Source organism: Eubacterium sp. An11, from assembly GCF_002161065.1.
Taxonomy (GTDB): domain Bacteria; phylum Bacillota; class Clostridia; order Lachnospirales; family Lachnospiraceae; genus Anaerobutyricum; species Anaerobutyricum faecale.
Genome location: NZ_NFLV01000004.1, coordinates 172,846 through 224,639 on the forward strand (window position 1 = coordinate 172,846; position 51,794 = coordinate 224,639).

At 49.2% G+C, this 51,794-nt stretch carries 49 protein-coding genes (1 of these 49 running past the window's edge); 10 read left to right on the forward strand and 39 right to left on the reverse strand.

The annotated features are described in order from the left end of the window. A protein-coding gene (locus tag B5E53_RS05255; protein ID WP_087312990.1) for a 2-hydroxyacyl-CoA dehydratase crosses the window boundary here: on the forward strand, positions 1–2,493 show its 3' portion. 1,770 nt of this gene lie to the left of the window's left edge; only the last 2,493 of its 4,263 coding nucleotides appear in the window; the start codon falls outside the window, past its left edge; it ends in the stop codon at positions 2,491–2,493. 71 nt (positions 2,494–2,564) lie between these two features. Here B5E53_RS05255 and B5E53_RS05260 read toward each other — a convergent pair whose 3' ends face one another. After that, positions 2,565–4,229 (reverse strand): ribulokinase, encoded by a 1,665-nt coding sequence (locus B5E53_RS05260; RefSeq protein ID WP_087312991.1) that lies wholly within the window; start codon positions 4,227–4,229, stop codon positions 2,565–2,567. Positions 4,230–4,302: 73 nt separating this feature from the next. Then, entirely contained in the window at positions 4,303–5,655 is a 1,353-nt protein-coding gene (locus B5E53_RS05265) for a sn-glycerol-1-phosphate dehydrogenase (RefSeq protein WP_242963521.1), read from the reverse strand. A gap of 376 nt (positions 5,656–6,031) precedes the next feature. Between B5E53_RS05265 and B5E53_RS05270 the strand changes: the two genes are divergently transcribed. Then, positions 6,032–7,228: a LacI family DNA-binding transcriptional regulator gene (locus tag B5E53_RS05270; RefSeq protein WP_087312993.1), complete on the forward strand. Its 1,197-nt coding sequence runs from the start codon at positions 6,032–6,034 to the stop codon at positions 7,226–7,228. Here B5E53_RS05270 and hisF read toward each other — a convergent pair. Both hisF and hisH read right to left on the reverse strand, forming a co-directional pair. Further along, a complete protein-coding gene (gene hisF / locus B5E53_RS05275; RefSeq protein WP_087312994.1) occupies positions 7,199–7,960 on the reverse strand; it encodes an imidazole glycerol phosphate synthase subunit HisF in 762 nt (253 codons plus the stop codon). The genes B5E53_RS05270 and hisF overlap by 30 nt on opposite strands. A gap of 9 nt (positions 7,961–7,969) precedes the next feature. Further along, positions 7,970–8,584: an imidazole glycerol phosphate synthase subunit HisH gene (gene hisH / locus B5E53_RS05280; RefSeq protein WP_087312995.1), complete on the reverse strand. Its 615-nt coding sequence runs from the start codon at positions 8,582–8,584 to the stop codon at positions 7,970–7,972. Positions 8,585–8,855: 271 nt separating this feature from the next. Between hisH and B5E53_RS05285 the strand changes: the two genes are divergently transcribed. Then, entirely contained in the window at positions 8,856–9,068 is a 213-nt protein-coding gene (locus B5E53_RS05285; protein ID WP_087312996.1) for a DUF6465 family protein, read from the forward strand. Positions 9,069–9,133: 65 nt separating this feature from the next. Here B5E53_RS05285 and B5E53_RS05290 read toward each other — a convergent pair whose 3' ends face one another. The 15 genes from B5E53_RS05290 to B5E53_RS05360 all read right to left on the reverse strand — a co-directional run bounded on the left by B5E53_RS05290 (position 9,134) and on the right by B5E53_RS05360 (position 24,721). Beyond that, positions 9,134–10,696 carry a HAMP domain-containing sensor histidine kinase gene (locus B5E53_RS05290; protein ID WP_087312997.1) on the reverse strand — a complete coding sequence of 521 codons (1,563 nt, stop codon included), beginning with the start codon at positions 10,694–10,696 and terminating at the stop codon, positions 9,134–9,136. A 9-nt stretch (positions 10,697–10,705) separates the two neighbouring features. After that, on the reverse strand, positions 10,706–11,383 hold the full coding sequence (locus B5E53_RS05295; RefSeq protein ID WP_087312998.1) for a response regulator transcription factor: 678 nt from the start codon (positions 11,381–11,383) through the stop codon (positions 10,706–10,708). A 159-nt stretch (positions 11,384–11,542) separates the two neighbouring features. Then, positions 11,543–11,944, reverse strand: a complete 402-nt coding sequence (locus tag B5E53_RS05300) for a hypothetical protein (protein ID WP_087312999.1) — start codon at positions 11,942–11,944, stop codon at positions 11,543–11,545. A 281-nt stretch (positions 11,945–12,225) separates the two neighbouring features. After that, positions 12,226–13,263: a glucosaminidase domain-containing protein gene (locus B5E53_RS19675; RefSeq protein WP_242963523.1), complete on the reverse strand. Its 1,038-nt coding sequence runs from the start codon at positions 13,261–13,263 to the stop codon at positions 12,226–12,228. A 155-nt stretch (positions 13,264–13,418) separates the two neighbouring features. Further along, positions 13,419–14,702: an O-acetylhomoserine aminocarboxypropyltransferase/cysteine synthase family protein gene (locus B5E53_RS05310; RefSeq protein ID WP_087313000.1), complete on the reverse strand. Its 1,284-nt coding sequence runs from the start codon at positions 14,700–14,702 to the stop codon at positions 13,419–13,421. A 66-nt stretch (positions 14,703–14,768) separates the two neighbouring features. After that, positions 14,769–15,473 (reverse strand): hypothetical protein, encoded by a 705-nt coding sequence (locus B5E53_RS05315; RefSeq protein WP_087313001.1) that lies wholly within the window; start codon positions 15,471–15,473, stop codon positions 14,769–14,771. Between the two features lie 96 nt (positions 15,474–15,569). Next, a complete protein-coding gene (locus B5E53_RS05320) occupies positions 15,570–16,433 on the reverse strand; it encodes a chorismate mutase (protein ID WP_087313002.1) in 864 nt (287 codons plus the stop codon). Positions 16,434–16,590: 157 nt separating this feature from the next. Further along, positions 16,591–17,388 (reverse strand): adaptor protein MecA, encoded by a 798-nt coding sequence (locus B5E53_RS05325; protein WP_162611797.1) that lies wholly within the window; start codon positions 17,386–17,388, stop codon positions 16,591–16,593. 299 nt (positions 17,389–17,687) lie between these two features. Beyond that, positions 17,688–18,359, reverse strand: a complete 672-nt coding sequence (locus B5E53_RS05330; RefSeq protein ID WP_087313004.1) for an L-fuculose-phosphate aldolase — start codon at positions 18,357–18,359, stop codon at positions 17,688–17,690. A 47-nt stretch (positions 18,360–18,406) separates the two neighbouring features. Next, a complete protein-coding gene (locus tag B5E53_RS05335) occupies positions 18,407–19,444 on the reverse strand; it encodes a 2-hydroxyacid dehydrogenase (RefSeq protein WP_087313005.1) in 1,038 nt (345 codons plus the stop codon). A gap of 18 nt (positions 19,445–19,462) precedes the next feature. Further along, on the reverse strand, positions 19,463–20,992 hold the full coding sequence (locus tag B5E53_RS05340; protein WP_087313006.1) for an FGGY-family carbohydrate kinase: 1,530 nt from the start codon (positions 20,990–20,992) through the stop codon (positions 19,463–19,465). A gap of 51 nt (positions 20,993–21,043) precedes the next feature. Then, on the reverse strand, positions 21,044–21,991 hold the full coding sequence (locus tag B5E53_RS05345; RefSeq protein ID WP_087313007.1) for a sugar-binding transcriptional regulator: 948 nt from the start codon (positions 21,989–21,991) through the stop codon (positions 21,044–21,046). 301 nt (positions 21,992–22,292) lie between these two features. Continuing rightward, positions 22,293–22,667, reverse strand: coding sequence for a desulfoferrodoxin family protein (locus tag B5E53_RS05350; protein WP_087313008.1), 375 nt, complete (start codon positions 22,665–22,667; stop codon positions 22,293–22,295). A 181-nt stretch (positions 22,668–22,848) separates the two neighbouring features. After that, entirely contained in the window at positions 22,849–23,781 is a 933-nt protein-coding gene (locus tag B5E53_RS05355; protein WP_087313009.1) for a calcium/sodium antiporter, read from the reverse strand. A 166-nt stretch (positions 23,782–23,947) separates the two neighbouring features. Beyond that, positions 23,948–24,721 carry a GTP pyrophosphokinase family protein gene (locus tag B5E53_RS05360; RefSeq protein WP_087313010.1) on the reverse strand — a complete coding sequence of 258 codons (774 nt, stop codon included), beginning with the start codon at positions 24,719–24,721 and terminating at the stop codon, positions 23,948–23,950. A 302-nt stretch (positions 24,722–25,023) separates the two neighbouring features. Between B5E53_RS05360 and B5E53_RS05365 the strand changes: the two genes are divergently transcribed. From B5E53_RS05365 to B5E53_RS05380, 4 genes are all read left to right on the forward strand, one after another. After that, positions 25,024–26,286: a C39 family peptidase gene (locus B5E53_RS05365; RefSeq protein ID WP_087313011.1), complete on the forward strand. Its 1,263-nt coding sequence runs from the start codon at positions 25,024–25,026 to the stop codon at positions 26,284–26,286. Between the two features lie 157 nt (positions 26,287–26,443). Beyond that, complete coding sequence (locus B5E53_RS05370) at positions 26,444–27,334, forward strand: hypothetical protein (RefSeq protein WP_087313012.1); 891 nt, start codon at positions 26,444–26,446, stop codon at positions 27,332–27,334. A 229-nt stretch (positions 27,335–27,563) separates the two neighbouring features. Next, the gene (locus tag B5E53_RS05375) at positions 27,564–28,592 is read left to right on the forward strand and encodes an SPFH domain-containing protein (protein ID WP_087313013.1); all 1,029 of its coding nucleotides are present in this window, start codon (positions 27,564–27,566) and stop codon (positions 28,590–28,592) included. A gap of 22 nt (positions 28,593–28,614) precedes the next feature. Next, a complete protein-coding gene (locus B5E53_RS05380) occupies positions 28,615–28,818 on the forward strand; it encodes a PTS ascorbate transporter subunit IIC (protein ID WP_087313014.1) in 204 nt (67 codons plus the stop codon). A 141-nt stretch (positions 28,819–28,959) separates the two neighbouring features. On the opposite strand, the gene B5E53_RS05385 is transcribed toward B5E53_RS05380, so the two are convergent. The 8 genes from B5E53_RS05385 to B5E53_RS05420 all read right to left on the reverse strand — a co-directional run bounded on the left by B5E53_RS05385 (position 28,960) and on the right by B5E53_RS05420 (position 36,023). After that, positions 28,960–29,565, reverse strand: coding sequence for a manganese catalase family protein (locus B5E53_RS05385; protein WP_087313015.1), 606 nt, complete (start codon positions 29,563–29,565; stop codon positions 28,960–28,962). Continuing rightward, positions 29,552–29,989, reverse strand: coding sequence for a spore coat protein CotJB (locus B5E53_RS05390; RefSeq protein WP_242963525.1), 438 nt, complete (start codon positions 29,987–29,989; stop codon positions 29,552–29,554). The genes B5E53_RS05385 and B5E53_RS05390 overlap by 14 nt, the downstream gene beginning before the upstream one ends. 126 nt (positions 29,990–30,115) lie before the next feature. Next, positions 30,116–31,417, reverse strand: coding sequence for a putative ABC transporter permease (locus B5E53_RS05395; protein ID WP_087313017.1), 1,302 nt, complete (start codon positions 31,415–31,417; stop codon positions 30,116–30,118). Positions 31,418–31,567: 150 nt separating this feature from the next. Then, positions 31,568–32,824, reverse strand: a complete 1,257-nt coding sequence (locus B5E53_RS05400; protein WP_087313048.1) for a glutamate-5-semialdehyde dehydrogenase — start codon at positions 32,822–32,824, stop codon at positions 31,568–31,570. A 106-nt stretch (positions 32,825–32,930) separates the two neighbouring features. Further along, a complete protein-coding gene (proB, locus tag B5E53_RS05405; protein ID WP_087313018.1) occupies positions 32,931–33,698 on the reverse strand; it encodes a glutamate 5-kinase in 768 nt (255 codons plus the stop codon). A 100-nt stretch (positions 33,699–33,798) separates the two neighbouring features. Next, the gene (locus B5E53_RS05410) at positions 33,799–34,542 is read right to left on the reverse strand and encodes an amino acid ABC transporter ATP-binding protein (protein WP_087313019.1); all 744 of its coding nucleotides are present in this window, start codon (positions 34,540–34,542) and stop codon (positions 33,799–33,801) included. After that, complete coding sequence (locus tag B5E53_RS05415; RefSeq protein ID WP_087313020.1) at positions 34,542–35,210, reverse strand: amino acid ABC transporter permease; 669 nt, start codon at positions 35,208–35,210, stop codon at positions 34,542–34,544. The genes B5E53_RS05410 and B5E53_RS05415 overlap by 1 nt, the downstream gene beginning before the upstream one ends. 18 nt (positions 35,211–35,228) lie before the next feature. Continuing rightward, positions 35,229–36,023 carry a transporter substrate-binding domain-containing protein gene (locus tag B5E53_RS05420; RefSeq protein ID WP_087313021.1) on the reverse strand — a complete coding sequence of 265 codons (795 nt, stop codon included), beginning with the start codon at positions 36,021–36,023 and terminating at the stop codon, positions 35,229–35,231. Between the two features lie 404 nt (positions 36,024–36,427). Here B5E53_RS05420 and B5E53_RS05425 point away from each other — a divergent pair, with 404 nt between their 5' ends. From B5E53_RS05425 to B5E53_RS05435, 3 genes are all read left to right on the forward strand, one after another. Beyond that, positions 36,428–36,664, forward strand: coding sequence for an HPr family phosphocarrier protein (locus B5E53_RS05425; RefSeq protein ID WP_087313022.1), 237 nt, complete (start codon positions 36,428–36,430; stop codon positions 36,662–36,664). 185 nt (positions 36,665–36,849) lie between these two features. After that, positions 36,850–38,148 carry an alpha-amylase family glycosyl hydrolase gene (locus B5E53_RS05430; protein WP_087313023.1) on the forward strand — a complete coding sequence of 433 codons (1,299 nt, stop codon included), beginning with the start codon at positions 36,850–36,852 and terminating at the stop codon, positions 38,146–38,148. Positions 38,149–38,275: 127 nt separating this feature from the next. Next, positions 38,276–38,743, forward strand: a complete 468-nt coding sequence (locus tag B5E53_RS05435; RefSeq protein ID WP_242963527.1) for an HD family phosphohydrolase — start codon at positions 38,276–38,278, stop codon at positions 38,741–38,743. A gap of 142 nt (positions 38,744–38,885) precedes the next feature. Here the strand turns inward: B5E53_RS05435 and B5E53_RS05440 are convergent, their stop codons facing one another. The 12 genes from B5E53_RS05440 to B5E53_RS05495 all read right to left on the reverse strand — a co-directional run bounded on the left by B5E53_RS05440 (position 38,886) and on the right by B5E53_RS05495 (position 51,576). Next, positions 38,886–39,659, reverse strand: coding sequence for an HAD-IIA family hydrolase (locus B5E53_RS05440; RefSeq protein WP_191532472.1), 774 nt, complete (start codon positions 39,657–39,659; stop codon positions 38,886–38,888). Between the two features lie 242 nt (positions 39,660–39,901). Further along, positions 39,902–40,675 (reverse strand): AIM24 family protein, encoded by a 774-nt coding sequence (locus B5E53_RS05445; protein ID WP_087313025.1) that lies wholly within the window; start codon positions 40,673–40,675, stop codon positions 39,902–39,904. A gap of 158 nt (positions 40,676–40,833) precedes the next feature. After that, positions 40,834–41,169, reverse strand: a complete 336-nt coding sequence (locus B5E53_RS05450) for a YolD-like family protein (protein WP_140401439.1) — start codon at positions 41,167–41,169, stop codon at positions 40,834–40,836. Further along, on the reverse strand, positions 41,162–42,451 hold the full coding sequence (locus tag B5E53_RS05455) for a Y-family DNA polymerase (RefSeq protein WP_204245491.1): 1,290 nt from the start codon (positions 42,449–42,451) through the stop codon (positions 41,162–41,164). Before B5E53_RS05455 ends, B5E53_RS05450 begins: the two co-directional genes overlap by 8 nt. A gap of 766 nt (positions 42,452–43,217) precedes the next feature. Then, positions 43,218–45,230 (reverse strand): ABC-F family ATP-binding cassette domain-containing protein, encoded by a 2,013-nt coding sequence (locus B5E53_RS05460; RefSeq protein WP_087313027.1) that lies wholly within the window; start codon positions 45,228–45,230, stop codon positions 43,218–43,220. A 69-nt stretch (positions 45,231–45,299) separates the two neighbouring features. Beyond that, a complete protein-coding gene (locus tag B5E53_RS05465) occupies positions 45,300–46,235 on the reverse strand; it encodes an MOSC domain-containing protein (protein ID WP_087313028.1) in 936 nt (311 codons plus the stop codon). 13 nt (positions 46,236–46,248) lie between these two features. Further along, positions 46,249–47,271 (reverse strand): GTP 3',8-cyclase MoaA, encoded by a 1,023-nt coding sequence (gene moaA, locus B5E53_RS05470; RefSeq protein WP_343215599.1) that lies wholly within the window; start codon positions 47,269–47,271, stop codon positions 46,249–46,251. A 45-nt stretch (positions 47,272–47,316) separates the two neighbouring features. Further along, entirely contained in the window at positions 47,317–47,787 is a 471-nt protein-coding gene (gene moaC, locus B5E53_RS05475) for a cyclic pyranopterin monophosphate synthase MoaC (protein ID WP_087313052.1), read from the reverse strand. Positions 47,788–47,891: 104 nt separating this feature from the next. Continuing rightward, entirely contained in the window at positions 47,892–48,911 is a 1,020-nt protein-coding gene (locus tag B5E53_RS05480; protein WP_087313029.1) for a molybdopterin-binding protein, read from the reverse strand. After that, a complete protein-coding gene (locus B5E53_RS05485; protein ID WP_140401440.1) occupies positions 48,908–49,975 on the reverse strand; it encodes an XdhC/CoxI family protein in 1,068 nt (355 codons plus the stop codon). Before B5E53_RS05485 ends, B5E53_RS05480 begins: the two co-directional genes overlap by 4 nt. Before the next feature lie 220 nt (positions 49,976–50,195). Continuing rightward, positions 50,196–50,984: a hypothetical protein gene (locus B5E53_RS05490; RefSeq protein WP_087313031.1), complete on the reverse strand. Its 789-nt coding sequence runs from the start codon at positions 50,982–50,984 to the stop codon at positions 50,196–50,198. Continuing rightward, positions 50,971–51,576 carry an RNA polymerase sigma factor gene (locus B5E53_RS05495; protein ID WP_087313032.1) on the reverse strand — a complete coding sequence of 202 codons (606 nt, stop codon included), beginning with the start codon at positions 51,574–51,576 and terminating at the stop codon, positions 50,971–50,973. The genes B5E53_RS05490 and B5E53_RS05495 overlap by 14 nt, the downstream gene beginning before the upstream one ends. Positions 51,577–51,794 lie beyond the last annotated feature (218 nt).

Below are 51,794 nucleotides of genomic sequence, written 5' to 3' on the forward strand. Positions count from 1 at the left end.
ATTCTGAAGCTCAATTACGATACGACCATGAGCCGCTGTCCGCACTGTAACAACCATTGTCTTCTGACCATCAATGAGTTTGGCAACGGCCGCAAATTCATCTCCGGAAACCGCTGCGAGCGCGGTCTGGGACTGGAACGCAATCACGAGCATGTGCCGAACCTTTACGATTATAAATACAAACGGATTTTCGGATATAAATCCTTAAAAGAAGAAGAAGCGCCGCGGGGCGTTATCGGTATTCCGCGGGTACTGAACATTTACGAGAACTACCCGTTCTGGCATACCTTCTTCACCCACCTGGGATTCCGGGTGATTCTCTCACCGAAGTCTTCCCGGAAGATTTACGAGCTGGGCATCGAATCCATCCCAAGCGAATCCGAATGTTACCCGGCGAAGATTTCCCACGGCCATGTGATGTGGCTTCTGCAGAAAGGGATCAAGACCATCTGGTATCCCTGCATCCCTTATGAGGAGAACCAGACGCCGGACGCCAATAACCATTATAACTGCCCGATCGTCACTTCCTACGCGGAAAACATCAAAAACAACATGGAAGAACTTCGGGACCCGGATGTCCTCTTCCTGAATCCTTTCCTGGCCCTGGATAACGCGGACGCCCTGAAGGTTCGTCTCATGGAAGAGCTGAGCCAGCATTACGATGTGACCAAAGAAGAGATCTCTGACGCGGTGGACGCCGCATACAAAGAATCCGCACAGGTCCGCCAGGACATCCAGACGAAAGGAGAGGAGACCCTCGCCTATCTGGCTGAAACCGGAAAGATGGGTATCGTCCTCTGCGGACGTCCGTATCACATTGATCCGGAGATCAACCACGGCATTCCGGAACTCATCAATTCTTACGGCATCGCCGTATTAAGCGAGGATTCCATCTGCCATCTGGGTCATGTGGAACGGCCGCTCATCGTATCGGACCAGTGGATGTACCACTCCCGTCTGTACGAGGCCGCCAACTACGCCAAGAAAAACAAACAGCTGGAAGTCATTCAGCTGAACTCCTTCGGCTGCGGTCTGGACGCCGTCACCACCGATGCGGTCAACGACATTCTCTCCAACTCCGGAAGAATCTACACCGTATTGAAGATTGACGAGGTCAACAATCTGGGCGCCGCCCGGATCCGTATCCGTTCCCTGATCGCCGCTGTGCGGATCCGGAACAAACGGCACATCGAGCCGAAGATCGTGCCGGCAAACATTGAAAAAGTAGAATTTACCAAGGAGATGCGCAAGGATTACACCATTCTCGTACCGCAGATGTCGCCGATCCACTTTAACCTGCTGGCGCCGGTCTTCCGGACCTGCGGATACAATGTGGATGTGCTGCCGCAGATGGGCAAAAAAGCTGTGGACGCCGGTCTTAAGTACGTAAATAACGACGCCTGCTACCCTTCTCTGATCGTCGTGGGACAGATCATGACGGCGCTGACTTCCGGCAAATACGACCTGAACAAGACCGCCGTGATCATCTCCCAGACAGGAGGCGGCTGCCGTGCCACCAACTACATCGGATTTATCCGGAGAGCGCTGGCTAAAAACGGTTACGGTCACATCCCGGTCATCAGTATCAGCGTGCAGGGCATTGAGAAGAATGAAGGTTTCAAGATCACACCTCCTCTCCTGATCCGCATGCTTCAGGCGGTTATCTACGGCGACCTGTTCATGCGCGTGCTGTACCGGGTACGTCCGTATGAAAAGGTGAAAGGTTCCGCCAACCATCTCCATGAGGTATGGGAGAAACGTTGTATCAAATCTCTGGAGAAAGCCCATTATGGCGAATTCAAGAGAAATGTAAGACAGATCATCCGCGATTTCGACACCCTGCCGATCACCGATGAACGGAAACCGAGAGTCGGCATCGTGGGCGAGATCCTGGTGAAGTTCCTTCCGGATGCCAACAACCATCTGGTGGATCTGCTGGAATCCGAGGGTGCTGAAGCTGTCATGCCGGACCTGCTGGATTTCATGTTCTACAGTTTATATAACGCGAACTTTAAATCCGAGTATCTGGGTAAATCTTCCTGGACAGCGAAACTGTGCAACATCGGTATCCAGGCCATCGAACTGTACCGGGGATTCCTGCGGAAAGAGCTTGAAAAGAGCAGCCGTTTTGATCCGCCGCCGCACATCAAAGACCTGGCAAGATACGCTTCCCCGATCGTATCTCTGGGTAATCAGACCGGCGAAGGCTGGTTCCTCACCGGCGAGATGATCGAGCTGATCGAGGGCGGCGCGCCGAATATCGTCTGCACCCAGCCGTTTGCCTGCCTGCCAAACCACGTGGTCGGCAAGGGCGTTATCAAAGAACTCCGGAGAAAGTATCCGCAGTCCAACATCGTCGCCATCGACTATGACCCGGGTGCCAGCGAGGTCAATCAGGTAAACCGTATCAAGCTGATGCTTGCCACCGCCCAGAAGAATCTGGAGAAAGAACTGGAAAAAGAAAACGCAGCTAAAAAACAGGCCGCCAATTAACCGGCTGCCTGTCCTAAGCAAAAGAAGGCCGCTGCCAAAGATACGTTTTGGCAGCGGCCTTCTTATTATCCCTATTTTCTTTCTTCGCGGATCTTATTGAGACGTTTCATCACATCATTCTCTCCGGTTCCGAAATATTTATGCAGAGTCTTATACTCCTCATACAGTTTATCATAAACTTCTGTATTATCCGGATTCGGCGTGTAAACTTTTTCTTCCACCTGACCGATCTTCTGCGCGATCTCGCTGGCGTTTCTGTAACCGGTCACCTGCTCGGAAGCAGCCGCCGCTCCCAGGATCGCCGCGCCAAGGGCACTGGCCTGGGTGGTGGCGGAAATCCGGATATTCTTCCTGCAGATATCCGCATACACCTGCACCAGCATATGATTCTTCACCGGAATACCGCCGCTCAACACGATGGAATTGACCGGAACGCCGGCGTCCTCAAAAGATTCAATGATCATACGGGTTCCGTAAGCGGTGGCCTCGATCAATGCCAGGTAGATTTCCTCCGGTTTGGTCAGAAGATTCATGCCCATGATCAGTCCGTTTAAGTTAAAGTCCATGAGCGGGGAACGAACGCCGTTGAACCAGTCCAGAGCCAGCAGACCACTCTGCCCCGCTTTATAATCTTTGAGCTTATCGGTCAGAAGCTGATGTACGGAGATGCCCCTCTCCCTGGCCTCCTGCGCATAACTTTCCGGCACGCAGTTATCCACAAACCATGCAAAGTGGTCTCCCACACAGCACTGTCCGGCTTCATATCCGAAGTAGCCCGGCATGATGCCGTCTTTCACCAGACCGCCAACACCGGCGATACCTGCTTCCGTCTCGGAGAGCATCATATGACAGGAAGAAGTTCCCACAATGATCATCATCTCTCCCGGCTGTCCGATCCCGCAGCCCGGCAGGGAAGAATGGGCGTCAATGATTCCGGTTCCCACCGGCGTACCCGCCAACAGACCCAGCTGTTTTGCCATGGAATCACAGAGGTATCCCGCTGTCTCTCCGATGGATTTGATCGGCGCATCCATCTTCTCCTCGATGAAATGTTCCATTCTTGGATCCAGCGCTTTAAAAAAGTCATTGGACGGATATCCCGTGTCGTGACGGTAAAACGCCTTGTATCCTGCGCCGCAGGCACTTCTTGTCTCCTCGTCGGTCATCTCCCAGATGATCCAGTCCAGGGCCTCCATCATCCGGTCCGCCTCCTCATACACCTTCGGCGCATGACGGAGGGTCTCCAGTACCTTCGGGATCATCCACTCGCTGGATACTTTTCCGCCGTAGAGAGGAAGCCATTTCTCTCCTCTTTCTTTTGCGATCCGGTCAATGATCTGCGCCTCTTCTTCCGCGCCGTGGTGTTTCCAGAGCTTCACGTAAGCATGGGGTTCATCCTTAAACTCCTCCAGATGACATAACGGTGTCTTGTCCGCCTTCACCGGCAGAACCGTTGAGGAAGTAAAATCCACGCCGATACCGATCACCTCTTCCGGAAAGGCCTTTTTCTGAGCCATGACATTTCTTATAGTGATGATCAGACCTTCCAGATAATCCTGCGGGTCCTGGAGCGCCCAGCCCGGTGCCAGCTTTTTCCCTGAAGGAATATGTTCCTCCATCACTCCGTGGGGATATTCATAGATGCTGGTCGCCACCTCTTCTCCTGTGTGAATGTCCACCATCAGCGCCCGCACAGACAGGGTTCCATAATCCACTCCAATCGCATATTTACTCATTTTCCTTCTCCTTTCGTTACACTTCGTTTTATTTTACCATTTCAGACTTCATGCCGTCCATGTTTTCTTTTGTCTACTTCTCAGCAAAATATTCCGTTACCTTCTGCGCATATTCTTCCAGCAGCCCCAGATCCCAGAGCACTTGCAAAATCGTAAACCGGTTGCGCACTTCTTTGGCCAGGATCACCGCATCCCGCACCAGTTCCGGAGAGATACCGATCTGCGCCGGGTTCACCGGTTCGCCGAGGGAAGCCATCATCTCCTTCATCTTGCTGCCGGACGGAATCTCTTTCTCTATGAGCTTCTGAATCTCCGGCCATTTCTCCTCCATGACGGCCAGACGTCTGTTCCGGTTTTCGACGCTGTTTTTGTGGCACTCCTCCTCCAGCTCCAGGATGCCGGGAGCCGCGTCCTTATAACAGTCGCAGACCTTCTTCTTCCATGCCGCATAATCCGGCTGCCGCTTTGCTGCCGCGGCAAAATCCGGCTGTTCTTCTTTTAACATCTCGTACATTTTTATGACGGCCAGCATACCGACACCTACTTTGATGCCGTGAAGCACCGGCTTCTTATCTTCCATCTGAAACTGCATTTCCCAGTAGTGCGACAGATGGTGCTCGCTGCCGGAAGCCGGACGGGAATTACCGGTAAAGCTCATGGCTACGCCGGATAACACCAGGGCTTCCATCAAATGTTTCACTGCTTCTTTGTCTCTTCTGCGGATGCCGTCGCTTTCTTCCACCACGATTCCTATGGATTCTTTGACCATATTGTCAATGGTCTCACAGTAATATTCGCCCTCGATGAGATGAGCCATCTTCCAGTCCACCAGACAGGTATATTTTCCTAAAATATCACCCAGCCCCGCAACGATCATCTCCATGGGCGCCGCCGCCAGAATCTCCGGATCTCCCATGACAGCCTCCGGCACATGGGCCTGATAGGTGGTCTTCACATGATTATGTATCAGAGCCGCTCCCACAGACACAAACCCATCCATGGACGGCGCGGTGGCCAGAATCATATACGGAAGCCCCAGCTGAGAGCTTACAAACTTACACAAGTCATTGAGGGTGCCGGAACCCACCGCCAGAAGCAGGTCCGTTCCTTTCTCATACGCCTCCATCATCTTGCCCACCGCCTGCTCATCAGGTACCAGCTCTTTCTCCGGAAAGACCAGAACATAATGAGAGATACCGGCGTCCGTAAGCTCCTGCTCTGCCGCCCTGCCGGCAGCTTCCCAGGTATTGACATCACAGACTACAAAAACGTTCTGATAGCCAAGCTCCTCAATGGTCTGCGGAAGACGCTGTAACGCTCCCGCCTCAATGTCTATTTTTTTCAGATCCGTGCTGTGCGTACGTCCACAGGCACAGTGCATTTCCTGCCCAAGATATTGTGAAAGATTACTGCTCGCTGTCATCATGACTCCTCCTTTTTGCTTCTGCAATTTCCAGTTCTTTCTTTTTTCACTATTGTACCCGAAAAAATCCGCCCGTCAATATGCCCTGAAGGGCTTGATTATTAATCAAATCTGTAATAAAATTAATCAAAAATCTGATTAATTTTTCCCGAAAAAAAAGACGGCCTTTTTGCCGTCTTTTGATTACTAATCAAAGGAAACCGATGCATTTTTGTTCCTCTGATTAATTTTTCAGATTTGATTACCAGATCCCTCCAAATAACCTTTTGCACCCGGAAACCTTTTCCCCGCTGTATCCATAAAAGTGGCGGTTCCCGCCGTCATCTGCTATACTATTCATAATCAGTCGAAAAATATCAGTAAAGGAGAACTTTTACTCATGTCAGATAAAAAGAAACCGACCACCAGAGACATTGCCAAAGCCTGCTTTGTGTCCCAGTCCGCTGTGTCCATGATCTTAAGCGGCCGCACCGATATGCATTTCTCCAGAGAAACCATTGCCCTTGTTCAGGAAACCGCCGCAAAAATGGGATATGTGTACAAACCGAGAAAGCGGCGGGAGAAAACAGATATGCGCTCTACCATCATGGTGATGTGCCCTTCTCTCTCCACACAGTACTACACCACTCTGATTCAGGCTATCACCCAGGCGGCCCAGGCCATGGGCCTGTACGTTTTGGTCGCCTACACCAACCGGCTGGAAGACAAGGAATCTTATTACCTCCACATGGCGGAGGATAATGAATATTACGGAATCATCTACACGTTCGCCCCAAAAGCCGTGGCGTTTTTGAACCGGCTTTACCGGAAGATTCCCATTGTGATGATCAATGACTACAATCCGGAATTAAAGCTTGAGCTGCTGGAGCTGGACAGCAAAAAGTCCGGACATCTGCTGGCCAGACATCTGCTGGAACTCGGGCACCGGGAGATTGCCTACGTGACCACCCCGCTTACCCCGGCGGAAGTGCCAAGGCTGCGGAGACTGCAGGGAATCAAAGAAGAATATCAACGGCAGAGCTTGTCCCCTTCTCTCGTACATGTTCTGGAAGCCAGAACCGAGAAAGAGCCAAGCTCTGCCGTGGGCAATAAACATTATGAAACCGGATATCATCTGATTCTGGATTATTTTCGCAAGACCAGCCGGGAAGAAGCAGGCACAGCTTCCGCCGGGACCCCGGCCACATTTTCCGGGACCAAAGATCATTCCGGCGCCCGCTGCGTTCCCGGCAGCATCACCGCCTTTGTAGGCACCAACGACTTCGTCGCCATCGGAATCATCGACGCCCTGAAAAAGCTGGGATATTCGGTACCCGGCGATTACTCCGTCTGCGGGTTTGACAACACGCTGGTCTCCTCCTTCTCCGGCATCTCCCTGACCACTATCGACCACTGTATTGACGAAAAAGGCGCCCAGGCGGTGGAAATGCTCTCCAATCAGAAGAAACGGATGAAAGATGGCCCGCAGAAAAATACGCCGCTCATGCGTCTGGAATATGAACCGCAGCTGGTCGTACGCCACTCCACCGGCAAGCCGCGAAAACATTTACAGCCGCATTGGAATTCCCTTGTCTGAGAGATAACGTTTCAAATCCATGATCTCCAGCTCTTTGAAATGAAACAGAGACGCCGCCAGAGCCGCGTCAGCCTTTCCTTCCGTAAAGGCCTCATAGAAATGTTCTTTGGTTCCCGCGCCGCCGGAGGCGATGACCGGGATATTGACATTTTCGGAGATGATGCGGGTCAGCTCCAGGTCGTAACCAGCTTTGGTGCCGTCACAGTCCATGCTGGTGAGCAGAATCTCACCGGCGCCCAGTTTCTCCGCCCGCATGGCCCATTCCACGGCGTCCATCTTCATATCAACTCTTCCACCGTTCTTGAAAATGTTCCAGCCGCTGCCGTCTTCCCGCCGTTTGGCGTCGATGGCGACCACCACGCACTGACTGCCGAACTTGTCCGCCGCCTCGCTGATCAGCTCCGGCCGCATGATGGCGGAAGAGTTCACCGATACCTTGTCCGCGCCCTCCCGGAGGATGGCGCGGAAGTCTTCCACCGTGCGAATGCCGCCGCCCACCGTAAACGGAATGAATACCTTCTCCGCCACCCGGCGCACCATGTCCACCACAGTATGTCTCGCGTCAGAAGAAGCCGTGATATCAAGGAAAACCACCTCATCTGCTCCGGCCTTATCATAAGCCGCCGCAATCTCCACCGGGTCACCGGCGTCCCGGAGATTGACAAAATTCACACCTTTGACCACCCGTCCCTCATGTACATCAAGACAGGGAATAATTCTCTTTGTAAACATCATATCCTCCTATCTGTTCTCTAAATGAATAAAATTATCCAGTATCTTCAGTCCGACCTCGCTGCTCTTTTCCGGATGAAACTGGCAGGCAAAAATATTATCGTGTTCCACGGAAGCATGGATCTTGGTGGAATAAAATGTGGTGGCCGCCACATCTTCCTCACGTTTCGCGGACAGATAGTAGGAATGGACAAAATACACATAAGGATGTCCCTCTATCCCCTGAAATAAAGAGGCGCCCTCCCGGATATCCAGAGAATTCCATCCCATATGCGGAATCTTGAGCCCTTCCTTGTCCGGAATCCGGCGGATGCTGCCCGGAAGAAGTCCGAGTCCCTTCACGCCAGGCGTCTCGTCGCTGTCCTCAAACAAAAGCTGCAGTCCCAGGCAGATGCCAAGAAACGGCGTGCCCTGGCTCACCACCTCTTTAATAACCTCTTCCAGTCCGTAGCTCCGGAGCTTTCCCATGGCATCCCCGAAAGCGCCGACGCCCGGCAGAATAACTCTGTCCGCCGACAGGATCACATTTTTATCTCTGGTTACTTTCACATCCTGACCCAGATACAAAAGCGCTTTTTCCACACTTTTTATATTCCCTGCGTCATAATCAATCACTGCTACCATATATGTATCCTTTCTGTTGTTTCAAGCTCATTTACACTTGTTGATTTTGCAGGATTTCTCCCTGTTTCCACTATCAAAAATTCATGCTGCGCCCTGAATTTCACTTATTTATTCTAGTGGATTTTCATAAATTATGCAATATTAATGTATCGGAAGCTTACAAAAAAACGAATCCTAAATTATTTATTGATTTTTTCACAAGATTGTAATATTATAGTGATAACAATAATATAATTTTTTAATTATTGTAGTATGAAAGGGGAATTTCAAGATGAAATCAACACTCAATGTACAGTTTGGTGGTAACACTGTTGAAAGTAAAGAAATCATCGCTGCAGCAAAAAAGATCTGGGTCGATGAAGGCAATCAGAACAGAAAAGTAAAAGACTTATTAAAACTCGATCTCTATGTGAAACCTGAAGAAAACGCAGTTTACTACGTATTTAACGACGATGAGAGCGGAAGCTTTCCTCTTTACGAATAATAAAAATACAGTGATACAACGGTAAATGCCCTTCGCGGAATCTCGAATCCACGAAGGGCATTTTTTTAATTTCCACAGTCCAGATCAAAGTAGAAATCCACACCGTTTTCCTCATTGGTCACACCGAACTGTTTTCCGTGGGCGTTCATGGTCGCCGCCACGATGGACAGGCCGATACCGCTTCCGCCGTACTCTCTCGTCCTTGCTTTATCCACCTTATAAAACTTGATCCAGAGCTTTTCCAGATCTTTTTCCGGAATCTGATTGCCATCGTTGTAGACATGGATACGAAGATCCTTATCTTTTCTCTCAAACCAGATACGAATGACACCATCCTGAAATACATGATTGAGCGCATTGGACAGATAATTACTGAAAACTTCCTCGATCATAAATTCATCCGCCCAGACGTATACCGGCCCCTTCTCCTCGAACACCACTCTGTTGTTCTTCTTCATAAAAAGAATCTGCGTGGAAGCCAGCTTATTCTGAATCATCTGACAGATATCAAACCGCTGCATATTCAACTGCTGATTGCCAAACTCAATCTGATTGAGCGTCAGGAGTTTTTTGACCATGGTATTCATCTTCTGCGCTTCATCGGCAATGACCTCACAGTAGAAATCCTTGCTCTCCTCATCATCAGTGATATTCTCCTTCAGACCTTCCGCATATCCCTGGATCAGAGCGATCGGCGTCTTAAGCTCATGGCTCACATGGGAGAGAAACTCCTTTCTCATCTCATCAATCTGCTCTTTTTTCTCAATATCTTTCTGCAGCTCCAGATTGGCGGCCTTCAGATCTGCAATGGTCGATTCCAGCTTCTCCGACATCTGGTTCATGGAATCTCCGAGAATCTGCAGTTCATCACCGGTATCCACATGTACCTTGGCATCAAAATCCAGATGTGTCATCTTATTGGCCACCACCGCCATATCTTTGATCGGCCTGGTAAACTGCGTGGATACGATGAAAATGATAATACTTCCAATCAGGATACCGGAAAAACCGGTGTAAGCCAGGAAACGGCTGCTGATGTCCGCACTGGCCTGAATGCCCTCCAGGGAAACCCTCATGGCAATCAGATAATTATCATCGGTGAATCCGAAAAGATAAATTCCTTTTTGTCCGCTGGGATCTGTGAGCTGCGTCACAAAATATCCTTTCTGTATGAGGGTGACAAAATTATCCTCTTCCTCATTCTGCCACGGAAGGAGATGTCTCCTCTTTGAATACTCGTCAAAGATTCCTTCCTCTCTTCCCAGGATAACCTGACTCCGGATCTGGTCCAGGTATCCCAGAATCTCCTCATAGGTCTTGCTTCCGTCCGCCATATTACTGAAGATGACTACCTGAGTAAAATAAAAATCGCTGGATTGGGCGATCATCATCTTGATATTGGTGCTGTTGGAAATCTGCTCCATCTCCTCGTTGATCGTTTCCTGGGCAGAAGTATCATGCAGCACCTTTTTTACATCCTGAAAGGTCTTTACGATATTGTCTTTCTCTGAAGAAATATAATACTTGTCCGCAAAGGCATGATTTAAAAACCAGGTGAAAACGATGACAAAGCCGACAATCAAAATCAGAATGGATGTCAGCTTGAATCGTATTGAGTAGTATTTCATAAAATCACCTTAATCCACTTCAAATTTGTAACCCATGCCCCAGATGGTCTTAATGTACTCTCCCTTGTCTCCCAGCTTGCTCCGAAGCTTCTTCACATGGGTGTCGATGGTTCTGGCGTCGCCAAAATAATCGTAGTTCCAGACGTTATTTAAAATCTTCTCTCTGGAGAGAGCCACACCCTGATTCATGACAAAATAGGTGAGGAGCTCAAATTCCTTAAAACTCAGGGAAATCGGTTTTCCATCGATCTTCACTTCATGGGCGGCGATATCAAGCTCAATGCCGCCGGCTTCCAGCACCTCGCCGGCCGCCAGAGAATTGCTTCTTCTGAGGATTGCCTCCACCCGGGCCACCAGAATCTTCGGGCTGAACGGTTTTGCGATGTACTCGTCCACACCCAGGTCAAAACCGTTGAGCTCGTCGCTCTCCTCGCCTTTGGCCGTCAGCATGATGATCGGCACCTGGGAATACTGGCGGATCTCTTTGACCACCTCAAAGCCGTCGATCTTCGGCATCATCACGTCACAGATGACCAGGCTGATGCTCTTGTCCTCAAAAAATATATCCAGCGCTTCCTCTCCGTCGGCGGCCTCGATCACTTCATACCCTTTCTTTTTTAAGAAATCGCCGACCAGCTTGCGCATCCTGCTCTCGTCATCCACCACAAGAATCTTTAATTTTTCCATATATATCCTCCATCCCACAGCATGTTATATTTTTAATATTCAGCAACAGCTCAGCCATCTCAGAACCACAGCAGACACAGTCTGCCGGCGCATGGCTGAACTCTTACAGATATAATAGTCATGTTCTATGAAAATAATGTGAAAATATGACCAAAAATCTTATCTTTTTGTCATCCGTTTCACCACTCTCCAGATTGCCAGGACGATTTCCCGGATCACTGCGAAGACCACAAACATGAGAAGGAATCCCACGAGACCGAAAATGACGTCATCCAGATCCATCGTTCCGCTGCCCGAATACCACTGTCCGATCTCGATGGCAAAAGTCAGCACCAAGATCAGGGTAAATACGTAAATAAACACGATGACCAGCACATGATTCCGGCTTAATATCTTAAAAAGCGGATAGATAGCCAGCACCAGAATCATACCGATAATACCGATAACCAGAAAATGCAGCTGTTTATCAGTAAAGTTTTTCTCATAGGCATCATTGAGCGACAAAATGTAGCTGTGTGATTTTGCAATGAGAATCATCAGGCTTTCCAAAATTGATTCCATATTTCCTCCTTTTTGTGTCTGCAGCGCACCCGCCCGGCTCCGGACCCACCGGAATTCTCATCATCTGCGGGTCTGCTTTTGAGACAGAATATATTTCATCCGGAAACAAAAGAAAGGGGCCGCCGCAAAACATCCCGTCATACCGGATATCCCGTATCTTATAAAACAGACACGCCATATCTGGTACCGACAGTATATCTTGCCGCAGCCCCTTCAGTATAATATAGTTTGAAGTCTCCGTCAAACAGACGGTTTTTTCATTTCTTACGAGGAAACAGGCATTATTTATCCCATTTCGTCAGATTATATGTACGAATCACTCCGGACAGCTGGCTGACATAAGATCCGGAAGTGGCGTACCCGCCCTTTTTGATAATCTGCAGCTGTTTTTTGTAGCTGCTTGTTTTTGTAAGACCCGCATAACGTTTCCGGCTGCCATTTTTGGCATTCAGAAGATACGCGGAATGATCTTCAATGGAATCTTCAATGCAGGAATATTTCCGGAACTTCGCTGTGATACTGTACCGTCCGCCGGAACCGTACTCGTAGGTGCGCTTTTTATAAAAATTCACACCATCCCAGGCGGAACCGCTCCAGGTATTGCCGGACAGATTCATTTTCATGCCAAACAGATTGTTTCCGTTCTTCGCCAGAGTGGACTGTCCCCAGCCGCTTTCCAGAATTGCCTGAGCCATGGTAACCGAAGCGAGAATCCCCGTTCTTTTGTAATTCTCCCTGGCAACCGGTCCGATCTCGTTGATAAAAGAAGATTTAGAAACATTTTTCGCTTTGGTGGCCGTCTGAGAAATGCCCGGACGGACCTGCAGCGTCACCGTTCTTGCCGAATCGCTGTAGGAATATTTCAGGCCGAAGAAAGAAGCCGCCTGATTCACCGGCACAAGCAGATCGTTGACGCCGCTGCTCCTGAATGTCACAAAATACGGGGACACTTTCAGCTTCATCTTGGTTCCGTTTACCTTGGCGTACTTTTTGTTGGCATAAAAAATGACCTTTCTCGCTCCGTAGCGAAGGGTCACCTTACTGCCGTTGGCACTATAAGAAGCGCGGATACCATTCTCTGAGAACAACGTCCTGCACGGTACATAGATGGTAGATCCGATTTTGACTGACGGCGCCTTCTGTGCGCTGGAAGCCACGGACACCTCCTCGCCGCTATAACGGACATTGATAATGGTTCCTTTCAGACTGACGGCGCTGCCGTTCTTGATGACCGGAATTTTTGCCGCTTCCGCCGGCATGGCCTTCCACGCCATTCCCAGAAACAGCACCGCCAGTGCTATGATTAATTTTTTCTTCACAGTATTTCTCCTCTCGACAAAATTTGTCTTATCTTTTGACACATTTTCATTTTTTAAACACATTTCCTGGGAAATATGTTACAAAAGTATTATATATAGGAAATATGTCCGTAATAAGTTTTTTTCAAATTTTGCCGAAAGGAATCTGTGATTTCTTAAATCTGATCCAGTGCCTGTGCCAGATCCGCGATCAGATCATCCGCATCCTCAATACCGCAGGAATAACGGATCAGATCCGGTTTTACACCGCAGGCTTCCAGCTCCTCGTCATTCATCTGACGATGGGTGGCGCTGGCCGGATGGAGACAGCAGGTTCTCGCATCTGCCACATGAGTCTCGATGGCTCCCAGTTTCAGGTGCTTCATGAAATTCTCGGCCGCTTTTCTTCCGCCTTTCACGCCGAAACTTACCACGCCGCAGGAACCGTTCGGCAGATATTTCTGCGCCAGTTCGTGATATTTATCTCCTTCCAGACCGCAGTAATTGACATACGTTACTTTCTCATGATTCTTTAAGAACTGTGCCACCGCCATGGCGTTCTCACAGTGACGTTTCACTCTGACATGAAGGCTTTCCAGTCCGAGATTCAGGATAAAGGCATTCTGCGGAGACTGAATGGAACCAAAATCTCTCATGAGCTGGGCCGTCGCCTTGGTGATATAGGCCCCCTCCAGACCAAATCTCTCTGTGTAGATCACACCGTGGTAGCTCTCATCCGGCGTACACAGTCCCGGATACTTGTCCGGATACTTCGTCCAGTCAAACTTGCCGCTGTCCACGATACAGCCGCCCACGCCGGCTCCGTGTCCATCCATATATTTGGTGGTGGAATGAGTGACGATGTCCGCACCCCACTCAAATGGACGGCAGTTGATCGGTGTTGCAAAAGTATTATCCACGATCAATGGCACTCCATGGGCATGGGCTGCCTTGGCAAACTTTTCAATGTCAAGCACTGTCAGCGCCGGGTTGGCAATGGTCTCTCCGAAAACTGCCTTGGTATTCGGACGGAAAGCTGCGTTCAGCTCTTCTTCCGTGCAGTCCGGATCCACAAAGGTAAATTCAATGCCCATCCGCTTCATGGTCACAGCAAACAGGTTATAGGTTCCGCCGTAAATGGATGCGGAAGAAACCACATGGTCGCCGCAGGAAGCGATGTTAAATACAGCATAAAAAGATGCCGCCTGTCCGGATGATGTCAGCATGGCTGCTGTACCGCCCTCCAGCTCGCAGATCTTTTTTGCCACGTAATCATTGGTCGGATTCTGCAGTCTTGTGTAGAAATAGCCTTCTGCCTCCAGGTCAAAGAGCTTGCCCATATCCTCGCTGGTGGCATATTTATATGTGGTACTCTGTATGATCGGAATCTGGCGAGGCTCTCCGTTGCCCGGCGTATAGCCTCCCTGTACACATTTGGTATTTAATGAATATTCTTTCATGGTTTTCCTCCTTCGAAATATCGTCATCGGCAGATGCTTCCTGTCCTGCCGCTGCAAAATATACTATCATGTTCCCGGTAAAAAATCCAGCTTCGACAGCGGAATCTGACTTTCTTCTTCAAAATACATGTAAAAATCTGCCGGACACCAGGGCATTTTGTAAATTCTCTCGAATACCGGATAAAAAATGCAATCATGGTAAACGGTGAGCTGTTCCTCAAGAAAACGATCATGCTCCAAATGCTCCTCATCGCCGAATCTTGTAAACGCAAAGGAATATTTCTTTTTCATCTGTTCCGCCCGGCTCTCATCCATCCGTTTCAGCACCTTATAATAATTATACAGAAGAAACAGTTTGGATACAGGTACAAACCGTTTCCCGTGCTTCGTCATCAGAAGCTTCGGCGCACGGCCGTCATACTGAAAATTTTGCTCTCCGATCGTCTCCAGCTGCAAAAGCCCTTCTTCTATCTTACCATCCAGCAGATGGATAACGCTCTCATAGGCGCGCCGGATGTTGGCATAAGGCAGATCGTGAGGCAGATGATAGTAGCATTTCTCGATCATCTGCATATTCCAGCGGCTGTACTCGGCAAGCAGCCCTTTATAATCCGCAAGACATCCCGGCCGCACGGCGTATTCCCAGAGAAATGCCAGCATGTTTTCGTACATGATCACATCTCTGTCATCATAGTTCAGCCGCCGCAGGCAAGTGTCATATCCCTCCCGGTCAAAGTTCTTCTCTTCTGTAAAATGTATCGCCTGTTCCATGAATACCTCCTCCTCAAAAAATGTCCTGTCCTCCACGGAATGTGCCGGGCTTCTGCCAGCTGTCTTTGGCAGATCCTCCCGGCCGCAGCCGTTTTCTCAGAAATCTCCCTCGCACCGGTAGCTGCCCAGTATCTTAAGCTCCTCTGTCTCCTGGGAGAGCTGATACAGCAGGGCCCGGATCTCTTTGGTATCCATGTTGGCGGAAAGTTCCGCAAAGAAACGGTAGTTCCAGGTATCTCCCTGCTGGAACGGCCGGGAATGTATCTCCGTGAGATTAACCCCATAGTCGGAGATCATGGACAGAATACTGCTTAAACTGCCGCTGCGGTTTGGACACTCGAACATGATCTTGATCCGGTTATGCTCCGGCAGAACCTCCAGCCGCCGCGCGAAAGTCACCACTTTCTGCCGGCTGTCCTTCTCCCTGCGCACCCGGCAGTCTGTGATATAAAACGCATGATTCAGCAAAAGCGAGTGCAGTGCGTCCGAGACGCCCACTCCGACTTCCTCAATGATCCCCATACCGGCGTCCGCCTGTCCGTTTTCCATGGCAGCTCCGATCTCCTCGTAAGAATCCACCGTGAGCACATCGTCTTTAGAGCAGCAATCGCAGATATAAAGCTCTTCCTTCACCATGCAAAGGCGTTTCACTTCCAACGCCTCCCTCGCATACTCAAAAGGAAAACAGTCACGCAGTTCCATGGTCCGCCCATACTGATACTTGCGGCTCACTTCCATGATTCTTTTGATGAGCGCCGTGTATTCCCGCACCAGCCGGGCATCCATCCCCTCTGTCTGTTTTTTGATGATCGCTTCTTCCCTGTCCGGCTTATAAATAACATCCTCCGTCTCCGCTTTAATGCAGGCCACCTGGTCCGCCAGAGACATTCTTTCCATAAAAAGCTTCCGGATCTCTCCGTCCACCCTGTCGATATTTTTTCTTACTTCTGATAATTCCATCTGTTACCTCACCTTTTTATCTTCCATTCTGTTCCGCCTGCTTCTTACGCACGCAGAATGAAACAGAGGCCGTCACCGACAAATGCCCTCTGTCAGTGGCAGCCTCTGCTTATTATATAATGTTTTTTTGAATCTGAAAACAGGAAATGGAAAATTTCTAGCTCATCTCGCTTAAAACTTCGATGGCATTTCCATCGATCATCCTGCTTCCGTGTTCTTCCAGATATGCTTCCTCATAGCGCAGCTCACCTGTTTTACCGCCATATTCCTCGGCAGTGATCATGAAGGCAACCGCCTGGGCGTCGGACTCACACTGAGAAAAATCCACCAGCATGACATATTCTTCTCCTGCCTTATACAGGGTAGAATACAGATGCGCTTTCTCGCCCAGAAGGGAACAGAACTGAACCAGTCTGGAAAAATCTCCGAACACTACTTTTCTCGGAGGAAAATCCGACTTGTGCTGTCCTTCTTCCTGTTTATCTGTAACGGCCGCGTAGTCTCCGCTGCCGGTTGTCGTCTCCTGCTCATCCACATCGACCTTGCCCATGCAGACTTCCTGAAGATCTCTGGAGATCTCCTCAAAGGCTTTCTCCTTCTCTTCACCGGAAAGAGCATACACCTCCGCCAGTCTCTCGTCAGTAATCTTCTGATTAAGGGCGGATGTCATTTTTTTAATCTGATCCAGATCTCTGTCAATGGCCACATCTGGAAATGTACAACTGATGGTAACCAGCAGCTGATCTGCCGGCAGGGATCTGGCGATGTAATTCTGTATACCGTTCTCCGTGTGCCAGTCAATGTAGTTCTGCGAGCTCTTTACAATGGCATTGAGGAATTCCTCCATCTGCTTGCTGTCCGTACTCAGAGCCTGTAAGTCAAAGCCCATATTGTCAATCTCCTGTTTATGGATCAGGCAGCGTATTGTTTCATCGTCAATCTTCCAAAAAAACATCGTATCCCTCCTTCCTTCCCTTATTATATCAAAATTATTAGCCATGTCAACACTCGAGTGCTAATTTCTTTTTATTAACAAAACATTTTTCTCCGATTCTTCCTTTCCGTGTAAATCATACACTCTTTTTCCTATCATACCACAATTTATCTGATTTTGTTACTGCACATTTATAAATTTACAAAATATTAATAAAATAAAGTCATTTTAACAGAAAAATAAAACAGCACAATTTTCTATATAAAAAAATGGGGACAGCCATATATTATCATATGACTGTCCCCGCCGGGATAGTAGTACTATTCATCCATATCTTTTTTTGCTTTTTTCTGGCCATAGGAATTGTTGAACACATCCACCATCTTTGCCATCTCCGCATCATCAAGAAGCACGGGTTTGCCGATCATTCTGGCCTTCACATATACCTCTGCGCATCCTTCAATCTGCTCCGCGATGTTAAAGGCATTTAAGATATCTTTTCCTCCGGTGATCAGACCATGGTTTGCCATGAGAGCGGCGTTTCTGTCTTTCATGGCATCAAAGGTGATTTCCGCCAGCTCCGGTGTTCCGAAAGATACATAATCGCCGCAGCGTACGTTCGGGCCTCCCGCAAAGGCAACCAGATAACTGGACGCCGGCAGTTCTTCCCGCAGTACAGCCAGCACGGTACTGTATACGGAGTGGGTATGTACCACCGCATTGATATCATCCCTCTTTACATAGAAAATGCGGTGCAGTTCATGTTCGCTGGACGGTTTTCTCTTTCCGTCAACCACTTCGCCATCAAGGTTCATCACCACCACATCTTCCGGCTCCGTCTCAAAATAATCGATACCGCTTGGGCTGATGGCAAACAGCCCCTCTTCCCGGTTAAATATACTGATATTTCCGCCGGTTCCTTTGGTCAGTCCGTGCTCAATGAGCATTTTGCAGTATTTTACGACGTCTTCTCTTTCTTTCTGTAATAACATAATGTACTCCTTTCAGCGGCAGTCCGCATTCTGCTGGTTGTAGTTTATCACATTTTATATTCATATAACATCGGTCTTCCTTCGATAAACCGCTGTATATCCGCAACAATCTGTTTTGTATGATTGACAAGCACGTCGTCGGTGGCACCGGCAATATGCGGGGTGATCACCACGTTGTCAAGCTCAGTGATATATGGATGATTGCTGGCAATTGGTTCCTTGGCGTAGACATCAAAGGCCGCGCCGGCAATCCGTTTTTCGCGGAGTGCATCAATGAGCGCCTGCTCATCAAGAATTGCTCCTCTGGAACTGTTGATGAAATATGCTGTAGGTTTCATAAGCGCGATCATCTCCCGGCTGATGATACCGGTGGTCTGCGGCGTTACTTTCATATGACAGGTGATAAAATCAGAATTTGTCATCAACTCTTCCAGTCTCTCCGCTTTTTTCACTCCCACTTCCTCAATGTCGATCGGGCAGAGGAACGGATCATAGATCAGAAGCTCCATGCCGATAGCCCGGGCGATCTTACCCACCCGGCGGCCGATGCTTCCATAACCGACGATGCCTAATGTTTTACCTTTTAACTGTGTTCCTTTAAAGACCACATAAGGGGAACCCGGCTTCATATCCCAGACCATATCTACCTTCAGTCCCTCTTTCGTCTCTTTCACCGCATTTGGGTCTGCCGTAAATTTACCTTCTTTGAGTGCTTTATAAGCCATAGGAATCCTGCGGGCAATGGAAAGCATCAGTCCGATGGTCATCTCCGCCGTGGTATCGGAATTACGGCCCGGAGTATAGATGACCGGAATGCCTCTCTCTTTTGCCGCCTGCATATCCACATTGACCGGGGTGGCTCTTGTACAGGCGATCAGTTTCAGATTCGGCGCATTCTCAATTACTTTCCGGGTGATATCATCATAACTGGTGACAATGATATCGGCATCCTTTGACTTCTCCATCAGTTCTTCTTCTTCCATCTTTGCCAGCCCGATGGCCCAGCCATCCTTGACTACCTCGCCAATTTTGTATAAATCTTTTAACTGCTCTTCGTTATACTCTGCTGTAAAAAAAATTTTCATGTTTGCTTCCTCCTGCCTTTATGCCATCTGCTGGCGGTTCACTTTTTTCATCATCTTTGCCCGGTCCGTCCATAAATCAGACAGAGAAACACGGATATTCTTGTACAATTGATAAATATCCTCATAGACTGCGCTCTGCTCTTCTCTCGGACGGTAGACACATTCTGCCCGGCAGGCCTTCCGCGCTGCATCGTCGTAGTCTTCATATTCGCCCACAGCGATACCGAGCATCATGGCCGCTCCTTTTGCTCCAAATTCATCACCGGCGGAAACCACGACTTCCATTCCCAGCACATCGGCAATCATCTGCGCCCACACAGGGCTCTTGGCTCCACCGCCGGCCAGATAGATTTTACTGTCCGGTTTTGCCTTCCGCAGACAATCCTTGATGGAAAGACTGATTCCCTCATAGACCGCGTGAATCAGATCCGCTCTCGTTGTGTTGGCGGAGATTCCAAAGAAATTCGCTTTGGCATATGGATGGTAGAACGGCGCCCGCTCTCCTGCGGCGCTGACATACGGATGATAAATGACTCCGTGACTTCCCGCCGGAACTTCTTTGATGATTTTATCTATCTCGCCAAAATCTGAGGTTTTCGCGATTTCTTTTAACATCCAGTCAATATTCGGCGTTCCGTTCATGGTAGGCATGAGATTCACAAATAAATCTCCCACAGCATGTTTTTCATATCGTGTGCCCTCTTCTCCAAAAACACAGACCTCTTTTTTCTTAAAAATCTCGTTGGCACAGGTAGTTCCGAGAATCACACAGATATCTTTGTCTGTCACTGCGCCGATTCCCACAGCGGAGGCGATGACGTCAATGGCTCCTGCCACGACCGGCGTACCGTGGGCAAGGCCCAGCTCATCTGCCACTTCGTCCAGTACATTTCCGACAATCGTATCGGACGCCACCGGAGGCGCAATGATATCCACATATTCACCCAAATCCAACTTCTTCAATAAATCCACGGCTATGGTTCCCGCTTCCGCATCCATCAGAGATGTCCCGGAATCACTGAAATCTCCATGAATGTCTCCGGTCAGTTTATAACGCACCCAGTCTTTACAGAAAAACATCGTCGATGCCCGGTCAAGCACGTCTTTCCGGTTATTTTTCATCCATTTCAGCAGCATCAGCTGTGTGCCGGTCAGCGGCGGGGTTCCGGTAGTCTCAAAAATCATCGTTCCAAGCTCCGGATGGATTTTTGTCACATCCTCCACCTCATCAACGGCTCTTCCATCGCACCATAAAATAGCATCCTGGACAGGATGTCCCTTGTCATCCATCAGCCAGATTCCTTCTCCCTGAGCAGTCACCCCGATACCGAGAATATCTTCTTTCTCTGCCGGTCCCTTTGCCACAAGGTTCTTCACACACCGGGCAACCTTGTCCCAGAGGGTGTCCATGTTCTGTTCCACATCGGTATCTCCGATATATACCGGTTCATTTTCCAGGGCCTCCACCAGAAGTTCCTGACCGCTGCAATCAAATAGAACTGCTTTTACACTGGACGTTCCCGCATCAATGCCAATGATGTACTTCATTAAATTCCTCCTCCTGTTATCGCCAGTCTTCCACAGCCATGCATTTATTGATTATGATAATTTGAGTGTTTTCACAATTCGTTCCGCTGACAGATCATCAATGATCAATATATCGACAACCCCCGAATTCAAACAGCCAATGATCGCATCTGTCTTATCCGCGCCCCCTGCAATCGCAATCACATTGGGGATATTTTTCAGAATGTCCATTCCCGCCTTGTTCAAACGGTTCTCCATACAGTTATCGTCCCAGCTTCCGTCCAGCCGGACATGATTCATGCAGATATCTCCCACAAATCCATCCTCAAGAAGCTGACGGATATCTTTCTCCTTCAGAAAGCCTCTCTGAAACATAGTAGACTCTTTTGTCAGCTGGCCGATACCGAACAAACCGACATCACATTTCTTCATCCATTCAAAGGACTCCCGAATGGTCCGTTCCTTCATGAGCATGGTCTTTGTTTCAGGATAATCCACCACCGTCGGCGCATAAAACATATAACATGCGCAGTCCAGCTTATTGGCCAGCGACCGGGCGACTTCATCGGATTTCAACATTCTGTCTCCTGTAATATTCTGCGCGCCAACCATCTGAACGACAGTGCAGTCACTGCGCCGCTTGTAAGGCAGTCTGGCAATCACCGCCGCCAGTGTTTTCCCCCACGAAACTCCTATGGTCATATCTGACTGGAGGAATGCTTCCAGATACTGGGCCGCGCGGTCAGCCAGCGTCGGCAGGAAATCATTCTCCATGTCATAGGATTCCGCAATAATCACCTGACGGATATGAAAATACTCCTCCAGGGCACTCTCATAATTTACATGACTTGTGTTGTAACCATTTACTGTAATTGACACAATTCCCTGGTCAACCAGCGAATTGATGATCCTGTTCACCTTCTGTCTGGTAAAGGACAATCTCTTCGCAATCTCATCTTGTGTCATTCCCAACGTGTAATACCAATGTGCTATTTTGATATACAAATTTTTCTCTTCCATTTGATCTTCCTCCGTCTTTTCGGGATTCATCAAATAGCCGAATATTACATTTGGAATTTCAAATTACATTTGTATCATACCCTATGTTGTGACATTTGTCAACACAAATTACATTTTCTCATTTTCTTCCATTCAAAATTCCATCCGGAACACTTTTCTCTCTTCTTTGAAAAACGTTTCCGTAATATTTCTGCTATTTTCCACTGTACTTTATTCCACACAAAAACCGCCCTGCCATATACAAAAAAGTACATAGCAAGGGCGGTTTCTGTCATTCTATCTCAGCCGTATGCAATTTGTCTCAGGCTTTCCACAGACCATGAAGGTTGCAGTATGCGTATACTGCCTCGACAGTCTCTCCTTCACACAGAGAGAAGCATGCCTGCGGCTTGTCTCCCGGATTCAGGACTTTATGCTGGAATCCCTGGGATGTCTGTACATCGATCCACTCGATATAGTGCTCTTCTACCATTGGATGTTCTACGGATCCAACCTGTACGCTTACTTTATTATCTTTTACTTCGTAAACCGGTACATGTTTCTCAACAGCTGCATCCGTTGTTCCCGGTACAAGTTCTTTCATTTTCTGTCCGCAGCACATTACTGGTACTTTGGAGTCTTTTACTTTTGTGATGATGTTTCCGCAGTTTTCGCAGATATAATATTTCAGTTCCATGATTTTATCCCTCCTGTTTTCTTTTGCGGAATGTCTCTATTCCGCCATATGTGATAAGTTCACCTACATGCATTCTATAGTGTATCTTGCAACATCTATAATTATACATCCAGACACAGGCATTATATCATATTGTATTTAAAATTTCCATCTATTCCCTTAAATAATAAAAATTTTTCCACTATCCTTTTGTAATGATACAAAAATAAATCAGATAAATCACCAATACCGACGCGCCGTCGATACGCCGGATTCTCCCCCGGATCAGCATCGGCAGCAGAGCGATCATTGATAGCAGAATACAGATGGGGAGATCAATCTGCGCCATCTGCGGTGCCACAGCCAATGACTCTCCGGTGATCAGTGTGCAGATGGGAAGAATAAATGCGGTGTCAATGACGTTGGCTCCCACAATATTTCCCACAGACAAAGAAGATTCTTTTTTTATGACAGCCGTGATAGTTGTGACAAACTCCGGCAGAGATGTTCCCATGGCGAGGATGGTAACAGAAATGAGTTCCTCGGAAATATCGAACTGTCTCGCCAGAGCGCAGGCGGAGTCGATCAGCAGTTCCGATCCGATGACCACGCAGGCGGCGCCAAACAGAAAGAAAAAGATATGCCGGCCGAATTCTTTTTTGCCCGCCGGGATCCTCTCCTGTTCCTGCCGGCCCGTCATGGCATTTTTTACATTCATTACCAGGAACAAAATCCCGCCCATCAGCAGAAAAATGCAGTCTCCGGCATCAAAGACTCTGTCCTGGAAGGCAAGAAACAGCAAAATCAGGCATCCGATGTAGAGAATATTCTTGGTCAGATACTCTTTTCTCCGGATCGCCACCGGCAGACAAAACAGACTGATGCCCAGAATAATCCCCGTATTGGCGGACACGGAGCCCACCGCATTTCCGATGGCCATGACAGAACTGCCTTTCAGCGCCGCCGCCACAGAGACAAGAATCTCCGGCATGGTGGTGGCAAAACTGACGATGGTGGCTCCGACGATGTACTTGGGGATCCCAAATGCTCTGGCAATGAAAGAAGCGGCGTCCACAAACCAGTCCCCGCCTTTGCAGATTAACAGCAGACCAATAAAAAAAGACACATAAATCATATGATGACCTCCGTCGTATATAACTTAACTATGTCTTTCTTCTATTAAATATACCGGATATATGACAGATTCTCTGATTTCATATATCCGGCTCTGTCTTCGGGCACTCTGTACTTCTCCCCGCTTCCAATCCTCTGTACCCTGCATACCGATGATCCGCTTCCTGTCAGGCTTCTTCCTTTTCTTCCTCTTCCCTGTTCTCCTCATCCTGTGTATACTGCAGCTGCTCAATCCGTTTGCGGATGGCATCCATCTTGGCGTCCAGGATTGCGCTCTCATCGGCACATTCCTTTAGATCCTGTGTGAGCTGCCTAATTTCCAGATTTTTTTTGTACTTCAGCTTATGTTCCAGGCTGGCCCAGAAATCCATGGCGATGGTCCGAAGCTGTACTTCCACCTTCATCATTTTCTTGTGATAACCCAGGAATATGGGCGTTTCCACGATCAGATGCAGGCTCCGGTAGCCGTTGGGTTTCGGGTTGGCTATGTAATCTTTCTTTTCGATCAAAAATACATCGTCCTGTCCCAGCAGACAGGATGCCAGAAAATAGATATCCTCCTGAAAGGAGCAGACCACCCGTATACCGGCAATGTCCGTCAGATTCTCCTCTATACTCTTGGCAGAAAAAGGAATGTTCTTGCGGTGCATTTTCTCAATGATACTGTCCATGCTCTTCAGCCTCGTCTTGATAGACTCGATGGGATTGCGGTCATGCTGCAGGGAAAACTCTTCATTGAGCACCCGGAACTTTGTCTCGATCTCCATCAGCGCGCATTTATAATAAGCCATCAGAGAATTGAAAGGCTCCACCTGATCCCGCAAAAGTTCTCCGATCTCCTGATTGCTCAGCTCCTCAAACAGCCGCTGCCGCACTTTTTCTCCAAAAGAAGTCTTGAGCATATCCTCCACCACGTTAAATACTTTTTTCTTCTGCTCCATTTGTCCTTTTAAAACTCCTTTTCTGTTATTTTATCTTCCTGACAGTTTCCCTGCCCGTCAGGCATGTCTTTGTCTATTTTACTACAAACTCCCATTGATTACAAACCATTGCCCCTCAGGAATTTCTTACTATTTCTTTAACAGTTTTCACAGACTGTCAGACTGATTCTGACCGCAGAAAACCTGACAAAAAAGGAAGTTCGAATCTTTTCACACGGCATATTCTATGCTATAATACGGAACAAATGTAACACTTTCGACATATCTTATAATATTTTCGACATATTCGGGAGGTCAGGTTTTTGAAACGATTTTTCTTTTTCTTTGTTTTTATGAGTCTTCTTCTGTTTTCCCATCCGGCGTACGCTTTTGAACATGGTTATGAAACAGGGACTGATACAATCTCTGCCACCGTGCGGCACGATGTGGCGGTCTATCATTCCATGGGCGGAGAATTAAAAGAATATCTGCCGTCTTTTTCCGGCGTGACAGCTTCCCGGGTCTCTGATTCCTGGTACGAGGTGGAATATGAGGGAGAATCCGGCACCGATTACGGCTATATCACCAAAGAAGATTTCACCTTCAATTGCCTTGTCTACGACGGACGGGAAAAACAGCTTCTGGCTGACGGCAGCTATGTATTCCGCTATCATTCCGGTACAGGCTCCGACACCCCGGTCCTGCGCCTCATGCACCAGACCAGCCAGCCAAACGATGCGTCTTTTACCTGCCGGATTACCTGCATTGGCGACAACTGCTTTCAGATCCGCCGCAACGACACCGGTCAGTATCTTTTGTCCGACCAGCTGCCTTCCGGCCGCTCTGCTTCCGGCGGAGACCTTTCTTCCATCTGGGGCGGCGCCGGGCAGGCCGGTACGTTTCGTTTCGTGAGAAAGGGCAGTTATTACGGTATTCAGGATACGGCCACCAACCGGTACTTCGGCCATAATACCGCCGGACTGTTGTCCTTTACCAGCGTCCCGGATATTTCCTGGCGTTTAAACCGGACACAAAAAGCCGTGGGTAAGTCCAATCTGCGGGTTTTCACGCAGTTTGATGCGGACTGGGCGGATGTCTATTATGGAAGCGGGGAGAATCCGGATCCTTCTTCCAATAACTTCTGCACCTCCGGCTGCGGTGTTTTTGCAGTGATGAATACCATTTATTCTCTGACCGGACAGTACGCCAGCCCGAGACAGCTGGCAGATTACGCCGTGGAAAAACATTACCGCATCGAGGGCTACGGCACCGACAGTGGTTTTTTCCGGGCCGCCGCTGAAAAATTTGGCTACAAATACGGCTTCCGTTATGACGGCAGCGGGGAATCCTTGTCCCAGCTGAAAAAGAAGCTGAAAAAGGGAGATACCGCCATCGCATACGTGCCAGGGCATTACGTGACCATCGCTGATTACGACAAAAAAAGCGGAAAGTTTCTTCTTCTGGACCCGCATTACCTTCCAAAACGGGGCACCTGTTCCTTTGGCGACTGGGTCAGCGAAAAAGATTTATCCGAAGGAAATCTGTACGCGCAGATGTTTTATTACTATGCAGCCATCGATCACTAAACATACCGTCTCCATCGGCGGCACCCATGATTTTTATGGATTTTCCCGAAACTTCCCCGTGAAAGTGCTAAAATCTCCCTTGTAAAATAATGTTCTCTGCTGTATAATTTAACTATATGTTAAGAATTTTGTAATTATTTTATAAGGGGCGCGGTTTATGAATCTGACACAGATCAATCTTCTCTGGGAAGAATACAAATCAAAATATGATATCGACAGTGACGCGAAGATTACCGCCGTCAAATATGACACGGACAAATACGTGGAAGGCTGTTTTAATCTTCTGGAACTGATGGACGGAGAGTACATTCTTCATCTGAATCCCAATGTACATCTGTACTCGGAGAATTATGTGAAGTTCATTCTCTTTCACGAGTTCACACATTTTTATGACTTTATTCACTGTCCTTATGAAGAGAAGCTTCCGATGATCATGTGGATGAACGCATATTCCGAATATCACGCCTGCCGGGTTACTCTGGCACGTTTCATTGAGTCGCTGACTCTCACCTCTGTCCATATGGACAAGGCGCAGCTGCCAGGACCTTACCGGGAGATTTCCATCCGGCATCTGCTCATCGAGAGTGTATATCGTACCAAGATATATTTTGATGCCTTCTTTAAAGAATACCATCTCTCCGATTTTGCCGGAGGGTTCCGGAATCTGATGTATCTGTTCGGATACCTTTCCCTGTTCCAGAACGACGACAAGATGGTGGACGAGACGCTGACCGCCCTGCACATCAATGACGAATTATTCCATACCATTTATCAGGCGCTCAAGGATATGGATTTTGATAAGGTGATCGAAATGTATCAGGCCATCACAGACAAGGCCACCCTCACCTACCTGAAAGCCATGTTCCGCCGGTACTATCCGCCGCAGATTCTTTCGGATGACGATATTGAAGGGATCACCCTTGATAATTACCGCGACTATGCCGAACGCCTTGACCAGAAGATGCGGGAACTGAACACCTTCTCTTCCAGGGAAGCCAGAGCAGATATGCTCAGCGCGGAGGCAGCGCTGGTGCAGCTGTATTTTTAAACTCAATATCTGATACATACCGACTGCCATACCACGGCTGGTTTTTATAACCCCCGTTGTATGGCAGTTTTTTGCGTTTCCATTCTCGCATTCCCTCAAAATATTGTTGACATTTAGATATCAAAATGATATCATTCAAGTATCAACATAATACTTTATGCTTTATGGCAAGCGAAGGCCGGTATCTCTGTTCTGGAATACACCGCTTCGCAAAAAGGAGGTTTTATTTATGAAAGAAAAGATCATAGGCACAAAAAAGAACGGAATGCTCATGCTGCTCCTCACACTTTTCCTCTACGCACTGGCTATTTTTTACTGCTGTATCAGTATCGCCGGCATCGCTTTCGGAGGAAATGTCATCTTGATCACTGTCAGCATCATCTGGATTGCCCTTGGATGGATTCTCCTGTGCGGACTGAAGGTTTTAAAACCACAGGAAGCCCTGGTCCTCACTCTTTTCGGCAGGTATGTGGGCACTTTAAAGGGTGAAGGATTTTATTTTGTAAATCCTTTCTGTTCCAGCGTGAATCCGGCAGCCAAAACCAGACTGGGACAGAGCGGCGATGTGGACGCGGAAAATCACAAAGGCGGCCTCTCCCTCTCTCTCAACAATAACGGTGCTTCCGCCAACATGGACCTTGGCAGCAAGAAGATTTCTCTGAAGGTCATGACTTTAAACAACGCCCGCCAGAAGATCAACGACTGCCTCGGCAACCCGGTGGAAATCGGTATCGCCGTCATGTGGAGAGTGACTGATACTGCCAAGGCAGTATTCAACGTAGATAATTACAAAGAATACCTTTCTCTTCAGTGCGATAGTGCTGTGCGGGATATCGTGCGTATCTACCCTTACGACGTGGCTCCGAACGTGGACACCACCGGTGACGGCCTGGCTGACGACGGTTCTCTCCGCGGTTCCAGCGAAGTGGTCGTGCGTCGTATCAAAGACGAACTTCAGGAGAAAGTATCCGATGCCGGACTGGAGATTATCGAGGCGAGAATCACTTATCTGGCCTATGCTCCGGAGATTGCAGCCGTCATGCTCCAGAGACAGCAGGCATCCGCTGTGGTAGATGCCAGAAAGATGATCGTGGACGGCGCTGTGGGTATGGTGGAGATGGCTCTGGAACATCTGAATGAAAGCCATATCGTCGATCTGGACGAAGAACGAAAGGCCGCCATGGTTTCCAATCTCCTGGTTGTCCTCTGCGGACATCATGAGGCACAGCCGATCGTCAATGCAGGCTCCCTCTACTAATTTAGGATGTGATAATTCAGACATGAGTGAAAAAAAGAAAAAACAGGTTCCTCTCCGTTTATCAGAAAAGCTCTATAATGCTATCGCCGCCTGGGCCGAGGATGATTTTCGCTCCGTCAACGGACAGATTGAATATCTCCTCACGGAATGTGTCCGGCAGCGAAAGAAAAACGGCAAGTATGTATCCGAACATCTGGATGAACCGCTGGATATCGACATCGAATAGCATATAACCAACACACCATTCCGGTCACAACAATAGCATACTATAGAAACGCCGGTCTTTCACAAGACAGCCGTCCGGGAGCAGATATCCTGTCCCCGGGGACTGAACGAAGAAAGACCGGCGTTTTACGTTTTGTTTCCTCTACAGGAACTGCTTGTCAAATTCCGGATTAAAATAATAAAAGTTCCGGCTGTCAAGCTTCTCCTTCGTTCTCTCCAGCGCTTCTCCGAACCGCTGGAAATGAACGATTTCCCGGCTTCGAAGGAATTTCAGCGGTTCCCGCACATCCGGCTCTTTGATGACCCGGAGCAGATTATCGTAGACCGTGCGGGCTTTCTGTTCCGCCGCCAGGTTTTCCATCAGATCTGTAACCGCGTCTCCCTTGGACTGAAATTCCACGGCAGACTGGGGCAGTCCCGCCGCTGCCTGCGGCCAGATCCCCGCCGTGTGATCAATATAATACGGCGCAAATCCCGCTCTCTCCACCTCTTCCACCGACAGATTTTTAGTGAGCTGGTACACCATGGCACAGATCATCTCCATATGGCCCAGCTCCTCTGTCCCTATATCCGTGAGCAGTCCTCCCACTGTTTTTAACGGCATGGTGTAACGCTGGGACAGATAACGGAGAGACGCCGACAGCTCGCCGTCAGGTCCTCCGTACTGACTGATGATCAGTTTCGCCGTCCTGGGACAGGTTCGCTTAATGTTGACCGGAAACTGCAGTCGTTTCTCATAATACCACATAGCCATCCGCTCCTTTCCACGGACACGGCTCCTTTTTCCTGTCCGCCAGTTCTTCTGCCGCTTCCCCGCACAGCGGAAAATGCTCCTCACTCATCTCCGCCAGAAGCTGTTTTCTCTGTTTTGCGTATTCCTGAAAGATTTCAAAAGCCTTTTCATCTTCCGGATGGGTGCACAGGTACAGATTCAGATCGTCCACCACAAAACTGATCTCCGTTAATTTTTTTAATTTTTTCTGCTGTGTCTCCGTTTTCCCCTGATAGGACTCCGCAGAAGGCGGATTCTCCATCATTTTTTCCGGCACAGCAAAAAATGGCAGGTTCAGGTCAGGAAATGCGGTTCCCGCCGCCAGAGCCTGCCCGGGCTCATACAGCTCTCCCATTTCCTGCACAGGAATCTCTGCCATTGCCAACTGTTGTTTCTGCATCGCGCTCTCTCCTTCTTTGCGTATTCTGAAAGTACATTCAGTATCTTTAGTTTGAGAGAAAAACGCGTTTTTCATAAAATGTAAATTCTGGACGAAACATATCGTTCCGCGCTGCACATTCTGGTGTCAGTCCACCTCGATGGCATTTGGATAAATTTTCTTTAATTTTGCATCGCCAAAATGTTCGTCCATGATCTTCTGCCACTGATGAGTCGCCGGAATCTGATCGCTCCGCTGATTGCTCCGGATCAGCGCCAGAGAAGATACCGCCATGTTGACGACAAAAAACACCACCAGAATCCAGGTGAGGATCTTTCCAATCTTTACGGGTATCTTTTCAATCCACCGGGAAAACACCGGATACAGTCCCTTCATCCAGACCACCGCCGCAATGCCCCAGAAGAAACAATATAAAAGGTTGATCCTGCCTCCCAGATTAAACATCATCTTGCTGTAGTCCCAGAACACCTTTCCAAAAACCAGCTCAGAAAGAACGCTGCATATGTACTCGTAGGCTCCGCCCAGAAAAGTACCCGCCAGGAACAAAAAGCGGTCAGACCTGTCTCTGTATTTATAAAGCAGCAGGGACGCCGCCGCGATGGCCACTCCCCAGACAAGACTGAACGGTCCCCACACAAGACTGCTGCGGCTCATCCAGATGCCCATCTTCATACGGCAGAACAGGGTCTCCACAATGTCGCCCAAAAAGGCGCCGATGATCAGAAGCCAAAACAATTTATAAAAACCACAGCCGGCGGCGAACACCCTCTGTCCGACCGCCGCTTCTTCTTTTTTCCGGTGAACAATATCGGGATAAGCCCGGCGGATTCTCCGGTCCGTAAACCCGTAAATCCATCTTCCCAGACGGGAACTGATGCCCGAAAGCCAGGAATCCACTTCCTCCCACTGCTCCATCCGTCTGCTTCTTCCCGACAAAATGCACAGGGTTGCCGCGATATCGATGATCAGCACCGCCAGCAGCACCAGTACGAGAATTTTGCCCGGCAGGGCAGGAATCAGACTGTAGATCTTTACAAAGAGCGGATTTCCCCATTCCATGGCGGCGACGATCAGAAGCCCCCAGCAGACGGAAACGGGAAGGCAGATATACCCGTCCAGATTCCACTTCAGTTTAGAATAATTCCACCAGCGCTCGTGGTACATCCGCTCAATGGCGTGGCCCGCGATCCATTCAATGAGAGTAGATATGATAAATCCCGCCGCGAACAGCCATACGCCGTGAAGTTCTCCAAAAAAGACCGTCATCACAGCGGCAGTTATCCCGTAAATCACACAGAGCGGCGCATTGACCAATCCCCGGTTGACAAACTGTTTCTGCCTGAAGGCAGCGGAGGCCGTCTCCAGCACCCATCCCAGAAAGCTGTACACAAAAAACAGCCAGAGTATTTCGTATCCTGTATATTCCATCTTTTTCTCCTTTGTCAGTCTCTGTAATTCTTTCGATATTTTTTGATATACCGCTTTATTCTGTAATGATAAAATATACTTTTTCTCAAGTCAAGAAAAAGCTGCCGTGTTATATTTTCACAGCAGCTTTTTGCTTTTTTCTTTTGATCCTTATCGAATCTGTCCGTTTCCTCGGATAATATATTTATAACTGCAAAGTTCCTCCAGTCCCATCGGTCCTCTGGCGTGCAGTTTCTGGGTGGAAATTCCCATCTCGCAGCCCAGGCCGAATTCTCCGCCGTCAGTAAACCGCGTGGATACATTGACGTACACGGCCGCGCTGTCCACTCTTCTGGTAAAATAATCGGCAGCTGCCGCGTCTTCTGTGACGATGGCCTCGCTGTGTCCGCTGGAATGAGCCGAAATATGGGCCACGGCATCCTCCACGCTGTCCACCACTTTCACAGCCAGGATGTAATCCAGGAATTCCGTATCAAAATCGTTCTCTCCCGCCGGCGTACCATCGATGATCGCTGCTGCCCTCGGACACAGCCTCAGTTCCACAGGAACCGCTCCCGCTGCCGCCCGGTCATCCACCAGACGTTTTTTCAGCATTGGAAGGAATGTAGCAGCGATGTCTTTGTGTACCAAACACACTTCCTCGGCATTGCAGACGCTCGGACGGCTGGTCTTCGCGTTTTCTATGATAGCCAGAGCCTTATCAAGGTCCGCAGCCGCATCCACATACACGTGGCAGATACCGGTTCCGGTCTGGATGCAAGGTACTTTCGCCTGGTCCACGCAGGCCTGGATCAGTCCGGCTCCTCCTCTCGGAATAAGCAGATCCACATATCCCACGGCCTTCATCAATTCCGTGGAGCTGGCTCTGGTGGTATCCTCGATGAGGCTGACGCTGCTCTTTGGCAGTCCGGCTTCCTCCAGACCTTTCTGCATGGCATCCACCACCGCCCGGGCGCTCTTCCACGCTTCCTTGCCGCTCCGGAGAACACAGGCGTTTCCGCTCTTGATACACAGCGCAGCCGCATCACTGGTCACATTCGGACGGCTCTCATAGATGATGGCGATGACCCCCAGCGGAATGGCTGTCTTTTCGATGACCATGCCGTTGGGACGCCTGATGGTTCTCAGTACTTTTCCGGCCGGGTCCGGCAGAGCGATCAGCTCGCGGATCCCCTGGGCCATACCGGCAATTCTGTCTTCGGTCAAAAGAAGACGATCCAGCATCACATCGGATATTTTTCCTTTCGCCGCTTCCATATCTTCCTGATTGGCGGCAAGAATCTTCTCACGCTCTGCGTAAAGATGATCTGCCATCAGCTCCAGAGCATGATTTTTTGTTTTCTCATCTGCTGAATTGATGACTGCTTTTGCCGCTCTGGCCTGCTCCAGTATTTCCTTTGTCGTCATTTTCTTACCTCCCCTGCGGAGCCTGTGGCTCCGTTTATTTTCCGGAGTCTTCCCGACTCCCGCGTTCACAGGCTGCCTTACGCCGCCTGTCATGCCTTTTTGCTGTTTATTTTCTCCCCCGAAACTTTGTTCCGACCTTCTCTCCATCCAGAATCCGATAGAGATTCTCCGGATGTGTTCCGTTGGCAATAATCATATCTATTCCTGCTTCCATGGCAATCTCCGCCGCTTTGATCTTGGTGATCATACCGCCGGTACCAAGACGGGTTCCTTTGGTTCCTGCCAGTTCGTAAATCTCCGGCGTGATGGAGAAAACCACATCGATGATCTCCGCATTGGGATCTTCCCGCGGATTGGCCGTGTAAAGTCCGTCAATATCGCTTAAGACGATCATCAGATCTGCCTCCACCTTTTTGGCAACAATGGCCGCCAGGGTGTCATTATCTCCCACAGAAATCTCGTCCGTCACAATGGAGTCATTCTCATTGACAACCGGCATTACATTCAACTCCAGAAGCCGGTCTATCGTATTTCTGATATTGTTGCTGCTGGTCTCATTTTCAAAATCTGCACCAGTGATCAAAATCTGCGCCACAATGTGGTTGTATTCCAGAAACTTTTTGTCATATAAGTACATCAGCTCGCATTGGCCGATGGCCGCTGCTGCCTGTTTGGTCGGCATATCCTCCGGCTTATCTTTCAGATTCAGCTTGCCGACGCCCAGTCCGATCGCTCCCGAAGAAACCAGGATCAATTCATGTCCGGCATTTTTTATGTCGCTCAATACTTTACACAATGTCTCAATTCTCCGGATATTAATCCGTCCGCTTTCATGGGTTAAAGTGGATGTGCCCACTTTTACTACGATTCGCATAATTTCCTCCTGCAAAAAGGGCCGCAGCAAAATATATACCCATATTCCGCTGCAGCCCCTCTTCATCCAATATAGTCTGTTTGACGCATTTACGTCTATTTTATAACACTTTACTTAAGAAGCTCTGTGTTCTCTCATTCTGAGGATGATCCATGACCTCCTCCGGTGTGCCTTGTTCCATGATCACACCCTGATCAATGAAGAATACCCGGTCGGCAACGTCATGGGCAAAGCCCATCTCGTGAGTAACAACCACCATGGTCATACCCTCTGCAGCCAGCTCTTTCATAACGTCAAGAACTTCACAGACCATTTCCGGGTCCAGCGCGGAAGTCGGCTCGTCAAAGAGCATGATATCCGGTTCCATGGCCAGCGCACGGGCGATAGCCACACGCTGCTGCTGTCCACCGGACAGTTCCTTCGGTTTCGCGTCCGCCTTGTCCGCAAGACCGACTCTTCTCAGAAGCTCCATCGCCTTCTTCTCGGCTTCTTCTTTTGTCTTGATCTTAAGTTCCACCGGTGCCAGCATGATATTTTCCTTTACCGTATAGTGCGGGAACAGATTAAACTGCTGGAACACCATACCGATGTGCCGGCGGATCTTATCAATATCACTGTTCTTTCCGGTGATACTCTCTCCGTCCACTAAAATCTCACCTTCTGTGGCCTCCTCCAGACGATTCAGGCAGCGAAGGAAGGTGGACTTACCGGAACCGGACGGCCCGATGACACAGATCACCTCTCCTGTGGTGATCTCCGCGTCGATCCCCTTTAATACGTGAAGGGAGCCAAAACTCTTCTTCAGTCCCTTTACTTTAATCTTAACATTATTGTTATTATCCATTATGCATTCATCCTCCTCTCAACGGCTCTTGAAATGAATGACAGAATCGTAACGATCAGGAGGAAGAAAATGGCTACCCATGTATAGGTGGCAAAAGACTCCATGGTTCTTCCCACATAAATCTTCGCATTGTACATGATCTCTGACAAACCGATGGCATAAAGGATGGTGGAATCCTTCAATGTGATGATGAACTGGTTGACCAGAGACGGAAGACAGATACGCACCGCCTGCGGAAGAATGATCTTCTGCATGGACTTGGCATAGCTTAATCCCAGACTTCTTGCGGCCTCCATCTGTCCTTTATTGACAGACTCAATGGAACCACGGAAAATCTCAGAAATGTATGCGCCGGCGTTGAGTGTCAGTGTCACCAGACTGGCAGTAAATACCGTGATTCTGAACTGAGATCCTGTGACGGACTGAATCAGCTGCGGCATGGCAAAATAGAAATAGAATGCCTGCACCAGCATTGGCGTTCCACGGATCAGCCAGATATAAAACTTCGCAATGCCGCGGAGAACGACATTGTTGGAAATGTTCATCAAACATACAAAAATGCCCAGCACCATGGCAATGAGCAGGGACAATACTGTAATTTCAATGGTCATACCCAACCCCTGGAGAAGGGTTGGGTAGACTTCACTTAATACCTGAATTAAATTCATAGCAAATCATCCTTTTAATTATTCAGCGGAAGTATATTTTGCAATAATCTCGTCATAAGTTCCGTTTGCTTTAATATCAGCAAGACCTGCGTTGAACATCTCAAGCAGCTCAGCGTTCTTTCCTTTCAGCACGGCGAAACCATATGGTGTGGAGAAATTATCTTTCTCTTCTGCTATGATCTTAAGGCCGTTGCCCTGGGAAATACCGTAAGCCATAACCGGCTGATCCTCGAAACATGCCACAGTGTTGCCTGTGATAACGTCCTGATACATCAGGGAGGACTCATCAAAATACTGGATGTCAAAACCATACTGGTCTTTTAAGGATTCTGCACAGTCAGCACCCTGTGTTCCTGTCTTGGCTGCCACTGTCTGGCCCTTCAGATCATCCAGTCCTTTAATGTCGCTGTCTGCAGCTGCTGCGATAGCCACGTAGGAATCAAAGTAAGCATCGGAGAAATCATATTTCTTTTCTCTTTCCGGAGTGATGGACATACCGGCGATAACCGCGTCGCTCTGTCCGGACTCAAGAGAAGCAACTGCTGCATCGAATCCAAGAGAGTTCAGCTCATATTTGAATCCCTGGTCTTCTGCGATCGCTGCAAGGATGTCCACGTCGATTCCAACGAAGTTGTTGTTTTCATCAGAGAACTCAAACGGAGCAAAAACAGTATCTGTTGCGATTACGTAAGTTTTATCTGATGATGCGTTGTCCGCTCCTGTGCTGTCTGCCTCATTGTTTGAATTACTTCCACATGCAGCTAAAGACAATGTCATTGCTGCAACCAAAGCCATTGATAAGAATTTTTTCATGTGAATTCCTTCCTTTCTAATATTTCTTTTTTCACATCACGTATCTATTATATCTATTCAGCCTGCAAATTGCAAGAAACTTTCAAAAAACATACATTTTCTGACATTTATATTCCCGTTTTTTCTTTTTTTTACTTTATGAAATATTTTTCTTTTCTTTCTTAATTTTTTATGAATCCCCGATGGCAGCGCTCTGTCAGTCTTACTCTCCGGATAAAAAATGACTTAAGATTAGCATGAAATTTTGTACTGAAATTTATTCATTTATCTTTTTTCTCCCCGTAGAAAAATAATATTTTTTCCTGCGAAAAAACAGTTGACAAATTTTATGTAATCGCATATAGTGAACTGGATTTCACCGTGAGAAAAGAAATACATTTTTAATAAGAAAAGGAGATACAAAGATGAAAACTTTTACCGTGAAATTTGAAACCGTAGATAACGCTACTTCTTTTGTAAAAGCCATTGAAGATTTCCACAGCCATTTTGATCTGATCTATGGCAAATACGTCGTTGACGCACAGTCCCTGCTGGGAGTTATGACCATGAACCTGAGGGAGGCCATCGACTTACGCATCATGGAGCGCGAGGATGAGATGGACAGAATCATTGAGGCGATCACCCCTTATCTGGCCGCCTGAGTTTCACGATCAGAAATTTTATTTTTCGCAATTTTTTTAATTTTATTGATATCCATTATGAATTATGCTATATTATAAAGGTGTCCTGTGTGTAAACATTGGGCACTTTTCCTGTTTTTTAAGGATTTCTTGATTTTCCAATAGTTTTAAATTCAAAATAATATCATTTTCAGGAGGACATCATTATGTGGTTTGACCAAGCAGTTATTTATCAGATTTATCCCCTGGGCTTATGCGGAGCCCTGGACAAGAAGGACGCCGGCCACCGGATTCTCCGCGTGCTGGACTGGGTGGATCATATCAAAAAGACCGGCGCCACCTGCGTACTGTTCAATCCTCTCATGGAGAGTGATTACCACGGCTACGACACCAGAGATTATCTGACGCCCGATCATCGTCTCGGAACAAAGGAAGACGTGCAGAAAGTATGCCAGGCCATCCATGACGCCGGCCTTAAGATCATGTTCGACGGCGTCTTCAATCACGTGGGCCGGGGATTCTGGGCATTTCAGGACGTGATTGAAAAGAAATGGGACAGTCCGTACTGCGGCTGGTTTCACCTTAATTTCGACGGTAACACCAATTACAACGACGGTTTCTGGTATGAAGGCTGGGAAGGCCACAATGAACTTGTAAAGCTGAATCTGGATAACCCGGATGTGCGTCAGTATCATTACGATGTCATCAAAAAATGGATCGAACTTTATGACATTGACGGTCTCCGCCTGGATGTGGCTTACTGCTTAAGCGACTTTTATCTGCGGGAACTTCGGAGCTTCGCCAACGGCGTAAAACCGGACTTCGTTCTCATGGGCGAAACGCTCCACGGCGATTATAATATGTGGATGAGTGATGAGAAATGTCACTCGGTCACCAACTATGAATGTTATAAAGGACTTTACTCCAGCTTTAACAGCGCCAACATGCACGAGATCAGCTACAGTCTGAATCGACAGTTTGGCTATGAGAACTGGTGCATTTACCGCGGAAAGCATCTGTTAAGTTTTGTGGATAACCATGACGTGGAGCGAATCGCCAGCATCCTCGAAGATAAAAAGAATCTGCCGGTCATCTACGGACTGCTCTTCGGCATGCCGGGCGTTCCTTCCATCTATTACGGCAGCGAGTGGGGTATCGAAGGCCGCAAAAAAGACGGCGATGAAGTGCTCCGTCCGGCCATCGAGAAACCGGAGTGGAACGAACTCACCGACGCCATCGCCGCCTACGCCGCCCTTCACACCAGTCATCCGGCTCTGTATGACGGCGGCTACCGCAATCTCCACGTGTGGAGCAAGCAGCTGGTGTTTGAGAGAGCCTGCGATGAGGAGCGTATCCTGGTAGCCATCAACATCGACGACGAACCATACTTCGCGCCTTTTGACGCCCAGGCTGCAGAAGGCACAGACCTTCTCACCGAAGAAACGGTCACCTTTGACGGAGGCCGGGAACTTCCGCCGCACAGCGTGGCTTTCTGGAAGGTCTGAGATACCGTAATAAAATAAAATTGTAATTTTTTCTTTATTGACTTCTGTCCTCATCTTTATATAATGAAGGCAGAAGTCAATTTTTATTTCACAGACAACTGCGTTTTTATTATTCAGGAGGACAGACATGGTTACCTTAACCCCGGCGGAAATGAAAGAAATTCACGAATACCTGAGCGAATACATGCACACAGAGGAAGCCCAGTCCATGAAGGACTTCTGCCAGCACGGCGCAGTCAGCACCTACGATCATGTGATGAATGTCGTCCGGCTGAGTTATTATCTCAACAAGCGATTCCGGCTGGGTGCAGACACCAAGTCTCTGGTCACCGGCTCTTTTCTCCATGACTTTTATCTCTATGACTGGCACGAAGACGGCGACGGATCCCACCGCCTGCACGGTTTCACGCATCCGCAGCGGGCCCTTGCCAACGCCTGCAGCCTCTTCACCCTCAACGAAAAGGAGCAGGCCATTATCCGTCAGCATATGTGGCCGCTCACCCTGCGGGCGGTTCCTTCCTGCCGGGAATCACTGATCGTCTGCCTGTCAGATAAGATCAGCTCGACCATGGAAACGCTGTTTCACAGAGGATGATCGTTTTACCAAAGCGTTTTACAAAAGAAACCATTCTGATGATCAGGGGAGGCGCTGTCTGCCATAACAAACAGCGCCTCCCCATTATCTTTCTTTCGTATTGAATGATTCATTGCCAGCAAACATTTTCCATCCGTTTTTCTCAGCCCGGAATATCTCCCACACCATTCAGTACCAGACGCGGACGGTATGGATATCTTTCGATAATGTCCGGGGTTGTCACGCCGGAGAGCACCAGCACTGTATCCAGGCCTGTCTCAATACCGGAGATGATATCGGTATCCATCCGGTCACCGATGATAGCCGCGTTGGCGGAATGTACATTTAAAAGACGAAGCCCTGTGCGCATCATCAGCGGATTCGGTTTGCCTATAAAGTAAGCCTTCCTCTCGGTGGCCAGCTCAATAGGGGCAATGAGGGCACGGCAGGCCGGAGCGATTCCGGTCTCCGTCGGTCCGGTCAGATCGGAGTTAGTTCCGATGAGCTTGGCACCGGCATTAACCAGGCGGATCGCCTTTGTCACCTGTTCCAGATTATATCCGGAGGACTCTCCCACCACCACATAATCCGGGTCCACATCATTGTACATGATCCCTTTATCATAAAGAGCATTTAAAATACCGTGTTCCCCGATCACATAGGCGCTGCAGCCCGGTGACTGAGTATCCAGAAAGCAGGCGGTGGCCAGGGCGCTGGTATAAAAATGTGTCTCATCCACATCCAGTCCCATTCTTGCCAGCTTATTCTGCAGCTCTCTCGGTGTATACTGACTGGAATTGGTCAGAAACAGAAAATTCTTCTTATTGTCCACCAGCCAGTTTACAAACTCCTTTACTCCCGGCAGAAGACGATTGCCATGATAGATGACACCGTCCATGTCGCAGATGAAACCTTCTTTGCTCCGTAATCTTTCCATATATCGTATCCTCCTGTATTATGTCTGTTTTTATTCTGTCTTTCCCCAGTTGCCTTTTCATGACACCTGATCTCTATGCTTTCAACCATAATGTCTGTCATTTCTTCTCTCTCCCGCGTTTTTGCGGCAGCACTATCATCATAGCAGACACCATATTCTCCTGCAATCCTGCCCATGTAAAGTTTGTGTTTCTTCTGTGTAAACCGGCTCCGCTTTTCTGCTCACCGGGTTCGGCCGGAACTTTAAATATTCGGCATCTTCGCCGTCGGCATCATCAGCACTTTTCCGGTACCGCGGTATACATTTACCAGTCCCTCTCCGGATGCAGCGGAACCGATCAGAGACTTTCCGGAACGTTCCACCGTAAAATTCAGACTTCCGCTCCAGGCAATGGCATAATTGCCGTCAATCTTTAATACGTCATTTTCCATGGTGATCTCCACCAGCTCTTCCTTCGGGCAGTCAGACTCGATGCAGAACACACCGGAACCATTGAGGCTTAAGTTAAACAAGCCCTCTCCGCCTGCCACAGCCGAAGAAATATTAGAGCGCATCACTGCCTTGTGTTTTAATCTGGAATCGCAGGCCAGAAACAGACCGTCGTCCAGCACCACAGAACCGCCCCAGTCTGCGGCATCCATAAGGATCAGATGCTTATAAGTCGGTTCCAGAACCAACAGGCCGCTTCCGGTGTATTCCGGCTTGATCACGGATTCTCCGCTGGCCTTGCCCCGGACCGCCTTGCCAAGGAAGTCTCCCACACCTTTGATGCCGGTAGTGGCATTCACATCACCAAGCATCCACTGCATGGCTCCTGCCTGCAGGGTAATCTGCGCCTTGCTCAGATCACAGACCACCTGTCTCTTGCGGACATTCATTTCCGCACAGTAATATGCTGTGATAGCAGAAGATGGCGCAACACTCAAATCTCTCTGGTACTCAATGACAGTAAACGCTCCCTTTTCATCAAGAATCTTCACGTCATCATTATCTGTAAAATTCTTTACCTGAAACATGATTCTCCTCCCTCATGTCATCGTGAGCAGCCGCAGGCGGCTGCCGGAGTTATCAGTAAAATCAAAACCCTTCCCAAAAATGTACAGAAAAGTCTTTCGATTCTACTATAACACAGCGCGAAACAGCACACAACATAAGATGCAGTAAAGAATAACTTTCATAAATGTGAATCAACAGATGCCGGCCGCAGATCATATATATTCTGCAAGGGAATGGCCATTTCTCCGATACGAATCTTTCCCATGGCGTTATCGACGCCAGAAAATGCCCCGGAAAATGTCCGGTATTCTCCCTGAATATAATACAGAACTTCCACCCAGTCGCCTGGCGTCAGCTGTCTGAGACGTCGGTTCAGCTCCTCCAGGCTCTCCTCTGACAATTCTCTCCGGGGCAGAGGCTTTTTCTCTCTGCGCGCCAGTGCTTCCGGATATCCCTTCAGCGCCCCGAAGGGCATAAATTGTTTTGCTCTCTCTTCCCTGCTCATTTTAGGCACCGCTTCTGTGACCTCCTATCTGATGATTTCTCTCCATGGTCGTCGCGCCGTCCTCAAGATCCATCCCCCTCAATACAGCATTCTTCCCAAATCGGTGTTTTATATCCAGAACCGCCTGCTGCAGTTTCCGTTCTTTTTCTATCCTGTCCGGACTGGAAAAAATATCATACTGACAGTACATTTCCGGTTCCACATGGTTATAGGTCAGAGATACCCGGCGGATGGGTGTCCGGTCGTCCACGATCCTCCGGTACAAAGTCACAGCACACTCCATAATACGGCAGGCAAGATCCGTGGCCGCCGGAAGGCCGATGGTTCCATGGGCAGACTTCTTCCCGTAACTTCTTGAATAACCCACATGAAGAGTGATGGAATCCGTCACCAGCCTCTTTTCCGTCAGTTCCTGACAGAGCACGTCCGCCATCTCTTTCACAATGAGCATCCCTTCCTCATAAAAATAATCCCTCGGCAGCACCTGCCCGCTGGAAATAGAATGAACCTTCGGACGGTACGCCTTGATGTCTGCCATGGTGACCGTCTCCCGTCCCCAGGCATGATCGATCAGAAGCTCCGCATCCACGCCAAACATCTTATAGAGAGCCTTCTCGTCCGCCATGGCCACCTGCTCCATAGTAGTAATCCCCATCCCGGCCAGCCGCCGGACCGTTCCCTCCCCGATGCGCCAGAAATCTGTCAGCGGCCGGTGCCGCCACAAAATCTTCCGGTAACTCTCCTCATCCAGAACACCGATAAAGTCCTTTGACCGCTTCGCAATGATATCCAGGGCGATCTTGGCCAGATAAAGATTCGTCCCCACTCCGGCCGCCGCCGGAATCCCGGTACTCTGCCTTATATCCTGCACGATAATTTCCGCCAGCTGGCGGGCATTCTTCTGATACAGCTCCAGATACTCTGTCACATCCATGAACACCTCGTCGATGGAATACACATGAATATCTTCTCCGGAAACATACCGCAGATAGATGTCATAAATCTCCGCCGAATAGTCAATGTAAAGCTGCATCCGCGGTGCCGCCATAATATAGCGGACTCCTTTCGGAATCTCGAAGACCCGGCATCTCCCCGGAATCCCCCTGGCCTTCATGGACGGAGACACCGCCAGACAGATGGTCTTCTCCGTCCGCTCCGCATCGGCCACCACCAGATTCGTGGTCATGGGATCAAGCCCCCGCTCCACACATTCCACCGACGCATAAAATGACTTCAGATCAATGCAGATATACTGCCGCTCCTTCTTCACTGCCCTCGCCTCTTTTCCCATATACTTCTTCCCAAATATGCGCCTTCCGGACTGCCGGACTGGCGGCCAGCTAACCGACAAATCACCGGATTGCCAGACTTTTATATGCTAAGATACAAAACCTGCCATAACTCAACGGCATACCCACGCAAAGCAAGAAGGAATCCTGCAAAGCAGGATTCGCCGCCTGCGGCGGGTCGCGAAAGCGGCATCTTCCTATCCGCCGCAGTGCGATCCTCGCGGAGCGTTTTTTATTTCATAGGAATGCAATTTCCTATGAAATAAAAAACAAACATTTGTTCCTTTTCTATTTTAACAGAACAAATGTTTGTTTTCAATGGTAATTTTTTCCTCTCATAATAAAATTGGGATCTGTCAGTCTGAATCTGCAGGTTTTGAAATGATCCCGGTGAAGAAGAACAGACGGAACTTGCGGCTTTATATGTATCATAGAAAAACGCAGTCAGGGAAAGCTACCTGTGCGGCCTGCTCTGCAGGTGCATGCCAGACAGACACGACCATAAATTTGGGTATCCGCTATTCGTCTGTAGCCATAGCCTGCTGTTTCGCCAACGTAGCACAGGATTTTTGTAAAGGTGGAACAAAGGTTTCTCAACAGGCAGATGACGTTTTGGACACATACGGCTTTCGACCGCGAGCTGTGAGGGAGGACTGACATAGTCATTTTACAGGGATACCTCTGGTCAGTCCGACTGAAGGCCGAGCCGGGCGAATCCGTATGTGTCCTTACGTCATTGTCTGTCTGAGCAGATAGCTGTTACCACCTTTACAAATCCCCATACCCCGCAAAGGCTTCCTCATATTCCTGCCATTTTTCGTACCAGAGCAGGCAGGCTTCCGTGTACGTTTGCTGTAATCTATCATATTTTTCCTGCCAGCGGCGGCGGGCCTGCATCCGGGCTGCAAGGATTTCCATGGCGGGTGCATATTGCGGCAGCGTTTCCATGGCGGTCTCGCATCCCGGCGGCGTTTCCATGGCTGCGGTCTGTTTTGGTGCTCCGGAGGCGCCTTCCTGCGTGTCCGATTCTCCATCCAACGAGTCCGGCAGCGGCTCTTCCAGAAAACGCTCCAGGGCAGCCGCAGCTTTCGTCAGCTGCTCTCCTGCCAGGGTCAGCTGCCAGTCGGTGTAGGACTGTTCTGTGGAAAAGCGGGCGCTCTGCATCCGGGTTTTCTCCGGCACTTCTTTTAGTCCATCGATGAGGCGGGTATTCTCCACCGCCACGGCGTCCGCGCCGGCCCAGCCGTATTCCTGTTTTTTCCGCAAATGTTCCACATAGTGGCCGTATCCAAAAGGATACCAGGTCACGCCATCCGCCCCGAAAATCAACAGGGCATCGGCCACCTCTTTGATAAAATACCGGTCATGGGAAATGAAGAGCATGGTTCCCGTGTAAGCCTGAAAAGCAGATTCCAGCGTTTCCTTTGCCGGAATATCCATGTGATTGGTGGGTTCGTCCAACAGCAGCAGGTTGGGACGGCTTTCCAGGATTTCCGCCAGGACCAGACGGCTTTTTTCCCCGCCGGATAAATCATCGACTTTTTCCCCTGTGTCCGCACCCCGGAAGAGATAGTTCCCCAGGATCGTCTTTACCTCCTTGATGGTGAGAGCCGGGTGCCGGTCATGGAAATGATCAAAGACTCGTTTTTCGGAGTGCAGCTCAGCGCTGTGCTGGTCAAAATATCCGATCTCCACATGGTTTCCCAGCTGTATGGTACCGGAAAGAGCCGGGATCTGTCCCAATATCGTTTTTAAAAATGTGGTTTTACCCGTTCCGTTGGCTCCGATGATGCCGATTTTCTGCCCCCGGCGGACCCGCAGGCTGATTTCCTGGAGACAATGTTCATCCGTGTGATATCCGATGCGCAGTTTGTCGGCATCCAGCACCCACTTGCTGCCCGGCACCCGCGGTGTGATGGCCTCTGTGAAAATGTGCGAACGATCCTCAGAGGGCCGCTCAATTTTCTCCATCCGCTCCAGCACTTTTTTCTTGGAACGGGCCATGGCTGCTTTTTTTGGTTTGTGCTTAAACTTTTCGATGAGAGCGGTGAGACGTTCGATCTCCTGCTGCTGCGCCAGATAACTTTTCATTTGGTTCTGCCTCTGCTTCTCCCTCTGCCGCCTGTACTCGCTGTAATTCCCTGCGTAGCGGGTCAGCCGGCCGCCGGCCAGTTCATAGACCACGTCGGCCACCGAATCCAGGAAAAACCGGTCGTGGGATACAATCACCGCCGCCCGGTCATAATCCCGGATGTATTCTTCCAGCCATTGTACCGCCTGCATGTCAAGATGGTTGGTCGGCTCATCCAGCAGCAAAACATCCGGTCTGGCAAGAAGAAGCCTTATCATGGCAATTTTCGTCTGTTCGCCGCCGGAGAAATCCCCCAGCCTCTTCTTTTTCTCTTCTTTGTCAAAACCAAATCCGGTAAAAATCCGGTCATACTCCTTCTCAAAATCATACCGTTCTTTGGAGTACGGATCGTCAGAAGGGCAAAACTCCAGCAGAAGTTCTTCCACCGTCCGGTCCTTTTCCTCCGGCTGTGTGGTCTGGCGAAGCATTCCCACTGTCGTATTTCTGGCAGAAAAAATGCCGGGGTCAAACCGTTTATCATCTCTGTCCAAAGACAGTTCCCCGGCAATCAACTTGAGAAGCGTGGTCTTTCCCGCGCCGTTTTTACCTACCAGGGCAATTTTTTCACTGCCCCGGATTTCAAAATCAATATGGTCAAGCACGGTCTCTCCCTGCAGAGAAACCGTACCATTTTTTATCTGATATCGCATGATCTTTTTTCCTCCCGGCACTCTGGTGCCGATATACTATAGAGCCTGCCGGATACTGCGCCCATCCCCTCACTTTCTGGCGCACTCTTTGTCGCGTCCAGTGAGAATCCGGATACCGTGGTCCAGCTGGTCAAGAACCAGATCAAGACATTCTTTCACGGCCTTCGGACTGCCCGGCAGATTGACGATGAGGGTCTTATGGCGGATCACAGAAGCTTCCCGGGAGAGCATGGCTCTCCTTGTAATCTGCATGGAGCCCGCGCGGATGGCCTCAGCAATGCCTGGCGCATTCCGCGTGGCCACCGCCAAAGTAGCCTCCGGGGTACAGTCCCTCTCTGAGAATCCGGTACCGCCGGTGGTGAGAATCAAATTCACCTGCCGCTGATCAGAAAGACGAATGAGCTGCGCCTTTATTTTTTCCATATCATCAGGAAGGAGAAGGGTTTCAATGACCTTGTACCCTGCCTTCTGCAGCTCTTCCACGATGACCGGTCCGCTTTTATCTTCCCGCTGCCCGGCGGCGCCTTTATCGCTTAAAGTGATGACCGCCGCCGTGAGCTGCCGGTCCGGATCTTCCGGCAGCAAAAGGATCTCATCGCCCACCCGGATGCGGCCGGGCTTTCGCACCTCGGCAAAAACGCCTTCTCTTGGCATAATACAGTCACCCATGGTCTGATAGATGGCGCAGTGGCTGTGACATTCTTTTCCAATCTGCGTCATCTCCAGCTCCGCGTCACCGATGCGGAAACGGCTTCCCACCGGAAGGCTGGAAAAATCAAATCCTTCCACGATGAGATTCTCTCCAAAAGCCCCGAAATCCACATCGGCTCCTTTTTCCCTGAATTCTTTGATCTTTTCCAGAGAAAGAAGGCTCACCTGCCGGTGCCAGTTTCCACCGTGGGCGTCGCCCTCAATCCCCCAGTTCCTTTTTAATTTTGCCTCTGGCACTTCTGTCTTTCGTGTGCCCCGGCGTTCACTGATACATATTCCTCTGATAATTCCCATATTTTCCTCCCTGCTAACCACCGATGGAGATCATCTTTTTATCTTCCGTAATCTCATCGTCATGTTCAAAACAATGGGCCTGCGGTTTCTCATAAATGGCTTTCTGTAAAAGCATTCTCAAAAACTGCCGGCCGCCTGTCTTTTCCTCCTTCTCCGTTGCCGCCCCCGGCTGGCTGCGAAGCGCCTGGCGAAGGTCGATGGAGGTTCCGTAGCACAGACAGGGCTTGATCTCCCCCTGGGCGCTCATGCGGATCCGGTTGCACCGGGTACAAAACTTGCCATGCATGGCGCTGATGAAGCCCACACTGCCGGTAAAACCGGGAATGCTGTAGTAGCGGGCCGGGCCGTTGCCGTGTACGGACAAATCTTCCTGTATCCGGGGATACTGCTGTCTGATCTTTTCCAGAAGCGCTTCATTGGAAACGCCGGTAAAATCCCTCCCGGCTCCAATGGGCATGATCTCAATAAACCGGATATCCACCGGATGATTCCTGGCATACTCCAGAATCTTTTCCCATTCATTTTCATTGACGCTCTCCAGAAGAACCGTATTGATCTTGACCTGCAGGCCGGCGTTTACCGCCGCCTCAATGCCTTCCATGACCTGTGGAAATGCGTCCTTTCCGGTTATCCTCTCATAAAGCCCCCGGTCCATGGTATCCAGACTCACGTTGACACTTTTTAAGCCATTTTCCATCAACGCCGAAAGATGTTCCTTTAAGAGAACTCCGTTGGTGGTGAGGGTCACGCTCCCGATGCCCGGAATCTCCCGGAGCATACCGATGAGCGCAGGCGCACCTCTCCGCACCAGCGGCTCCCCGCCGGTCACTTTGATTTTCCGGATACCCAGGGAAGCGGCTTCCGTACAGACCTGCACGATTTCCTCAAACGTGAGAAGGTGAGACATGGGTACAAGTTCCACCCCTTCCGGCATACAGTACCGGCACCGGAGATTGCATTTATCCGTAATGGAAATGCGCATATAATCAATCTCTCTGTTAAACTGGTCTTTCATATCCTCTCCTTTTCCTCTCACATACCTTTTCCTGACATACTCCTGACCGCCACCGGGCATTTTTTCTCAATAAGAAAAATCCCCGCTCTTACCGCCGGTTTTTGTACACAGGTGAATACTGTGCATTTCCATCCGCTTATCAATGGCTTTACACATATCATAAATGGTCAGCAGCGCAATCTGCACTCCCGTGAGGGCCTCCATCTCCACACCGGTCCTGCCAGTGGTCTTCACCCGGCAGAAGGCGGTGATCTCGTGCTTTTCTTCGTTGCTCTCAAAATCTATCTTCACACTGGTAATCTGCAGCAGATGACAAAGAGGGATCAGTTCAGAGGTCTTCTTCGCCCCCATGATCCCGGCGATGCGCGCCGTCCCCAGGACGTCGCCCTTTGCCATCTGCCCTTCCATCACCTTCCGGAAACATTCCCCGTTCATGCGTATGATCCCCTGGGCCGCTGCTTCCCGTTCCGTTTCCTTTTTTTCGCTCACATCCACCATCACGGCATTGCCGTCGGCGTCAAAATGACTGAATTCCATATTTCCGTCTATCCTTTCCCGATTTTTCCCTGCTGCAAAAACTGCTGCCTTTCCAAAAAATGACCGCCGGGACAGTCCGCACACGCCCTGCGGCCAACTTGTCTCTATTTGCCAAATCCACAGTTCGGGAAGGTGCAGATCTCACAATTTAAACACAGGCCGCCCTGCCCCAGCGCCGCCAGCTCATCGGCCGTCACCGGATCATCCGCCATGAGCCTTGGCAGGATCAGATCAAAGATGGTCCGCTTTGCGTACATGACGCAGCCCGGCAGGCCCACCACCGGAATAGTTTCATTATAATAACTGAGCAGGAACATGGCTCCCGGCAGCACCGGAGCTCCGTAGGACACAATCTCTGCCCCGGTATTTTTGATGGCAAGCGGCGTCCGGTCATCGGGATCCACACTCATACCGCCGGTACATATGACCATATCCGCTCCGTTTTCGATGTGCGTGAGAATCGCCTTCGTAATCATCTCATGGTCATCATCGCAGAGAATCTGTCCGATCACTTCTGTGTCAAATTCCGCCAGCTTCTCATAAATGACCGGCGTAAATTCATCCTTGATCCGGTGATGGTACACCTCGCTTCCGGTGGTCACAATGCCCACTTTCTTATGCACAAAAGGCAAAAGCTTCAGGATAGACTCCGCCCCGCACATTTCTCTGGCTCTCTCCATCTTTTCTTTCTCAATGACCAGAGGGATAATCCGGGTGCCCGCCAGTTTATCTCCTTTATGAACAGCAAAATTTCCATGACGGGAAGCGATCATCAGCTGTCCCATGCCATTGATCAGGCGCATTTTGGCGTCGTCCACCTTCAGCAGTCCGTCGATATCCGCCACCAATTCAATCTTTCCCTCTTTTACCGGAGTCGGATGCATATAGTCTCCCCGGCATATTTCATAAAGGATCTGCGCCGCATCATTTTCATGGAGCATATTTTCGTCATTCTCCCAGATATAAACATTTTCCTTTCCCACACTCAAGAGAACCGGAATATCTTCTTCCCGGATCACATGTCCCTTTCGGAATACAGCGTCCTTCGTGACTCCTTTGATAATCTGTGTGATATCGTGGCACAAAACCTGTCCCACCGCATCTTCTGTCCGCATCAGTTTCATTCTGTTTCTTTCTCCTGTCTATGATTCTTTTTATGTTGTATTTTATCATCCTTTTGGACATCGCCGTTCAGATCCTCAATAAGCACATCCATGGTGCCGCCGCAGGCCATGCCGTCCCGGGCCGCCACATCGGCGTCCATGGCAAAAGGAAAGAGGCAGGATTTTCCGGTGCCAGCCATGGCTGCTGCCTTTCTGATCACCCGGCTTTCTCCCAGACCTCCTCCGATGGTGCCCCGGATGGTCCCGTCAGACAAAACCAGCATCTTGGCGCCTTCCTTTCTCGGCGTGGAACCGGAAGCCCGGACGATGGTCGCCACTGCCGCCGGTTCCCGGCAGGCGGCGATCTCCTCTATCACTGAAGGATCCAGGTCCGTCTGAATCACATCCTGCCGCCGTTCGGTCCGTTTTACAAGGATCAGCTCAGCCAGAATGGAGACGGCGATTTCTTCCGGCGTCACCGCCCCGATCGCAAGTCCGATGGGGGTATGCACAAAATCCAGCCGTTCTTTCGGCACTCCCTCCTTCTCAAACATGGCAAACTGCGCCTGTACCCGTCTTCTGGAGCCAATCATCCCCAGATATCCCGGCAGCTCCCGGCTTAAAAGATATCGCAGGCAGTCACCGTCGCTGCTGTGGCCTCTGGTCACAATGACCACATAATCGCCGCCATTCACATGCAGCCCGGGCAGCACTTTCATAAAAGGCGCGCAGATAACCCTCTCTGCATCCGGAAACCGTTCCCCGCTGGCAAACTCTTCCCTCTCATCAATGACCCAGGGCGTAAAACCAGTCTTGGCCGCAAAGGCGCAGAGAGTTTTTGAAATATGTCCTCCTCCGAGGATAATGAGCCTCTCCTTCGGCCCGGCCGGCTCAAAAATCCGCACTTCCGTCTCATTTTCTTCCATAACAGGAACAGGGGAGAAAGATTGATCTCTCCCCTTCACAATATATTTTCTGCTGACAGCGGCCCCTTCCCCGTCATTCTTTTGAAGGACTGTCACCAGATTACAGGTTTCCCCCGCGCGAAGAAACTCCGCCAGAGTATTATAACAATCTCGTATCATATGTTCTGCCTTTTCTCTGATTTTTTGTCCGGCCCGACACACGGCCGTCCCATAGAAACATTGTACTTCCTCCGGCACTTTCCGTCAAATACATCTTTCTCCTGCATCGCCAAAGAAGGCAGGGATTTTTAACCATATCCCTGCCTTCTATCTGATCTTTTATTCTGTATTTCGTTTTCCGGTCGTTTATTCCCGTTCTGTCTGCGTCTTTCTGTGTATTTTATCCCTGGATCATTTTTCCCGCCATGGAAAGCATATCCTGCGGGCTGATGTCAATATCAAATCCCTGAATCATATAAGAGATGCCGTCTTTTTCCCACTGTACAGAAGAAGATTCCCGGACCTCCACCTTATCATTTCCATAAGAAATGAAATAATCACCGGCAGCTTCCATGGCTTTATCTTCCTCGGTCTCCTGATAATCCGCCGGCACAAATTTATAGGTGTTTTGGAAATATTCCACGGTGATGCCGTCGTATTCCGCTGTGAAATCCGCCGTCTGATCATCCCTCATCCGGTCATCCGCCGCGTGCATGCTGCAGTTTAATTCATGACCTGCCGCATTCTCATAAATGACCCCAAGCTCTTTTACTTTGAACATTTTATTGCCGTCCGCATCCAGTGCGTTAAATGAACTGGTATCGATTTCTTTATAATGATAACCATTGGAAAAATTTTTCACTGCATCGGTCTTGATTCCTACTTTTTTCTCCATTTTGTCAAGATCGCTCCACTGGGTGGAAGCCGCATAATCCGCAGCGCCGGTGCTTGACACATAACTGCTCACTGCCTTTCCTCCCGCGAAGATTCCTGCCGGAATCAGCAGGCAGATACAGGCTGCCGCTGCGATATATCTCTTAAAATGCATTCTCTTTTTCATGGTCGATTCCTCCTGTCTCGCTGTAATCTCCATATCAATTCTTGTTTTCAGAAAATCAGAAACTCCGATATGTCCGGTTTCTTTTTTTAATTCTCTGCGGAGCAGACTGTCAAATCTATCCTCTTTCATAAATTACCCTCCCTGTCTCTTCTTCCCCGGCATCGGACAGCATTTTTTTCAACTGTCTTCTGGCAAAATGCAGCCGGGATTTTACGGTTCCTTCCAGGCAGCCGGTTATTTTTGCGATTTCGTGTACACTGAGTTCATCATAATAATAAAGAACAATGACCAGCCGATGTTTTTCGGAAAGCCGGCGGATTGCCTTCGTGAGTTCTCCGGAGAATTCACGGGCAATGGCCTCCTCCAGCGGTTCCCCCGCTGTTTTCCCTGAAAATGTGGTTTCCAGGTACTTCTCTCTTTCCAGATGCAGTTCCATCTGTTCCTCGGGCATTTCCTTTTTCTGTTTTTTCATCAGTTTCCAGCCGGTACGGACCAGACATTTCAGCATCCACGGACGAAACCGGTTCTCATCTTTCAGCTCCCGAATATGAAAATAACACTGCACGAAGGTTTCCTGCACAATATCCTCACTGTCCGCCAGATTATGGCACAGCAGCCACGCTGTCCGCATCGCCGTCTGTTTGTATCGCTGATACATGGCGTCAAAGGCATCTTCATCGCCGTCTTTCCATTTTCTGATCAATTCAACGTCTGTCTCCATGCTTACCACCTCCCTGTGTCTTTTTGACGCGTCTACCTATAAGAGCACGATTCTCCCGATCTGGTTCAAAAATTTTCATAAGAAAAGAGACCCGGTCTTTGATATGCTCCCCTTTAGGTAGACAGTTGAAATAATAAAACTGTTTATCTGGAGGGGAGTTTTATTATGCCTAGAGGAATATTACCAGAAGTGAAGCTACGGGCCGTAAAAGATTACAT

Coding starts and splice junctions, on each gene's coding strand:
- B5E53_RS05260 (WP_087312991.1), bottom strand. CDS start 4,229: ATGAGTAAATATGCGATTGGAGTGGATTATGGAACCCTGTCTGTGCGG.
- B5E53_RS05265 (WP_242963521.1), bottom strand. CDS start 5,655: ATGATGACAGCGAGCAGTAATCTTTCACAATATCTTGGGCAGGAAATG.
- B5E53_RS05270 (WP_087312993.1), top strand. CDS start 6,032: ATGTCAGATAAAAAGAAACCGACCACCAGAGACATTGCCAAAGCCTGC.
- hisF (WP_087312994.1), bottom strand. CDS start 7,960: ATGTTTACAAAGAGAATTATTCCCTGTCTTGATGTACATGAGGGACGG.
- hisH (WP_087312995.1), bottom strand. CDS start 8,584: ATGGTAGCAGTGATTGATTATGACGCAGGGAATATAAAAAGTGTGGAA.
- B5E53_RS05285 (WP_087312996.1), top strand. CDS start 8,856: ATGAAATCAACACTCAATGTACAGTTTGGTGGTAACACTGTTGAAAGT.
- B5E53_RS05290 (WP_087312997.1), bottom strand. CDS start 10,696: ATGAAATACTACTCAATACGATTCAAGCTGACATCCATTCTGATTTTG.
- B5E53_RS05295 (WP_087312998.1), bottom strand. CDS start 11,383: ATGGAAAAATTAAAGATTCTTGTGGTGGATGACGAGAGCAGGATGCGC.
- B5E53_RS05300 (WP_087312999.1), bottom strand. CDS start 11,944: ATGGAATCAATTTTGGAAAGCCTGATGATTCTCATTGCAAAATCACAC.
- B5E53_RS05310 (WP_087313000.1), bottom strand. CDS start 14,702: ATGAAAGAATATTCATTAAATACCAAATGTGTACAGGGAGGCTATACG.
- B5E53_RS05315 (WP_087313001.1), bottom strand. CDS start 15,473: ATGGAACAGGCGATACATTTTACAGAAGAGAAGAACTTTGACCGGGAG.
- B5E53_RS05320 (WP_087313002.1), bottom strand. CDS start 16,433: ATGGAATTATCAGAAGTAAGAAAAAATATCGACAGGGTGGACGGAGAG.
- B5E53_RS05325 (WP_162611797.1), bottom strand. CDS start 17,388: ATGTTTTTTTGGAAGATTGACGATGAAACAATACGCTGCCTGATCCAT.
- B5E53_RS05330 (WP_087313004.1), bottom strand. CDS start 18,359: ATGTTATTACAGAAAGAAAGAGAAGACGTCGTAAAATACTGCAAAATG.
- B5E53_RS05335 (WP_087313005.1), bottom strand. CDS start 19,444: ATGAAAATTTTTTTTACAGCAGAGTATAACGAAGAGCAGTTAAAAGAT.
- B5E53_RS05340 (WP_087313006.1), bottom strand. CDS start 20,992: ATGAAGTACATCATTGGCATTGATGCGGGAACGTCCAGTGTAAAAGCA.
- B5E53_RS05345 (WP_087313007.1), bottom strand. CDS start 21,991: ATGGAAGAGAAAAATTTGTATATCAAAATAGCACATTGGTATTACACG.
- B5E53_RS05350 (WP_087313008.1), bottom strand. CDS start 22,667: ATGGAACTGAAATATTATATCTGCGAAAACTGCGGAAACATCATCACA.
- B5E53_RS05355 (WP_087313009.1), bottom strand. CDS start 23,781: ATGATTTATGTGTCTTTTTTTATTGGTCTGCTGTTAATCTGCAAAGGC.
- B5E53_RS05360 (WP_087313010.1), bottom strand. CDS start 24,721: ATGGAGCAGAAGAAAAAAGTATTTAACGTGGTGGAGGATATGCTCAAG.
- B5E53_RS05370 (WP_087313012.1), top strand. CDS start 26,444: ATGAATCTGACACAGATCAATCTTCTCTGGGAAGAATACAAATCAAAA.
- B5E53_RS05375 (WP_087313013.1), top strand. CDS start 27,564: ATGAAAGAAAAGATCATAGGCACAAAAAAGAACGGAATGCTCATGCTG.
- B5E53_RS05380 (WP_087313014.1), top strand. CDS start 28,615: ATGAGTGAAAAAAAGAAAAAACAGGTTCCTCTCCGTTTATCAGAAAAG.
- B5E53_RS05385 (WP_087313015.1), bottom strand. CDS start 29,565: ATGTGGTATTATGAGAAACGACTGCAGTTTCCGGTCAACATTAAGCGA.
- B5E53_RS05390 (WP_242963525.1), bottom strand. CDS start 29,989: ATGCAGAAACAACAGTTGGCAATGGCAGAGATTCCTGTGCAGGAAATG.
- B5E53_RS05395 (WP_087313017.1), bottom strand. CDS start 31,417: ATGGAATATACAGGATACGAAATACTCTGGCTGTTTTTTGTGTACAGC.
- B5E53_RS05400 (WP_087313048.1), bottom strand. CDS start 32,824: ATGACGACAAAGGAAATACTGGAGCAGGCCAGAGCGGCAAAAGCAGTC.
- proB (WP_087313018.1), bottom strand. CDS start 33,698: ATGCGAATCGTAGTAAAAGTGGGCACATCCACTTTAACCCATGAAAGC.
- B5E53_RS05410 (WP_087313019.1), bottom strand. CDS start 34,542: ATGGATAATAACAATAATGTTAAGATTAAAGTAAAGGGACTGAAGAAG.
- B5E53_RS05415 (WP_087313020.1), bottom strand. CDS start 35,210: ATGAATTTAATTCAGGTATTAAGTGAAGTCTACCCAACCCTTCTCCAG.
- B5E53_RS05420 (WP_087313021.1), bottom strand. CDS start 36,023: ATGAAAAAATTCTTATCAATGGCTTTGGTTGCAGCAATGACATTGTCT.
- B5E53_RS05425 (WP_087313022.1), top strand. CDS start 36,428: ATGAAAACTTTTACCGTGAAATTTGAAACCGTAGATAACGCTACTTCT.
- B5E53_RS05430 (WP_087313023.1), top strand. CDS start 36,850: ATGTGGTTTGACCAAGCAGTTATTTATCAGATTTATCCCCTGGGCTTA.
- B5E53_RS05435 (WP_242963527.1), top strand. CDS start 38,276: ATGGTTACCTTAACCCCGGCGGAAATGAAAGAAATTCACGAATACCTG.
- B5E53_RS05440 (WP_191532472.1), bottom strand. CDS start 39,659: ATGGAAAGATTACGGAGCAAAGAAGGTTTCATCTGCGACATGGACGGT.
- B5E53_RS05445 (WP_087313025.1), bottom strand. CDS start 40,675: ATGTTTCAGGTAAAGAATTTTACAGATAATGATGACGTGAAGATTCTT.
- B5E53_RS05455 (WP_204245491.1), bottom strand. CDS start 42,451: ATGGGAAAAGAGGCGAGGGCAGTGAAGAAGGAGCGGCAGTATATCTGC.
- B5E53_RS05460 (WP_087313027.1), bottom strand. CDS start 45,230: ATGCGATATCAGATAAAAAATGGTACGGTTTCTCTGCAGGGAGAGACC.
- B5E53_RS05465 (WP_087313028.1), bottom strand. CDS start 46,235: ATGGGAATTATCAGAGGAATATGTATCAGTGAACGCCGGGGCACACGA.
- moaC (WP_087313052.1), bottom strand. CDS start 47,787: ATGGAATTCAGTCATTTTGACGCCGACGGCAATGCCGTGATGGTGGAT.
- B5E53_RS05480 (WP_087313029.1), bottom strand. CDS start 48,911: ATGAAACTGATGCGGACAGAAGATGCGGTGGGACAGGTTTTGTGCCAC.
- B5E53_RS05485 (WP_140401440.1), bottom strand. CDS start 49,975: ATGATACGAGATTGTTATAATACTCTGGCGGAGTTTCTTCGCGCGGGG.
- B5E53_RS05490 (WP_087313031.1), bottom strand. CDS start 50,984: ATGAAAGAGGATAGATTTGACAGTCTGCTCCGCAGAGAATTAAAAAAA.
- B5E53_RS05495 (WP_087313032.1), bottom strand. CDS start 51,576: ATGGAGACAGACGTTGAATTGATCAGAAAATGGAAAGACGGCGATGAA.